This window comes from Anoxybacillus sp. J5B_2022 (assembly GCF_026847645.1).
GTDB lineage: Bacteria > Bacillota > Bacilli > Bacillales > Anoxybacillaceae > Anoxybacteroides.
The window spans coordinates 1-57,671 of sequence record NZ_JAPSMC010000008.1; the positions used below are offsets into that span (position 1 = coordinate 1).

Sequence of the window (57,671 nt, forward strand, 5' to 3'; positions counted from 1 at the left end):
AAATAATAAATATAATAATAGATAATTGACACTCGTGATCACATTTATTTTGTCGCGATTGTCATCATAACCGTTTGACCACGCTGAACCGTTTTCGCCTCAACTCTCTCTATATGTTCAATCGCATCACTATTTGTAATAATAATAGGTGTTATCATACTTTTCGCCTTCTGTTGGACGAGTGATAAATCAAACGTTATTAAACGATCCCCTACTTTCACACAATCTCCAGCTTGAACATGAACCTCGAATCCTTCGCCATTCATGCCGACCGTTTCTAGACCAATGTGAATTAAAATTTCCAGTCCTCTTTTTGAGCGCAGGCCAATCGCATGCTTTGTCGGAAACACTTGAACGATCTCTCCATCAATCGGCGCAACAACAATTCCTTCTGTCGGCTCAATCGCTACACCATCTCCCATCATTTTTTGTGCAAATACCGGATCCGGAACATTTTCGAGAGTAACGATATTTCCTGTCAACGGAGCAACGATCGCTTCCTTTTCAGCTTTTTTGCGGAACCATTTAAACATGCTGAAATCCCCTCTCTAGGAAAAATTTTGAAAAAGAAAAGACCTAAAACGCATGAAAGAGCTACTTCTTTCATCCGTTTTAGGTCTTGCCTGCAACGTGCAGTCACAATCCCACGTATATCCGCTTTCGATTACTAGACTAAAGCACGCGCTTTCATTTGTCAAACAGATTTTTTTGTATGGTAAAATGGAAGGTAACAACGAAGATGAAACGGAGTGGATGTGATGAATCCTTTTGCCACTCATTTTGATAGTTTAGAAGAGTTCGCAGATCGGGTAAGTGAAGTATTACAATGTCCGATTACAATCGAAGATGCCAACCATCGGCTTATCGCTTACAGCACTCATGAACATTATACCGATCCAGCACGTACAGCGACGATTATTAACCGGCGCGTTCCCGAAAAAGTCATCAACAGCCTATGGCGAGAAGGAGTCATTCCAAAATTATTGAGCAATAGTGAACCGATTCGCGTAGAAATGATTTCGGAAGTGGGGCTTGGCAATCGCATCGCCATTTCCATTTGGAAAAACAAAGAAGTATTAGGGTTTATTTGGGCGATTGAAATGGAGCAAACATGGACAGAGGAACAATTTGAACTGCTGAAGCAAGCTGCTAAAGCAGCGAAAAATTTGCTTCTTCAGCTGCAAATTCGCAAACATAAAAAAGAAGAACGAATACAGGAGTTTTTTTGGAAATTGTTGACGGGGCATTTTTCATCGCACAATGATATTATCCAACAATGCCACGTATTAAACATTCCCGTCTATCCGTTCTCTTCCGTCGTCATTTTTCATTTTAAACAAGAAATTCAACCACAAGTTGAACGGCAAATCGACTATTTACTAAAAACAACGCAACAGCTTGCTGTCCCGCTTTATACGATCGACCATCACCGCCTGACTTTGCTTGCCGCCCCAAAATCAAACGCCAATGCACAAGCGGACATTAAACGGTTTTTGCGTTCGTTTATTGCGCAAATGAACGAACGGTTTCGCATTGAAGTGACCGATGGTGCATTCGGGAGTATATACGAATGCTATACTAAAATTGAAAAAAGCTATAAAGAAGCGCAAACGGTTTTAAACATGAAACGGGCATTTTCCCACGATTTAGGAAATGTTCAAAGCTATCAAGAGCTTGGCATGTATCAATTTTTTGATTTGCTTCTTGAAAAAAAACGGGATGGGGATTTTTACAATGAAACGTTAGAGAAGCTCAAACAATATGATAATCGCCACCATGCTTCTTTAGTCAAAACGATTGAAACGTTTCTCGACCACGACAGCAACGTCAACGAAACGGCGAAAGCGCTCAATATTCATCCAAACACGCTTGCCTATCGGCTCAAGCGCATCGCTGAAATCGGCGAAATTGACTTGCATGACATGAACCAAAAAGTAAAGTTGTATATCGATGTGAAACTCGCGAAGTATGAAGCATCGCATTAATTTTGTGGATTTCCACAAAATCATGCGATGTCTTTTTTTCTTCTTAACAAATAAAAACTGACGCAGACTGTGTATACTACAAATTAAGAACATACGAGGGAGGAACTCAATTTATGATTATCGGTGTACCAAAGGAAATAAAAAATAACGAAAACCGCGTGGCGATTACTCCTGCAGGGGTCATGTCATTCGTTCAAGCCGGTCATACCGTGATCATTGAAAAGGATGCAGGGATTGGAAGCGGTTTTACAAATGAAGACTATGCAAGCGCCGGCGCCCAAATCATCGATCATGCGCAAGATGTGTGGGCGCAAGCCGATATGGTGATGAAAGTAAAAGAACCGCTCGCAAGCGAATACGGCTATTTCCGTCCGGGATTAGTGTTATTCACTTACTTGCATCTTGCGGCAGAGCCAGAACTCGCGCGCGCATTAAAAGAAAAAGGCGTCACGGCGATCGCCTATGAAACGGTGCAAGTCGGCCGCACGCTTCCTCTTCTTACGCCGATGAGCGAAGTCGCAGGCCGCATGGCAGCGCAAATCGGCGCGCAATTTTTAGAAAAACCAAAAGGCGGAAAAGGTATTCTTCTTGGCGGCGTTCCAGGAGTCAGCCGCGGGAAAGTAACGATCATCGGCGGCGGTGTCGTCGGTACGAACGCAGCGAAAGTCGCAATCGGTTTAGGCGCAGACGTCACGATCATCGACTTAAGCGCAGATCGTCTTCGTGAGTTAGACGATATTTTCGGCAACCAAATTAAAACATTAATGTCTAACCCAATGAACATTGCCCAAGCGGTGGCGGAATCTGACCTTGTCATCGGCGCGGTATTAATTCCAGGGGCAAAAGCGCCAAAACTTGTCACAGAAGAAATGGTAAAAGCAATGACACCAGGTTCGGTCATCGTCGACGTTGCGATTGACCAAGGCGGAATCGTCGAAACGAGCGACCACGTCACGACACACGACAACCCAACGTACGTAAAACACGGCGTTGTTCACTATGCGGTAGCGAACATGCCTGGTGCGGTTCCAAGAACATCGACGATCGCATTAACGAACGTGACAATTCCATATGCATTACAAATCGCCAATAAAGGCGTCCGCCAAGCAATCGCGGATAACCCGGCATTAAAACTTGGCGTCAACGTCGCAGCTGGCGAAATCACATACGAAGCAGTTGCCCGCGACCTCGGCTACAACTACGTTCCAGTCGACGAAGCGTTCGGAAAACAACTTATGGCCAATTAATAACAAAAACACCGTTCCTTAGTCATAGGAATGGTGTTTTTTATATACTATTTTACATTATTAACTAGACCATAACAAAACTAAAAAACAATAATACGTAACTTAGAAATAATTTTACCAAAAAAATAAATACCTATTAACTCTTTTTTTTCGATAAATTTATTTTCACACAATATATTTATGTTGTTTTTTTACTTTTTAGAATTTATAATATATTTCATGAAGAAGCTACATATACTAGTTAAAGATACATTTTGGGTGTTTTTCTAAATGTTTCAAAAAATTATTTTTATAAAAAGTATTGCATAAATAAATAAAGATTGATAGTATGATAATCGTCTTAGTCAGTGTCACAAACCAAAAATCGCACCAGACACTGGATAAATATAAAATTTCATTTATTTTTTTTATACAAAAGGGGGAAGAAAACAGATGAAAAAAGGATTGGTGTTTGCCGTCATCCTTGCGCTGTTTGTTGCTTTAGCAGGATGCGGCGGAAAATCAGCGGAGCAAACTTCGGGAAGCGGTGAAGCGAAGAAAAAGGTAATTGTCGGCACCGATGCTGCGTTTGCGCCGTTTGAGTACATGGATAAAGGCAAAATTGTTGGTTTTGACGTCGATTTCTTGGATGCCGTCATGAAAGAAGCTGGCCTTGACTATGAATTGAAAAACATCGGCTGGGATCCGCTATTTGCAGCGCTACAAGAAGGAAAAGAAATCGATTTAGCAATTTCTGGTATTACAATTAACGATAAGCGGAAACAAACGTACGATTTCTCTGTTCCTTACTTTGAATCGACTCATATGATTCTTGTAAAAAAAGACAGCCCAATCAAAAACGCGCTTGACTTAAAAGGAAAAGTTGTTGGCGTGCAAAACGGAACAACCGGACAAGAAGCGGTTGAAAAATTGTTTGGGGCAGAAAACAAAAATATTAAAAAATTTGAAAACACCGTTGTGGCGATTATGGACCTTTTAAACGGCGGCGTTGACGCGGTTGTAACAGACAACGCAGTCGCGAACGAATATGTGAAAAACAACCCTGATAAAAAATTAAAAGCGATCGAAGACCCAACAAATTTTGAATCCGAGTTTTACGGACTTATGTTCCCGAAAGGAAGCGACTTAAAGCCGAAAGTCGATGAAGCGATTAAAAAAGTGATCGAAAGCGGCAAATATGCAGAAATCTATAAAAAATGGTTCGGAATTGAACCAAAAGTCGATAACTTACTCAAACAGCAATAACATATCGGTAAAAAATTGCGTAACTATCCATCGCTAGTTACGCAATTTTTATAAGAAAGGTGAGGAGAATGGATTTTCGTTTTGATATTATCCAAGAATACGCCCCGTTTTTCCTGCAAGGCTTGCTATTAACCATTGTCGTATCTATCATTTCTATTATTGTCGGCTCGATTCTTGGGCTCGTCATCGGGCTTGGCAAAATGTCCAAGAAACGGCTCATCCGCCTTCCATTTGAATGGTATGTTAACTTTTTTCGCGGAACGCCTTTATTAGTACAAATGTTAATCATTCACTTTGGATTAATGCCTATTCTCTTTTCGCAACCGAGCGGAACTGTTTCACTTGCAGTGTCTTTATCATTGAACTCCGCTGCTTATGTAGCAGAAATTTTCCGTGCGGGAATTCAATCGATTGATAAAGGGCAAATGGAAGCGGCTCGTTCGCTCGGGATGACGCACACGCAGGCGATGCGCTACATTATTTTGCCGCAGGCGTTAAAGCGGATGATTCCGCCGTTTGGAAACGAGTTTATCGTCTTAATTAAAGACTCTTCTCTCGGCGTGGTCATTGCTGCTCCTGAATTAATGTATTGGGGAAAAGCGGCACAAGGGCAATATTACCGCGTGTGGGAGCCATATTTAACGGTTTCATTCATTTATTTGATTTTAACCCTTTCCCTCAGTAAACTACTACATTATTTGGAAAGGAAGTATTCGACGCAATGATTAAAGTGACGAATTTAAAAAAATCATTTGGCCATTTACAAGTATTAAAAGGAATTAACGCACATATTAAAGAACGAGAAGTCGTCGTTGTCATCGGTCCTTCCGGTTCAGGAAAATCAACGTTTTTACGCTGTTTGAACTTGCTTGAAGATTTTGATGAAGGCGATATTGTGATTGACGGATTTCATTTGAAAGACAAAAACACGGACATTAATAAAGTGCGCGAAGAAGTCGGCATGGTATTCCAAAGATTCAACTTGTTCCCCCATATGACCGTGCTTGATAACATTACGTTAGCACCGTTGAAAGTGCGCAAATGGCCGCTTGAAAAAGCGAAAGCCACGGCAATGGAGCTGTTGAAGAAAGTCGGTCTGCAAGATAAAGCAAACGTCTATCCGGATTCATTATCCGGTGGGCAGGCGCAACGTGTCGCGATCGCCCGCGCATTAGCGATGGAACCGAAAGTGATGTTGTTTGACGAACCGACTTCCGCTTTAGACCCTGAAATGGTCGGGGAAGTATTAGCCGTTATGAAACAGCTCGCGAACGAAGGAATGACGATGGTTGTCGTCACCCACGAAATGGGTTTTGCCCGCGAAGTCGGCGACCGCGTCCTCTTTATGGACGGCGGCTACATCGTCGAAGAAGGAACGCCAAGCGACATTTTCGACAACCCGCAGCACGAACGGACGAAAGCATTTCTATCAAAAGTGTTATAGAAACCTCTCATCCACCTTATTTCGTAAAAGGTGGATGTTCTATTAAATCAGAATCAATTTTATTTACAGAACTATTTGTATCTTTAATAATTCCACCTGTCTCCTAGAGCTGGAGCCTCCTCCAAAGATTTCAAGCATCCATTCTCGCACCTAGATACACGCCGGAAGTATGCCCGATCGCCTCTCAGCCCTTTTGTATCAAGGGATCAGAGGCATTTTGTTTACCTATTCACTGTCAAACTCGTGGTCTTCAAGTAGTCGATTTATGCGTTGTACAGCAATAAAAAAAGGTGTCCTAACCCTTTTGAGGACACCTCCCCGCTTTACCAGATGCCTTCCTTTCTCACCGGACGAGCAAGTGTCAATACACGCGCACTAGGGAACTTGTCTTGATAGACATGGGAAGCAATGATATACGATGCACCACGGTTTTCCGTTTGAATCCATTCCGCTAGTATGTCCCGGGTGGTCACATCAAGCGAGTTAAACGGCTCATCCATTAAATACAATTCCACAGGCCGTCCTAAAGCAATCGCGATATGCAACTTTTGCAACGTCCCAAGCGAATATTGATCAACGGGAAGAGCTAGCCAATCCGCCATCCCTAATGTATGACAAATCGCTTCTACCTTTTGGTAATATGCGCGATCTAATCGCCATAAAAGCCGAAAACATTCGATATTTTCATAGCCTGTCAGTTTAGAAAATAAAGGGGGTTCAGCCGTTACGTACGATATATAGCGGCGTATCGCAACCAGCTGAATCGGATTTCCTTTATAATAAGCACGGTAGGTCAAATGGCCATTAGAAAGCAAGCCAGCGATAATCTGTAATAACGTTGTTTTCCCAATGCCATTTGGACCTGTTAGGAAAATCGTTTCCCCTTTCAAAACGTCGAAGGAAAACTGGTCAAAAATGAGCGTTTTTCCATCATAACTATATGTTAAATTTTGCAATAAAAAAAGCGGTTCGTCCACAACATTCCCTCCTATGCGTGTGACACAGTAGCCTCAATAAGCGCAGATATTACCAATAGTACGGAAGCTGCCGCGAATAACAAAACAACATCACGTATATGAAGCGGTTCTGTCTCCTCAGCTCGTGCTCTTTTTTTCACAATGTGGAGCAATCGCCATGTTTCATATCCTAACGTACAAAACAGCAAATGGCTCATGATTTCTGTAATTCCATGGGGAAGGATGCCCGTTATAATAGGGTGCAATCCATACCCTTTCATGACCCCTTTCACAATGGCTCCTAACATTGCTGCATTATAGGCGAGATAAACTGTATTTACGACTCCTAATGTCAACCATCCGCCAAACATCAGAATCGCCCCGACCATAAAGTTGTGGGCTAGAGTCGGCCAAAACGCCATGGAATTTGGATGGATCGTTAATTTTTCAGAAACAATGACCGCACCGAAAGCAAAACATATCCCATATACGGCCAGCGATACACAAAAATATGGCAGATGGCTGCGAATGGTTCTCCCGATCATCCTTTCCCCTCCTTTCTCCTATCGATGGAATAACGAGTGCTTCCCCACAAAACGATATATAAAGCTATAACAAACAAAATGCTATACCATCCCCATTGTTCGCCTCTTAGCAAGACAAAAAAGGCTGAGATCAGAGAAGAAAAGATAGTCACATAAATGAATAACCGATGAAATAGATGATTTCCAGCCGCTACGACCATATAGCCAGCATAATCGCGCGGAGAAGCCAACTCTACTTTCTCTCCGCTCGATAAAAGAAAACAAAACACCTCATAATCAGTGCGCAAAATCCGTTTGATAACTAACGGATACAACGGCATTATGATGATGCTAAGCAAAACAACAATCAGCGCATTTCCCCTAAACCATCCTGCCCATTCAATAGCAAGCAAGCCAAGCGCCGCCACGCACGGATATACTCCTATCCGTCGCAACAATGTCCACTTCGCTTGAATTAACTGCACAAGAGGAGGTGGATCAAGAAGCCTAAATACGAGCAATCGCTCAATATCGCTTTCAAAAAAAAAGACTTGTGAAAATGTACTGGCAACGGCGCGCAATGTTCCTGTCATCACGATATACATTTCAAACAAACAAATAAAACATATAACGAAAAGATTATGGATGAAAGGGAACAAAGCGATATTCGCTCCTGTGACAAGAAACCATTCTCCCGGCAGAAACAATAACAAAGGCGGTTTGTCCAATTGACTGGCTTTACGCATTAACAAACAAGTATCTTTATACAGAAGCGCATTCTCACTATCGGGTGGCCATGATGATTGGATCACACGCTGATACCATTCATACAGCACGTATGTCTTGGCTTCCACACAAGCACGGACGGATCGCAAGCTTCCCAACGCGAACGCTGCTATTGCAAGACCACTAGCCGCCAAGACACCTCCGTTCAATCCTACCATCCCATGCCAAGTAAACACTCGCTCATGAATCCATTGTTGCCACTTGGCGAACAGACCATCCATATAGGAGAGATACGAAATCGACAACCCATATGTCTTAACAGCATGGCGCGACAATTGTAACAACGATACAATCGGGATCATGGCCATATAACCGACCGCTAAAGAGAAAAAGCAAGAAAGAACGCCCGAAAATACGCGTCGCTCCCCAAACTTTGTCCCCCTCATTACATGCGACATCACATAAAGGAAAAACAAGGTTGCTTGTCCAAACCATACAAGTGCGGCTCCAACCCATCCGAGCTTCACAACCAAGGCAACAGACGGCGGAAAAACGGTTGGCAACATGCGCAACATATAACTAACATAGTGGATGATGACCAAACGCCGCCAGATCACGTCGTCCTGTTCGCTTGACAACCGCAAGTAATCATAATGATAATCACGTTGCAATTTTTCCCCTGAATCGAGCAAGACAGCGATGAAAGGGCTAGTCGCTAGTAACAAGAGTAGCCCGATGGTAAAAGAAGAGCCGAATACGGAAGACCGGCTACATAGAATGATGACGAGACAACAAGAGAGAAACCACTTTCCTCCTTCAGCAACGAACAACGCCCCTTTTGAGCTTAGCAGCAATTTTTTTTGCAACGGAGCGATGCTGCTCCTTCTCATCTGTTGATAAAATAGCCACACTAGTTTCAACTTGCTTCACCCTTCTAGTTCAACATGGACGGGAGAAAAGCAGGATGGCCATTCCCATCCTGCTTCACCACTCACCAAGCAATTGCTGCGGCCTTGCCCCGTTCCGTAACAATTTTTTTCACTGTTGCCACAAATGTCGACCATCCGATTTCTAAAATCGCATCCACTCCACCGGATAAGATAGCAGTAATTCCTAGAATGATAGAAACTAACGTCGACCCTGTCAACACAATCGATACAACGGTAGTGGCAACAGCTTGTGACACGCCCAGCGTCCCCGCTACAAGAGCCAACAAACTCATGTTGAAATCACCCCCTTTCAAAAACTACCGTAACTTCCGCAATAAGCGCGAATACACAATCCCGTAGGCGAGTACGAGAACAATGTCTGTGATTTTCATCCATAAAGGAGATTGGAATTCTTTTAAAACGAAGGCAATGGCGATCAAAAGAAGAAAGGGCATCGTAATGACAATAAATAACGGCCAGGACCATTTCATTATGTATCACTCCAGTTTACTAAATCTATGATTACAGAATACTATTAATTGTAAATATAATCCATGTATAAAACTATTATATAATCGGTCAAAAAAAAAAAAAAAGAGAAATTGCTCGACACTATTTATTCTATTTCGTTTTTTTTCGACATATTTTTCTATATAACTGTAGGTGAGTAAATTAGCTAACATGTATGCTTGTTTATAGAGAGCACCTCCTAGGTTTGTGTCGTTACTTACATTCTACAGGAAAAGTGCTCTTTTTTCTATGATGTTTATGGATATTATTGGTTAATCAACACGCGTGTCTCTACACTTTCTTGACGCCATTTGCGACATGCTTTACCCTCTGCTATACCTTTTTCTCGACAAAATGTCCTAATTTGCTTAATGAACTCCAAAAAGACATCTCCTCCTCTCCTTCGACTCTGCCCTTTTGTTGAAACAACGTTTGTCATTAGTAAATAATATAAAAAAATATAATTAATTTCCTAATTTGAACTGTTGATGATTGAATAATAGAAAAATATCAATTCTGTCAATAAAAATTTTGGTATATCACCTAATGTTTCACATAAAATAAGAGGTTGCCAAGAAAGAAAAAACTTTCTCCGACAACCTCAAATCACAATTTTTCTATTTTTTCTGAAATGTTTTAGGTATCACCTCTTATAAAACAACCGATTCCTTTTACAAAAAAACAAATCCATATTATTATAACACAAACGCCATCGTCCAAATTGAACCTGCCACGACAACAATCGCGATAAAAAAGCTGTATACCATATTGATCGTTTGAATTTTACCGCTATCGCTTTCGGTCATATGCATGAACATAAATAGCTGCAGCGCCGCTTGCACAATCGCCAACGTCACAATCACGACAAGGATCGCCTTCGTCGCCAAACCTGAAGACAGCGCCACCCATAACGCCGCAAACGTCAATACAAGCGACAAAATAAATCCGATCACATGCTTCCAAGGAACTGTTTCATGGTGATTCCCCATCTTATATCACCATCCCTGTCAAATAAACTAGCGTAAAGATGAAAATCCAAACGACGTCAAGAAAATGCCAATACAAACTGACAATAAACACTTTCCGTGCGGTTCTTGGAGTAAGCCCTCGCTGAAGAAGCTGAATCATAATGAGAATCATCCAGACGATGCCAACGCTGACGTGCGCCCCGTGCGTCCCGACAAGCACAAAGAAACTCGAAAGAAACGCGCTCGTTTGCATCGTTGCCCCTTCATGGACGTAATCAATAAACTCGCGAACTTCAAACGTAATAAACCCCGCTCCTAAAAGAAGCGTCACTAACAGCCACGCTAACAGCCACGTTAACCGGCCGCGACGCATCTCAAACACCGCCAGCCCGCACGTAAAGCTGCTCGTCAAAAGAAGAATCGTTTCGATCATCACACCTTTTACTTGGAACAGCTCTTCAGCCGTCGGACCGTTACCCGTCCGTTGAAAAAGAACGAGATACGTGGCGAACAAGGTCGCAAACAACGCGACCTCAGCGCCTAGAAAAATCCAAAACCCTAAAATATTTAGGCGGCTTTCTTCCGTTCGATACTCTAACGGCATCTTTTCATCATAATGATGAGCTGCTTCTGCCATTCCTTACGCCCCCTTCCGCGTCAAACGTTCCGTACGTTTAATTTCATCGACGCTAATATAGTAACCGTCATCATCATCAAACGAACGAAGAATCAAACCGAGAACAATAAATAATGCAGCGATGATCGCCAACGTAAACCATTTAAACACAAGACCAAATCCGGCAAAGAAAAAGGCAATCGAAATCAAGAACGGGCGGCCGGAATTGCTTGGCATATGAATCGGTTTTAATTTTTCTTCATCAAGTTCGAACCCTTTTCCAGCTTTCTTCATGACCCAGTAAGCATCTAAATCCGTCACTTCCGGAATGACGGCGAAGTTATAATGCGCCACTGGCGAAGACGTCGCCCATTCGAGCGTCCGGCCATCCCACGGGTCGCCTGTCATGTCGCGCTCCCCATAACGCGCACTGTAATAAATGTTATAGCAAAGCACAATAAAACCGATTCCCATCAATGCCGCGCCAATTGTCGCGACTACATTGAGCGGCGTCCAGCCAAGTCCGGCAGAGTACGTGTACATGCGTCGCGTCATTCCCATTAGCCCTAAGAAATACATCGGGAAGAAGCAAATGTTAAAGCCGATCATAAATAACCAAAACGTCCATTTTCCTAACCGCTCGTTTAAAAGATGCCCGAACATTTTCGGATACCAATAATGCAGTCCGGCAAAACAAGCAAACACCGTACCTGCAATTAATACATAATGGAAGTGAGCAATTAAGAAATAGCTATTATGATACTGATAATCCGCCGCTGCCATCGCCAGCATGACCCCCGTAACTCCGCCGATGACGAAGTTCGGAATAAATGCCAACGACCAAAGCATCGCCGTCGTAAAGCGGATTTTCCCTTTCCGAAGCGTAAACAGCCAGTTAAAAATTTTCACACCCGTCGGAATCGCAATCGCCATCGTTGTAATGGAGAAAAACGAGTTAACCGCAGCTCCCGCGCCCATCGTAAAGAAATGGTGCACCCAGACGATAAAGCTTAAAAAGGCAATCCCGACAATGGAATACACCATCGCCTTATAACCGAATAGACGCTTGCGGGCAAACGTGCTTACGATTTCAGAGAAAATACCGAATGACGGCAAAATGACGATATACACTTCCGGATGTCCCCAAATCCAGAACAAATTTGCCCAAAGCATTGACATACCGCCGTTTGCCATCGTAAAAAACTGCGTATCAAACAAACGGTCAAACGTCATAAGCGCCAATGCCACAGTCAATACTGGAAATGCAAAAATGATGAGCACGCACGTAATCAAAATCGTCCACGTGAACATCGGCATGCGCATAAGCGTCATCCCTGGCGCACGCATTTTTAAAATAGTGACTAAAAAGTTAATCCCCGTCATGAGCGTACCAATACCCGAAATCTGCAAAGCGACCGCGTAATAGTTGTTTCCAACTCCCGGGCTAAACTCGTTCCCGGCAAGCGGGAAATAAGCTGTCCAACCTGCATCCGGTGAACCACCAATGACAAACGCAATGTTAAACAACATCGCTCCGACGAAAAACAACCAAAAGCTTAACGCATTCAAATACGGATACGCTACATCGCGCGCCCCGATTTGCAACGGTACGACAATGTTCATGAGCCCGATAATAAACGGCATCGCCATAAATAAAATCATAATCGTACCGTGCGTCGTAAAAATTTCGTTATAATGTTGAGAGTCAAGAAACTTCATATTCGGTGCCGTTAATTGCGCCCGCATAAGCAACGCATCAACCCCACCGCGGAACAACATCAACACCGCTGAAATAATGTACATAACGCCGATTTTTTTATGATCCACCGTCGTCAACCATTCATTCCAAAGCCATTTCCACTTTTTAAAATACGTCAAAATAAACACAATACCGATCACCGTTAAAACGATCGATACGTCAGCGGCATAAATCAAAGGCTGACCTGTCACGAAAAACTCGTTCCACTTCATTCACCTGTTCCTCCTTCCTATCGATTAATGCCCATCATCGCTGTTCATATAATGATGGCGGTTTTGTTTTGTGTGATCGATCCATGCAAGATGTGTATTCGAAAACGTCATCCGCCCAACAATCCCCGGCTGCAAAATCGTTTCATATTTTTTCTCACTTAACTTCGGTGCCGTCTGCTGCACCTCTTTTACCCATTTCGTAAAATCGTCTTTCGTCTGAGCCACGACTTCAAACTCCATATGGGCGAATCCTTTTCCCGAGAAGTTCGCGCTCCGCCCCATATATGAGCCCGGCTCATCCGCTTGAAGAATCAATTCTGTGTTCATGCCGTCCATCGCATATTTTTGTCCGCCTAACTGCGGTACCCAAAACGAGTTCATCGGGCCAACCGATGTCAGTTGAAACTTCACCGGAACATCTTCCGGAATATTGACGTAGTTCACTGTTTCGATGTTTTGCTCCGGATAGCTAAAAATCCATTTCCAGTTCGCCGCTGTCACTTGAATCGTCAGCGGCTTCACCTCTTTTTTCACCGGCTTTTCCAGCGCAAACGTCGCTTTCACCGTCGGAATGGCTAGCGCTGTAACAATGATAATCGGAATCACCGTCCAGACGATTTCTAACAGCGTGTTTCCTTCTTCTTCAGGCGGTTCGTAATCGGCACGTTCCGGCTTTTCGCGATAACGAATCAAAACGACCGCAAACAACACAAACACAACGACAATAATGAACAACATAAAGCCAACCGACCAAACAATTAAATCGTATTGCGTTTTCGCAACAGGTCCCTTCGGTTGCAATACGAGCATATTTTCGCTACATCCGCTTAATAAAAGCAATAACGATAACGGAAGCAACGAAACCCATTTCCACACCTTCTGTTTCATCGGTGCGCTTCCCCCTTACATTCGCAAAATAACGTGTTATGCACAATAGTTTTGTTTATAACATATCAAAAGTGAAAATGTTTGAAACTGTTTTGCGAAAAAGTTCACAAATACGCAAAATTTTTGTCACGATTCGTTCAAAAATTGTTCATGAAATATTCGATTGTATGGATAAAACATGAAAATCCCCCATTAAAATTACTTTTAAACAAAAAAAGGGGGCATAAGAAAAGAGCTGATCTTCCTTCGAAGATCAGCTCTTTTGAAACCGCATTTCCAGCATCCGACGCAGCCGCGGATGAAGTGTTTTCCACATCCATTGCTCATATAGCACCTTTTTCTCCGCAAACGGCAAATAATACGCCTCACCAGCTTGGCGACGTGCCCGCTCCGTCACGTCATACAGCGTCAAAGCAGCAGCGACGGAAATGTTAAAACTTTGCACAAATCCATGCATCGGAATCATAAACGTTCCATCCGCTAACCGAATCGCGCCATCTGATACGCCGCGATGTTCATTGCCAAATAAAAGCGCCGTCGGCCGCGACACATCGATCGCTTGCAGCGGGATCGTCCCTTCTCCTAAATAGCTTGCCAATACTTGGTAACCATTTTCTTTTAATTGTTGGATAGCAGTTCGAATGTCTTTCTTTTGCTGAACCGTCAGCCATTTATCCGCATTGCGCGTCACAAACGGATTTGGCTGAAATGGTGTACTCCCTGTCACGACATAGACATCTTGCAAGCCAAATGCTTCGGCCGACCGCAATACCGCTGCCTGGTTATGCGGATCATCGACCGCTTCCGTTAATACAGTAATATAGCGAGTCCGTTCGTTTAGCACGTCATACATTCGCTTCAGACGTTCCGGCACAATCATTTCCCAAACCGGACGCATTTCTTCCGTTAACAACCCTTCTTGTTGCAACTGTTCAATGAACGCTTTCGCTTCTTGCCCGTTCATTGTTTTCACCTTCGTTCCGCTAGAATTTCTAAGAACGAATTTCATTGTACAAAAATTCATGACATACGGCAAATGGCAAAGGACCCCCTTCATCGGAGTCCTTTGCCATTACGCTAAATACGCCTCGCGCACTTGTTCGTTGACAAGCAAATCTTTTCCAAGCCCAGACATGACAATTTCGCCTGTCTGGATAACGTAGCCGCGATGGGCAATTTGCAACGCTTGGAACGCGTTTTGTTCAACGAGCAAAATCGTCATCCCTTCTTCGTTCAGTTCACGAATAATTTCAAAAATTTGTTCGACAATAATCGGAGCCAATCCCATCGACGGTTCATCGAGCATTAATAGCTTTGGTTGCATCATCAACGCCCGGCCGATGGCAAGCATTTGTTGCTCCCCGCCGCTCATCGTTCCGCCTTTTTGCTGAAGCCGCTCTTTAATTCTCGGGAAATAGTGAAAGACGCGCTCCATTCGCTCCTCAATGACCCGTTTATCTTTCACCGAAAAGGCGCCCATTTCCAAATTTTCTTTCACTGTTAAGCGCGGGAAAATCCGCCGCCCCTCTGGCACGTGCGCAATACCTGAAAGAGCGGTCACGTGCGGAGGAGTATTCGTAATATCTTGACCATTATATAAAATTTTCCCGCTTTTCGGCTTCACTTGTCCGCTAATCGTTTTGAGCGTCGTCGATTTGCCCGCACCGTTACTGCCGATTAACGTAACGATTTCCCCTTCGTTTACTTCGAGCGAAATGCCCTTTAGCGCATGAATTCCGCCGTAAAATGTGTTAATGTCTTCTAACCGTAGCAAACTCATGTACGCGGTCCCCCTTTACGAAGCCGTTGTGGCAGCACCTTTTCCTAAATAAGCTTCAATGACTTTCTCATTATTGCGTATTTCATCAGGTGTACCTTCTGCAATTTTTTCCCCGTGGTCCAAAACGACGATATGCTCGGAAATTTCCATGACAAGCTTCATATCATGCTCAATTAAAATAATCGTTAAATCTAATTCTTCCCTCATATTATAAATGAGCTTCGTCAACTCGCTCGTTTCTTTCGGGTTCATTCCGGCCGCCGGTTCATCAAGCAACAGCACTTTCGGCTTTGTCGCCAGCGCCCGGGCAATTTCTAATTTCCGTTGCGCTCCATACGGCAAATTGCGCGCTTCTTCATTAAAAAATGACTCTAATCCGACGTACTCAAGCAGGCGGTATGCTTCCCGTCTTGCTTCTTTTTCTTCTTTTCTCACGCGTGGCAAATTCAAAATGGTGCCGAACAGACCGCCATGAAGATGGTTATGCATCCCGACCATGACGTTTTCCAAAACAGTAATCGCACCGAATAAGCGAATGTTCTGGAACGTGCGCGCAATCCCTTTTTTCGTCACTTGATGCGGCTTCAATCCGACAATTGATTCATTATTTAATAAAATCTCGCCACTCGTCGGTTGATATACGCCGGTAACCATGTTAAAAAACGTCGTCTTTCCGGCACCGTTCGGACCGATGACTGCCGTAATCGACCCTTTTTGCACTTCCATGTCGATATTGCTATTGGCGACAAGTCCGCCGAACTGTTTCGTTAAATTTTTAACTGTCAAGATGGACATGCTGCGTCGCCTCCTTCTGTACACCGGCGTTGACTAGTTTGTCTGTATCTTTTAGCTCTTTTTCGTTAAAGACAGGGTTTTTCGCTGGCAACAACCCTTGCGGACGATAAAGGGCAAAGAGAATTAAAATAATCCCGAAAATAAACCGTTGCATTTTCGCTGGAGAAAGCGCATCTGGAACGCTAATCACGCCATTCAAGCTAAGCTGGTTCAACCAGTTGGTCAATTCCGTCAACACTTGCAAGTTCAAAATCGTCACGAGTGCTGCACCGAGAATAACCCCTGGAACACTGCCCATTCCACCTAAAATGACCATGACGAGAATCGTGATTGATTCAAGCAATGTGAAGCTTGTCGGGTCAACGAACGTTTGCTTTGCCGCAAACACAACCCCCATCATGCCTGAGAAAGAAGCACCGACCGCAAACGCCATGAGCTTTGTTTTCACAAGGTGAATGCCCATCGCTTGTGCCGCAATCTCGTTTTCCCGTACCGCTTTCCATGCGCGGCCGATTTTCGAAAATTCAAGACGACGCACCGCAAAAATAACCGCAATTAAAATGACTAAGACAATATAGTAAAACTGGCTTGGGTACATAAAATCGATGCCAAACAATCTTGGCGGTTGAACGGAAGCAAGGCCCATCGCTCCGTTCGTAATATTCACCGGCTTGTCCAAGTTATTGAAAATAATGCGGATAATCTCTCCGAATCCTAGCGTTACGATCGCCAAATAGTCGCCTTTGACACGCAATACCGGTACCCCTAGCAAAATCCCGAATAAAGCAGCCACGAAACAACCGATGAAAATAAATACCCAAAAGCTTTCTCCAGATAGCGGATAATGGCCGAACGGCATAAAATTGTTCGCCTGACCGGTCGCAAAAATCCCGTACGTGTAAGCACCAAGCGCAAAAAACGCGACAAACCCTAAGTCCAAAAGTCCGGCCATCCCGACAACAATGTTTAACCCGAGCGCCATCGCGATGTAAATGCCGACTAATGTCGCAACTTCCATGTACGACTGATATGCTTCACCTTGACTGGCGGCAAGCGGTAATAGCACTACCATTACCAATCCACCAATGAGCCATTTCACGCGATTTGAAAACGTCGTAAAATATAAAAGCAACAGAGATGAAAGCAAAAGCAAAAACGCAACGACTGATTTTTGTGCCAAATATAAGCTAAAAAACGTAACGACAATATATAAGCCAACGATGAGAGCCTGAAGGCGTTTGTTTTGTTGGATCGTATGGAGCCAATTTTTCATCTCGATCACCTACACTTTCTCTACTGACACTTTTCCGAATAAACCTTCTGGCTTGAAAATTAATACGATAATTAAAATGGCAAATGCGAACACGTCTTTATACTCTGCACCGAGTATGCCGTGCGAAACGACTGGCAAGTTCGCCGCTGCAAACATTTCGAGAACGCCAAGCAAAATGCCGCCAAACATCGCTCCACGAATGTTGCCGATTCCGCCTAAAACGGCAGCGGTGAATGCTTTTAACCCTAAAATAAACCCGATATACGGATCGATCGTTCCGTATTGAATCGCAAATAATACACCTGTTGCTCCCCCTAATGCGGAACCGATAAAAAATGTAAGAGCGATGACTTTATTCACGTTTACCGACATTAACGCCGCTGTTTCCCGGTCTTGTGCCACAGCGCGCATCGCCATCCCCCATTTTGTCCGGTTGACAAAAAAGTCAAGCGTCACCATCATGATCACCGCAACAATTAACACGATAAAAAACGAGGATTTAACCGATGCATCGTTAAATATCGACGAAATAGAGGAAGCTTTAATTCCAATTTGCCCGCTAAACAAACTTGGTCCCGTTAAAATGTAGTTGCCGTTTTTTAATTCCGCGATAAAACGAACGATATCTTGAAGCAAAAACGAAACGCCGATCGCCGTAATTAAGGTGATTAACTTCGGTGCATTGCGCAACGGACGATATGCTACTCGTTCGATTCCCATTCCAAGCAAACCGGTAACTACCGACGTAACCACAAGCACTAAAATAAGCGCTACGATCGCTGGCATGGACGCCAACCAACCGAATCCCGCAAACGTCAATAAAATCGCCGTTCCTACAAATGCCCCCGTCATAAAAATTTCCCCGTGAGCAAAGTTAATAAGTTCCAAAATCCCGTAAACCATCGTATATCCTAATGCGACAATCGCATAAACAGCTCCCAGCGTCAACCCGTCAATTAATACTTGCGGCAATGTATGCAGCACTTCATTGATCATTCTTGTTCACCCGCCTGTTTTGCTACTTTTGCAGAAAAATCGCCCAGCTTTGCATATAACAAAATTCTTTGTTTGCCACCAACAAGCCGGGCGCGAAACGATGCCGGAAAGAAAAGGGTACGGCAAACTGTCATACCCTTTTTCCGGTTATCCGTTTATTGTTTGCTCACTTCGTCCTCTAACTTAGCCGGATATTTTGCTTCGTCAAATTTGTAGATGTAAATTTTTGCGTATTTGTTATCGCCTTTTTCGTCAAAGCTTACTTTCGTGACAACTCCTTGATAATCTTGCACTTTGCGCACTTCTTCCGCTACTTGTTGACGCGTTGGAAGCTTGTTGCCATTTGCCTTAATCGCATTTTCAAGACCTTTTAGCAATACGCCCATCGCATCATAACCATACGCTGAATAAGACTCGATATCTTTACCAAATTTTTGCTTATATTTTTCCGCAAATTGTTTTCCTGCATCCGTTACCGTTGTTAAACCAGCCGCTGAAGTCATGTACGTATTTTTCACCGCATCGCCAGCGATTTGGACAAGCGTCGAAGAGTCTAAACCGTCGCCGCCCATGATCGGCACATTAATGCCTTTATCGCGAGCTTGTTTAATTAATAGACCACCTTCTGTATAAAGACCACCGAAGTAAATAAGATCCGGTTTTTTCGCTAATACTTGGTTCAAGACGCCGTTGAAGTCTTTTTCACCGACGGTAATTCCTTCAAACCCAAGAATTTGCGCGCCAAGTTCTTCCGCACCTTTTTTGAACGCTTCCGCTAAGCCAGTACCGTAAGCTGTTTTGTCTTGAATGATAAAAATTTTCTTCGCGCCAAGTTTTTCGACAGCGAATTTCGCTCCTGCAGGTCCTTGGAAATCGTCACGGGCACAAATACGGTTGACAGTTTTTAACCCGCGGTCTGTTACGTCTGTAGCTGTGTTTGATGGAGAGACCATTGGAATGCTGTACTTTTCATAAATTTCTGACGATGGAATCGCTACGCCGGAGTTCAAGTGACCAACAACACCAAAAATTTGTTTATCAGCGCCAATTAACTGCGCGTTCGCTACCCCTTTTTTCGGGTCGCCTTGGTCATCGTACGGAACAAGCTCTAATTTAAAGCCAAGCTTTTCAAAATTTGCTTGTTGTTCTTCAAGCGCCAATTGCGCTCCGAGCTTAATCGATTCGCCCAACGTCGCACTTCCACCGGAAAGCGGAGTTTGTGTCGCGATTTTAATGACATTGCTGCCACCGCCACCGCCGTTGCCCCCGTTGTTCGCCGTTTCGTTTTTCTGACCGCCTGAGCACCCGGCTAAAATACCGACTGCTAGTGTCGTTGTTGCGAGAATGGAAAGAGTTTTCTTTAAAACCATTCAGATCCCCCTTTTTCACTTTTGAAAATTTTTTTTATTTTAAGAAAAATATAATATGAATTGTCCAAATAGACAAGCATTATTTTTTTACTGGAAAAAAACTTTTTTCCGTAAAATCCGCTTTACAACGTGCGAACTATTCATTTGTAAAGCTTCTTCACCAAAATATTTCGTCCTTCTAAATATTATCCTTACAAAAGTTACTAAATATTTTCCTATTGCAATTTCGCGCTGTTTTTTAAAAAAACGTGATAATCATCACACTTGCTCAAAATTTCACAAATCATTCAAGAATGACTGCTTCCGCTTCTCCGTAAATGTAGTATGCTATAACTAGAAACTGTTATATATGTTTTTATGAATCTGTTATAGTATTAAAATAATGGGAGGGGACTGCTATGGAACAAACCGTTCTAACCAAAACTCCATTGGATCCGTGGCGAAATTTCAAAGGCTCCAAATGGAAAAAAGAAATTAACGTTCGCGATTTTATTTTAAACAACGTCACTGTATATTATGGGGACGAATCGTTTTTAGAAGGTCCAACCGAAGCGACGAAACAATTATGGGAACAAGTGATGGAATTATCGAAACTTGAACGCGAAAAAGGCGGCGTTCTCGATATGGATACCGAGATCGTTTCGACGATTACTTCCCATCAACCTGGCTATTTAAACAAAGAGCTAGAAAAAGTCGTCGGCTTCCAAACCGATAAACCGTTTAAACGTTCCCTTATGCCGTTCGGTGGCATTCGCATGGCGGAACAATCGTGCGAAGCGTACGGTTATCAAGTAAGCGACGAAGTGAAAAAAATTTTTACTGAATACCGCAAAACACATAACCAAGGCGTATTTGACGCTTACACAGATGAAATGAAAGCGGCGCGCAAAGCAGGGATCATTACCGGTCTTCCTGACGCATACGGACGCGGCCGCATCATCGGCGACTATCGCCGCGTTGCATTATACGGCGTTGACCGCTTAATTGAAGAGAAGAAAAAAGACTTGCGCAACACAGGTGCACGTACGATGAGCGAAGATATTATTCGCCTTCGCGAAGAACTATCTGAACAAATTCGTGCGCTTCAAGAATTAAAACAAATGGCTCTAAGCTACGGCTACGACATTTCTGAACCGGCACGCAACGCTCGCGAAGCATTTCAATGGCTATATTTTGCGTATCTTGCAGCGATTAAAGAACAAAACGGTGCGGCAATGAGTTTAGGACGCGTATCCACGTTCTTAGATATTTACATCGAACGCGATTTGCAAGAAGGCGTATTAACAGAAAAAGAAGCGCAAGAACTCGTCGACCATTTCGTCATGAAATTGCGCCTTGTCAAATTCGCAAGAACACCGGAATATAACGAACTATTCAGCGGCGACCCGACATGGGTAACGGAATCGATCGGCGGCGTAGCGATTGACGGACGACCGCTCGTGACGAAAAACTCGTTCCGTTTCCTTCATACGCTCGATAACTTAGGTCCTTCGCCAGAGCCGAACTTAACAGTGCTTTGGTCGAAACAGTTGCCGGAGAGCTTCAAAGAATATTGCGCAAAAATGTCGATTAAAACAAGCTCGATCCAATACGAAAACGACGATTTAATGCGCGTGGAATTCGGCGACGATTACGGTATTGCGTGCTGCGTATCGGCGATGCGCATCGGCAAACAAATGCAGTTTTTCGGCGCGCGGGCAAACCTTGCCAAAGCGTTACTATACGCGATTAACGGCGGCGTCGACGAAAAATTAAAAATCCAAGTTGGTCCGGAATTTGCGCCAGTTACTTCGGAATACTTAGACTATGAAGAAGTGATGCGCAAATACGACCAAGTGTTAGAATGGCTCGCTGAGCTTTACATTAATACACTCAACATTATTCATTACATGCACGATAAATATTGCTATGAGCGGATTGAAATGGCGCTTCACGATACGCACATTTTACGCACGATGGCAACAGGCATCGCTGGTTTATCTGTTGTTGCCGACTCGTTAAGTGCGATTAAATACGCGAAAGTGAAGACGATTCGCGATGAAAACGGTCTTGCGGTCGATTTTGAAATCGAAGGCGACTTCCCTAAATATGGAAACAATGACGATCGCGTCGATTCGATCGCTGTCGACATTGTCGAACGGTTTATGACAAAATTGAAAAAGCATAAAACATATCGCGATTCCAAACATACAACATCGATTTTAACAATTACGTCGAACGTCGTATACGGGAAGAAAACAGGGAATACGCCAGATGGCCGCCGCGCAGGCGAACCGTTTGCACCAGGGGCTAACCCATTGCACGGCCGCGATACGAAAGGGGCGTTAGCTTCGTTAAGCTCTGTCGCGAAATTGCCTTATGAACATGCGCTAGACGGTATCTCGAACACGTTCTCGATCGTGCCAAAAGCGTTAGGAAAAGACGAACAAACTCGTGTCCGCAACCTTGTCGCGATTTTAGACGGCTATGCGGAAAAAGGCGGGCACCATCTCAACATTAACGTCTTTAACCGTGAAACGTTGTTAGATGCAATGGAACATCCGGAAAAATATCCGCAATTAACGATTCGTGTTTCCGGATATGCGGTTAACTTCATTAAATTGACACGCGAACAACAAATTGATGTCATTAACCGCACGTTCCACGAAAGCATGTAATAAACTCCCCCTCACGCCCCGCTATTCGTGAGGGGGCATTTCTATTCGGAAGGGGAATTTTCCATGAAAGGATTTATTCATTCGATTGAATCATGTGGTACCGTTGACGGCCCTGGCCTTCGCTACGTCGTCTTTATGCAAGGCTGTTTATTACGGTGCCAATATTGCCATAACGCCGATACGTGGGAAATTGGCAAAGGAAAAGAAATGACGGTCGAGGAAATTATCGCTGACTTACAGACGTATCTCCCATTTATTACTGCCTCCGGTGGCGGAATTACCGTCAGCGGCGGCGAACCACTTTTACAGATCGATTTTTTAATCGAACTATTTAAAGAATGCAAAAAGCTTGGCATTCATACGGCGATTGATTCGTCTGGCGGCTGCTACACAACGGAAGAGACGTTTCAGCGAAAATTAGATGAGTTGCTTCAATATACGGATTTAATTTTGCTCGATTTAAAACATATCGACGAAAAAAAACATCGCAAACTGACCGGCAAAACAAACACCCATATTTTACAGTTTGCCAAGCTCTTATCAGAAAAACGAATACCGGTTTGGATTCGCCACGTGCTCGTTCCGACAATCACCGACGATCCAGACGATTTGCGCCGGCTTGCGGCATTCATTCGGACACTGAAAAACGTCGAAAAAATCGAAGTGCTTCCATACCATAAATTAGGAGTATATAAATGGAAAGAACTCGGGCTTGCTTATCCGCTCGAAGGCATTGAACCGCCTTCTGAAGAAAGCGTCCAAACGGCATACAACATTTTGCACGAAACTGCCCCTCTTACATAAGAGGGGTAGTTCGTTTTTTCAAAAACATGCGCTTCAATTGTTCCCACGTGACTTGCTCTGTTCGTTCGACAAGCCAATCTGGCGAAAGCGGGGCTAAATGTTTCCCAATCCCGACCGAAAACATGCCCGCTTGCTTAATCGCTTGAATGCCTGCCTCTCCATCTTCAATAGCAATACAATCACGTGGGTCGACACCTAGCTCGTTCGCTGCGGTTAAAAAAATCTCCGGATTTGGCTTCAGCTGTGTAATCGTTTTGACGTCGACAATGACATCGAAAAATGAACGCACACCGAGCCGCTCTACGACGGTGAATGCATTGGAACTCGATGACGCCAATGCGACCGGCACACCGTCGTTACGAATATGCTGCAAAAGCGAGTACATCCCCGGCAATATATTGTGCGGCGTTAGCTGCTCGATCAACTCCCGATAATACATCCCACGCCGCTCCCCAAGCTTCACCTTTTCCTCTTTCGTCCATTCCCCCGCTTTTTCTCCAAGCAGCGCTTCAACCATCGCCTGTCGGCTCATCCCTTGAAGCTGCTGGTTGAGCCTGCGATCAAACGGAACACCAATTTCATCCGCAATACGCTTTGTCGCAATATAATATAACTCCACCGTATCGGCAATCACGCCATCTAAATCAAAAATAACTGCTTGAATCATTGCATCACTGTTACTTCCCAACGAAGATAGCATTCCTATTCCTCCTACTGTAAACAACGATCTCATTCCAACGATAAGCAAGTAAAGAAAGAAGAGCAATGTTATTTTTCAATAAGAAAAGCTGAGGCAATTGCCTCAGCTCCAGAGGGGAGGTTAGGGATCTATGATTATACTCCTTTAAACGCTTGTCGGTAGATGTCTGCTAAGTCACTGACAAGCGGGAGTTTCGGGTTAGCTGTTGTACATTGGTCTTCGAAAGCAAGCTCGGCCAATTTGTCGACTTTGCTGTCGAATTCTTGTTTGCTGACACCGCATGCTTCAATGCTCAATGGAATATCCAATTCTTTTGCCAGCTTAATGATTGCTTGAATGAGGCTTTCGACGCCTTCTTCTGTCGTTCTTGCTGGCAAGCCGAGCACTCGTGCGATTTCTGCATAACGTTGATCGGCAACGAAATATTCGTATTTCGGGAATGCAGTAAATTTTTTCGGCTTCGTTGCGTTATAGCGAATGACGTGCGGCATTAAAATCGTATTGGCGCGTCCGTGAGGAATATGGAATTCCGCACCGAGTTTGTGTGCTAAACTATGGTTAATGCCTAAAAACGCATTCGCAAACGCCATCCCTGCAATGGTCGATGCGTTATGCATTTTTTCACGAGCTAGTTCATCGTTGCCGTTTTTATATGCTCTTGGCAAGTATTCGAATACAAGCTGGATCGCTTTCATCGCCAAACCGTCTGTATAGTCGTTTGCCATGTTGGACACATATGCTTCAATCGCGTGTGTTAACACGTCCATTCCTGTATCGGCTGTGACATGTTTTGGCAACGTCATGACAAATTGCGGGTCAATAATCGCTACATCCGGCGTTAACTCATAGTCAGCTAACGGATATTTAATATTATTTTCTTTATCGGTAATAACCGCAAATGATGTAACTTCTGAACCGGTTCCGGACGTTGTCGGAATCGCCACAAATTGCGCTTTTTGGCCGAGTTTTGGATATTTGAAGACACGTTTGCGAATATCTAAAAATTTTTGTTTTAATCCGTTGAAGTCTGTTTCCGGATGTTCATAGAACAGCCACATCGCTTTCGCTGCGTCCATCGCCGAACCACCGCCAAGCGCGATGATGACGTCTGGTTGAAAACTTCTCATCATTTCGGCGCCTTTCATGACCGTTGTAAGCGATGGATCTGGTTCAACTTCCGAGAAAATTTCACAATGGACGTAGTCTGGGCGTTTCCGCAAGTAGTAAAGCACTTTATCGACATAGCCAAGTTTCACCATGCCAAGGTCAGTAACGATAAATGCTTTCGAGATATTCGGCATTTTCGCCAAATATTGTGTCGAGTTTTTCTCGAAATAAATTTTTGGCGGTACTTTAAACCATTGCATATTGACCGTCCTTTTCGCCATTTTCTTAATGTTAATGAGATGGATCGCGCCTACGTTCGTCGATACCGAGTTTCCGCCAAACGTACCGCAACCGAGCGTTAAGGACGGAATGTACGCGTTATAAATGTCGCCGATTGCCCCTTGCGAAGATGGCGCGTTCACGATAATCCGGCCCGCTTTCATCCGTTTGCCAAATTCGGTAATCACCTCTTGGTCATCGGAATGAATGACGGCAGAGTGGCCTAATCCGCCGAACGCTAACATTTCTTCGCAACGTTTTAATCCTTCTTCTGTGCTGTTCACTTTATAGCAAGCCAATACTGGGCTTAATTTTTCACGAGAAAGCGGATATTGCGGGCCGACACCTTTTAATTCCGCCACTAACATTTTCGTGTCTTTCGGTACGTCGACACCAGCCATTTTTGCAATTTCATACGCTGGTTTTCCGACGATGTCCGGGTTGACTGCGCACGTATTTTCGTTAATGACCAATTTCTCTACTTTTTTCTTTTCTTCTTCATTTAAGAAATAGCAACGGTTGTCGATCATTTCTTTTTTCACTTGATCGTAAATTTCTTTATCGATAATGACCGCTTGTTCCGAAGCACAAATCATTCCGTTATCAAACGTTTTCGATAAAATTAAGTCGTTCACCGCACGTTTGATGTTCGCTGTTTTTTCAATATAGCAAGGCACGTTACCAGGTCCTACCCCTAACGCTGGTTTTCCGGAACTGTAAGCTGCTTTCACCATTCCGGCGCCGCCAGTTGCTAAAATGAGCGAAACCCCTGGATGAGTCATGAGTTGCTGTGTCGCTTCTAATGAAGGGGTTTCAATCCATTGGATGCAGTGCTCTGGTGCGCCTGCTTTAATCGCCGCATCACGCAACACTCTTGCCGCTTCGCTGCTGCATTTTTGCGCCGATGGATGGAACGCAAAAATGATCGGGTTGCGTGTTTTAATAGAAATAAGCGACTTAAACATGGTCGTTGATGTTGGGTTCGTCACTGGTGTAACGCCAGCAATGACGCCAACCGGCTCGGCAATTTCCACAATCCCTTCATGCGGGTTTTCGCGGATAATGCCAACTGTTTTATCGTACTTAATATTGTGGTATATATATTCTGTCGCGAAAATGTTTTTAATAATTTTGTCTTCATATACACCACGTTTTGTTTCCTCTACCGCCATTTTTGCTAACGGCATGTGCTGATCGAGCCCAGCTAACGCCATTTCTTTGACAATTTTATCGATCGTTTCTTGGTCGTAGTTGCGGAATTTTTCTAGCGCTTTTTGGGCGTTTGCGACAAGCTGGTCAATCATTTTTGTCACTTCTATTTTTTTGTCTAATACTTTTTCTTCCACCGCCATGTTGATGCCCTCCTAATTATTTGTGAAAAACTTCACAAAAGAGAAGAAAAATTTTAGATGAGAAATCTCTCATCCATCACACTTTCATTATAAACGATTGGCTCGTATTTAGGTATGTCAAATTTGTGAAATGTTAAGCAAACTTTTTCATACAAAACGGGCTACCTTGGAAAATAGCCCGCCTTTTTATTCGCAAACAGGGTTGCGCGGGATTTTTGTAAACGAAATATCATTATACATGCGCGTATTCCGTTTAATAATGACGACATAGTTCACCGTCCATATATAAGAAGGAATATCATTTCCTTCCTCAAACATCATCGCTTCAAACTCATCACCAATCATTTCTTCAAAGCTTTCTAGCGTATAAGTCGCTGCATCCGTCGAAAAGTCTCGCCACTCGCAAACAATCATAACTCTCACTCCTACCTGCTGTTTGATTTTATTGTAATACGTTTTTCACCCCCATCATGCACGATACTATTGAACAAATTATGAATCTTGCGTTGTCATATACGCTTGGCGCGGATGATTCGGCTGCTCTGGATACTTCAGCTGCACTTTCCCTTCCTCTAATAGTTTAGCTAAATAATTGTTACGCAATCCATCTGCCGTTCGATCCAATAAATGCGCTAATTCTTTTAACATGAGCGGCTTAATGGAGCAAAGCTGCAAAATCATTTGTTCCATGATGGTTGGATGAAGCCTTTTTTTCTTGCGTGCCAACTCAGCCATTTGCCATAACGATTCATCGATCTCCATACGATCCTCTCCGTTTTCATTATTTACGGACTTCGGTTTATTAGTTACGGAGTCGGAACCTTTATTTACGGAGTTTGGCTGTTTGTTTACGGAGTCAAGAACACTATTTAGGGAGTTAGACTCTTTATTTATGAAGTTATGGGCGTTATTTATAGAGTTAAAATCGTTATTTATAGAGTTTGATTCGCTATTTACGAAGTTGTCTATCTGTTCCCCCAACCAACTGTCCAACTCATTGTCTATGTGCTGTATTACAAGTTCCTGATCATCTGTTTCAAACGAAACTGCTGTTTCATCTGAAAAAATGATATCGCGCCGTTGCGTTGTTAATGTTAAAATCGTCCGATCCGGATTTAGTTGCTGAATAAACTCAGGCTGCTTCCACTGGCGTTCTTTCCATATTGATTCAATATCATTCAGTCCAGATCCCGCCCGCTTACACAAACCGATTAAAATAAACATTTTAAATAAATTCGGGTTGCGTAAATGGCTCATTCCGCCTATCCATACAGATTCTATCGGGATACGGAGCAATCCAGGATTCGAGAAACGGTAGACGTTTTGCTCTTTTTCGATCACAATTCCGCCTTCGCCTGAATAATCGGCATGAACGAGCGCATTGATTACCGCTTCATGCAGCGCTGGCAGCAACAAAACATCGTCCGCGCCGATATGGTCGATCACTTTAAAATAAAAGTCGTACACGTTGCCCGACCATGTTCCGTCTTGGGAAGTAAACCGTTTCGTCCAGCCGTTAGTGGAGGCCGCACCTATTTCGCGATATTCTAAAAAATATTGCGGCAATATTTCTGTAATGATCCGCTCCTCGCTAAACATTAACAGCCCGGCAACAGTAATTCCTTCCTTACTGCTGTTTCTAAGCTTTCCCCATGCGCCAATTTTGTATAAAAATTCTTTCGTTTCAAGACCGTTCCACGGGTGATTCGGTTTTGCTGCTGCAAATTTTTCGCGATATTGCTTCACCGATTCAAAATTTAATTCGTTTAAACCGTAATGTTCTAAAATGACATTATCTTGTAATACAGAGGAATGATAATCCGAAACGTTTGTATATTTATTCACTTCCAATCTCCCTCTTACATTATTTTATGAAAATAAAACCGTTTCCCTCTGTTTCTTATTTTACCACCTTTCTTGCGAATTGCGGACGTAAGCAAAAAAAGAAAATGGAGCGCACACGGATAATTTTTTTATTTTAAGGAAATTTATGTATATAACTTGAATCACGAGGAGGGTTTTTCCGATGCATTCTCTTCCGCTATCTGTTGAACCGTATTGGCGCACGTCAACCGTGCTTCCGTCTTTCCCACCGTTAACAGAAGATATACACGTCGATGTCGTCGTTGTCGGCGGCGGAATTTCTGGCATTACGACCGCTTATCTGCTGGCGAAAGGAGGGGTCAACGTCGCCCTTATAGAAGCGGATCGCCTATTAAACGGAACGACAGGGCACACGACCGCAAAAGTGACGGCACAGCACGATCTCATTTATGATGAATTGCTCCATCATCTTGGTGCAGAAAAAGCGAAAATGTACTATGACGCATGCATGGAGGCGCTGCAATTTATCAAAACGACCATCCAAGAACAACGCATCGATTGCGACTGGACGGAGGAAAATGCGTACATTTATGCAAATACGAACGCATCGATGAGCAAACTAATCAATGAATGGAAAGCATACGAAAAACTAGGCATTGCCGGAGCGGTTACGGAAACGATTCCGCTTTCACTCCCTGTTCACGCAGCGCTCGTCATGAAACATCAAGCGCAGTTTCACCCTTTGAAATACTTGCAAAAGCTTGTAGAAGCAATTCGACAAAAAGGGGGAAAAATTTATGAACAGACCCCGGCTGCCGATGTGGAACAAGGAGAAACGTTAACGGTCATTACGAAACATCATAAGCGGCTAACGTGTCGTCATCTCGTCGTCTGTTCTCATTTTCCGTTTTACGACGGTGGGTTTTATTTTTCCCGCATGTATGCGGAACGCTCGTATGTGCTTGCCATTCAAAGCGATGGACAGTATCCTGGTGGCATGTATTTAAGCGCAGATGAACCGAAGCGGTCAATCCGCTCTGCGAAAGCGGCCAACGGGAGCGAACTCCTTCTTATCGGTGGGGAAAGCCATAAAACAGGACAAGGGGTACCGACGATCCAACATTATGAGGCGTTGCAGTCTTTTGCATCCGATTTATTTACGGTAACAGCGATTCCTTATCGCTGGTCCGCCCAAGATTTAACGACGCTAGACAAAGTACCGTATATCGGCAAAATGACAGCGAACACGCCAAATGTCTATGTCGCGACAGGGTATCGAAAATGGGGGATGACAAATGGAACGGTCGCCGGATTGCTGTTAAGCGATTTGATTTTAGAACGAGACAACCGATACAACGATCTTTACACACCGTCACGCTTTTATGCCGATCCAAGCGTCAAACATTTTGTGATGCAAAACACGGATGTCGCCAAACACCTGATCGAAGGAAAAATCGAAGTCGTTGTCCGGACGCCAAACGATTTGGCGAACGGTGAAGGCGCCGTTGTCCTCATCAACGGCAAACGCGCCGGGGCGTATAAAGATGAAAACGGAGTGCTGTCTATCGTCGATACGACGTGCACGCATATGGGGTGTGAAATCGAATGGAACAGCGGCGACCGCACATGGGACTGTCCGTGTCACGGTTCCCGCTTCTCCATCCACGGCGATGTCATCGAAGGGCCAGCGCAACAGCCGCTCCAAAAAATCGAATGACAGCGCAATCAATGAGCGGTCTCCCTTTTATTTAGGAGACCGCTTTACGTTCATTCCTATATGGAGCGACGCAGCAATATGGCGAGCCGTTCGCTCTACATAATATGCGGCCTGCTCCATCGCTTCCGCTAGCGAAACAATGCCGGGGACGATGCTGTAAAGGGCGTCAACTCCATGGCCGAGGACGAGGTCGCTATCGTCTGATAACGAGCCGGCTAATGCAATGACCGGAATTCCATGCTTTTTCGCCGCCTTCGCGACACCGACCGGCGTTTTCCCATAAACGGTTTGACCGTCGATTCGGCCTTCCCCCGTAATGACAAGCGACGCACCTACGACTTTCTCGTCAAACTGAACCGCCTCTAACACGATGTCAATCCCTCGTTTTAGCTCCGCATGAAGAAACGCCAGCAATCCAGCCCCTAGTCCTCCCGCGGCTCCGGCGCTAGGAACATTGACTTGTTTTCCAAGCGCTTTGGCAATAACGTCTGCATAGTGTTGTAAATTTTGATCCAATTGTCGCACCATGTCCGGCGTTGCGCCTTTTTGTGGACCAAAGACGAACGAAGCTCCTTCCGATCCCGTTAACGGATTCGTGACGTCGCACGCTACGTCGACTTTGACGTAGTTTAGCCGCTCATCAAGCGCTGATACGTCGATTTGCGCTAGTCGCGACAAGCGGCCGCCGCCAAAACCAAGTTCCTCCCCATTCGCGTCTAACAGCTTGACACCGAGCGCTTGCGCCATCCCTGCGCCGCCGTCGTTTGTCGCGCTTCCTCCGATTCCGATAATCATATGTTCTACGCCGCAATCAAGCGCGGCGCGAATGAGCTCGCCAGTCCCTCGCGTTGTCGTAATGAGCGGATTCCGCTTCTCGCGCGGGACGAGATGCAGGCCGGAAGCGGCCGCCATCTCAATGACCGCCGTTTTTCCGTCGCCAAGCAAGCCAAAAGAAGCGGAAACGGGCTCGCCTAACGGCCCGGTGACTTGCTTTTCGACGATTGTGCCTCCTGTCGCGTCCACAAGCGCTTGGACTGTTCCTTCTCCGCCATCGGCGAGCGGGATTTTTACATATTGTGCGTCTGGAAATACACGGCGAAACCCTTTTTCAATGGCGTTAGCGACTTCTAACGCCGATAAACTTTCTTTAAACGAATCAGGCGCAATGACAATTTTCACCGTTCTCGCTCCCCGTTTTTTTAATATCCATTACTCCTCTTTATCCAATCATATTACTTATTGATATTTCCGGCAAACAAAAAGCTGGTTCTATACAGAACCAGCTTGTGGAGGCTACTTTTTCAATTGTCCAGCTACCTTTTTCATCGCAAGTGCTTCCTTCGCAACATCGGCTAAACGTTTCGTGTTTTCCGATTCGATTTTCCGGTACTCGATGTGAGACGGATCTAGCCCATACCCTAAAGAACCGTATACGTTCCCTTGGCGCGGCTCGATTAATTCGGTTTGTTGATAATAAAGCCTTGGCGTCTTCCAAAGCGCTCGTAACGCTTGGAGCATCGGCATTTCATGGTAGCGATCCGGCCACATTTTCTTAATGTGCTCTTTCACTAATGGGTAATATTTCGAGCTCATGCTTGGAAACAGATGGTGCTCTGTATGGTAAGAAAAGTTAAAATGGAGCACATCGACCCATTTTGGAACGGTAACCGATAAGCTATTGGCAAGCGGATCGTTCACTGGTACTAACGGATTTAAGCGATGGTTCGTCGAAATATAGCTCATGACAATGAAATTGGCAATCAATAGCGGCAATAAAAAGATAAAGAACCAATTAGCAAATCCAACAACAAACAATAAGCCAATCCATGTTGCCCACGGCAACAAAAACTGAAAGAAAACGATTCCGCGATTTTTTGGCTGAAAATCTTTGAGAAAATAAAACAACATCCTTATCGAATGAAGGGTAAACGTAATCGCTAACGAGCTAAAGGCAAAAAATGCCCGAATCGTAAACGGAATTTTATACACCCAGCGCAACAGGCGGCTTTTTGCTAACTTTTCTAATCCTGGCCATGCATCAGGGTCCTTCTCTTCGTCTTGCGTATGGGCGTGGTGTGTCACATTGTGCCACTTTCTCCATAGTTTTGGTCCGGTACATAGCGGCCAAAAGGCAACCGCTCCAAGAAAATCCCGCAACCAAGGTGTCCGCACGACCGTGCCATGCAAAATTTCATGTCCTAAAAACCCTAAAGCAGCAAAGCTAAAACCTAACACAACAGAAATGAGCGTATTCCATATTGGATGAAGATCAAGCAAAGAAATAGCGAGGATACCGCTCAGCGCTATAAGCAAATACGCAAGACCACCGAAAAGACGAGAAGGGACGGGTTGAAATGCTTTTTTCGGCAAATGGGGAGACAATCTCGCCGCATACCAGCCAAACGAATGAAATTCTTTCATTTAATGACTCCTTTCAAAATGAACCTTCTGCCTGCAAAAAAGACAAAAGGAACTACACATTCATCACCGCACAAACATAAGTCGTAATATTCTGAAAACCTCGTTTAGGCGGCTATCATTGCTTATGCTTCATCCTACCATCTTTCATCTTGTCCTGTCAATCTTTTTTATTACTAGGTATTATTATTACGTGCTAAATTTAAACAAAAAACCGCTTTTCTGCCTCTTCCCTCGAAAGAACGCCGGCGGGCAAATACATTTGCCCGCAAAGCGTTCGTTGTTCGAGGCAGAAAAACTAGGAATAGAGCGATATCAACTCGTTTTTATTGGTTAATCAACACACTTGCCATATTATATCAAAATCTAAAAAGCGTTAAATATCACGAAAATTTAGAACCCATATAATTTATTTTTGAATACAAACTACAAACAATCAACATTTTTTCGTTACTTATGATACGGTTCTCCCCGATTAATCCGAAATGCGCGGTAAATTTGTTCTAAGAGAATCAACCGCATGAGCTGGTGCGGGAACGTCATTTTGGAAAACGAGAGCGACTCGTCCGCGCGCTGCATTACTTTGCAGCTAAGGCCGAGCGAACCACCGATGATGAACACGACTTTGCTTTTGCCATAAGTGGCGAGCTTATCTAGGCTCGCGGCAAATTGTTCGGAAGACTTCATCGTTCCGTCAATAGCTAAGGCGATCACATACGCATCGTCCGGAACTTTTGCTAAAATGCGCTCCCCCTCTTTCTCTTTTACTTGTTCCATCTCTTGTGCGCTTAAATGTTCTGGTGCCTTTTCATCGGGCACTTCGATCACGTCCACCTTCGCATATCCCGACAATCGTTTCACATATTCTTCGATTCCTTGCTTTAAATACTTTTCTTTTAACTTACCAACAGACAAAACTGTTATATTCACATAACATCCCCACTTTATAAACAAGTTATCAACAGAGGTTATCCACATATGCACACATCGCATCCACATTTTGTGCTAAAAACATTCGTTCCCTACCATATATTCCGCCTGTCTAGTGCAAAATTCACACGATTCCTCTTGTTTATCCACAGGGATAGTAGAAATTTCCGGTGCTCGTTCCATTTTATCCACATAAACATCTATTGCCAGCTCTAAATGTTCTGCGCAACAAACCATCATCTTGTCCCTCCTTATCCACTTGTGGGCAAAGAAAACAGGAGCGCCTTTTCTCGCTCCTTGTTTTCCTTCTTATCACATGATTAGAACGATTCTTTTGCCAGCTTCATCGTCACCGTTTCTTTTTTTCCACCTCGATAAAATGTCACTTTCATTTCATCGCCGATCGTCTTTTTTGTATACAAATACTTTCTCAGATCAAGCACGTTCGTAATTTTTTGGCCATCTAATGCAACGATGACATCAAACTGTTTTAACCCTGCTTGCGCTGCCGGCGATCTCGGCACCACTTGAATAATGGCAACCCCTTCGGTTACATTTGGCGGTAAATGCAGCGTTTCTTGCAAATGATACGAAGAAATATCGCTTAATGACCGAAGCTCTACCCCCATATATGGCCGGCGAACTTGCCCGTATTTTTCTAAATCGGCAATAATCGGTCGAGCCGAGTTGATCGGGATCGAAAAACCGATTCCCTCTACCGCCTCTTGAGCAATTTTCATCGAGTTAATGCCGATCACTTGCCCTTCAATATTCACAAGAGCGCCGCCGCTATTTCCCGGGTTGATCGCCGCATCGGTTTGCAGTACTTCTGCATTCCAGTCTGGTAACCCGTCTTGATCTAAATCGACTTCAATCGTCCGGTTTTTCCCTGAAATGATCCCTTGCGTTACCGATCCGGCAAATTGCAAACCGAGCGGATTTCCGATCGCTATGACCGGCTCGCCTAGCTTCACAGCGTCAGAGTCACCAAACTCTGCTACTTTTTTAACATGCTTCGCATCGATTTCAAGCACCGCCAAATCGGTCAAAGCATCACTTCCTAATAAGCGGGCGCGGACGCGCGTCCCATCTTTTAAGCTCACTTCTAACTGGCTCGCGTTTTCCACGACATGATGGTTCGTCACAATAAACGCTTTGTCGCCCACTTTTTTATAAATAACGCCTGATCCAGTTCCTGCTTCGCCGCCTTGCGACCAAAAGTTTGCTTCTTGAATATTGACGACACCAACAACAGCGTCTGATACTTTGTCGATCGCTTTCGTCACTTGGGAAACGACATTGACGGACACATTTTCTTGAACGGTCGGCTTATTGCCTATCATCCCTCCATTTTCCACGTTCCCGCTTTCTTTCGGCGTAACAGAATAAGGAAGAACATCCCACTGTGAAAGCATTGGGATGGAGAATGTTACTAATAATGCCCCCAAAATCGCCCCAACAAGGCCCGCGAAAAACGTACCGCGCCGATTGCCTTTTTGCTTTTGCCGGTACGGTTCATAATGATCGTCGTAATAGCCCATCTACACCTCACCTGTCCTTTCTCTCTCCAATATGTATCCGTCTATTTATTATACCGTCTCCGCCTTGCAAAAATCCATTTTGAACACATTAGCCCATCTTTCCCGAAATCATGCTTACACATACGCTAATGTTGTCGGGATTTTTGGGTCGGTATCGTAAAGAACGAACTGCTCACCGACCGCAAACCCTCGGTTGGAAAGCATTTGTTCCACCGTCATGCGCGCAAGCTCTTTCATATTGTTATCTTGGCTTAAGTGGGCTAAATAAATTCGCTTCGTCCGGTCACCGATCACATCGGCAAGTGCCAGCGCTGCATCCTCATTGGACACGTGGCCGACATCGCTCAAAATGCGACGCTTAATGCTCCACGGATAAGGACCCATCCGCAACATTTCCACATCGTGGTTACTTTCAAACACAAAAACGTCGGCATGCTCAATGGTCCCTTTCATCCGGTCACTTACATACCCTGTATCGGTCATAAGCACAAGCTTTTTCCCGCCATGGTGAAACACGTAAAACATTGGCTCGGCAGCATCGTGAGAAACACCGAATGACTCAACATCCAAATCGCCAAACGAGCGAACCGACCCGGTCGGGAAGACAAACTTCTGCTCGGTAGGAACTTCACCGATCAACCCTTCCATCGCCTTCCACGTTTTTTCGTTTGCATAAATCGGAAGTTGATATTTCCGCGCGATGACGCCTAATCCTTTAATGTGATCACTATGCTCATGCGTCACTAAAATTGCCGTCACATCTTTTATATGACGGCCAATTTGCTGGAAAAGTTGCTCGAGTTGTTTGCCGCTTAACCCTGCATCGACAAGCAACCGGTGTTTATTTGTTTCCACATAAAAAGCATTTCCCGTACTTCCACTAGCAAGAACGCTAAACTGCATCATCCCATTCACTCCAACACGCTTCCTTCATCGTTAATAATTTGTCCTTCAAATGCATGAATAAAATAATCTTTTTTTCCGTTCACTACCACGTGCCACGTCGGCGTTAATACTTGTGAAGCGGTAAATTGTACGAGTGCATAATACCCGAGTTCCACCGTAGTCACACGGTCTCCTGGCTTTAAATAATCTTTTTTATACAGCGTTTCAATCGCTTTGATCGCTGGAATAATGTCTTGTTTTTTCTCGTATTTCTCTAAATCCTCTAACATTGTTTGTTCATACGAAACAACTTCTTTTTTGTCGTTCAAATGCAGTAAAAGCATGCTGCTGACATTTTTATAGATCATTTTATTGCCGTATTTTTGAAAAAAAATGATCGTTTGCGATTTCTCGTCAAACGCCCAAAAGGCATACTCTTTCCCGCTGAGGATATTTTTCTGTAAAAATTCATTTAAGCTGTAAGGGTCTTTAACATCTGCAAGCGCAACTGGATGAACAAACGTCGCCTGCAACACAGACTGATTCCTCGTCGTAATTTTTTGATTCGTCAATTTTTCCGTTTCTTGACGGGTAAAAATTTTGCTTCTCCCGCTTACATACGACGCTTTCGTCACTTCTTTCGGAATTTCCACATACGTAATGCCGTTCGCTTCTAGCTGCTCTTCAATCGTCGTTTCTAAAATGACATCCAGTTGACTACTATTTCGCTTTTGCATAAATTGATAGCCTAAAAAAAGATCGAGGATGAGGAAGGTAATGATAAAAATCGTTTTTGTTTTACTCCAATCCAACGGCGCTCCCTCCTCGTCCTCCTGTTGTTTCTTTTAACGAAATCGTTTTCCACGTTCCGTCGTACAAGAAAAACCAAGCTGGCTCCAAAATGACAACCTTCCCTCTCTCTTGGTCTTTCACTAGTTCATATCCGAGCGTAATGCCGTTGACTAGTTCTTTTCGAAACCCTTTCATTTTTTCTAGCTGTTTAATCACTTCTTGACCGGACCATACTTTCGTCGATACGCTCACGCGGTCAGGGATTTCCAAACGGAACAACGGACGTTGATATTTATTGACTTCATTCGTTCCCCATATTTGAACAATTTCAGACATCCCATAGTCATTAAAGACCGGATAGTTGTTAACATAAAGACGGAACACTACTTTCCGCTTGTCCCGATCCCATTCGGCGAAATGATACATATCCGTCCAACCGCCGTGTTCGTTAACAAAATCAATGCTTTTTTGAATGAGTGTCGAACTTTCGTCACTCGATTGGCTGATCGTATTTTTGGCTGCCGGATTAACATATAGCAATAAATTTTGTAAAAAGTCAACATCCATCAGCCTTGACCCATCCGTATACTCTTCGCCAAACGTTAATATATCCTTTTTTACAAAACTCGGGTCGCTAAATAACGCTTCTTTAAATTTATCTGGATCAAGTTCATCCGTATAATATTGAAACCGGCTCATCATCATTTCTTTTTCCGGCAAAAAGAAAGCCTTTGTTTCACTTACGTTATACGCAAAATAGCGGGGGAATTTTTCAGCCTTTTCATATAGCTGATGGATTTCTTCCAGTGATGCATCGCTCACCGTCGCTTGATACACTTTGCGGTGATCGGTCGAAACAAAATAGGCAATGAAATCTTGGTGCTTTTCCATCGGAAGGACGATCGTATCAAAGCTAACCCCGTCCATTCCTTTATCATCGATTTGAAAAAGGTCGCGGTAAATATTCATCGGAATTTCATCCGGATAGACGATCTCGATCGCTTCTTTTCGATGAACAAATGATAAAAAGTTCTCTTTGGAAACGGTAGACGAAATATTTTCGAAATCATCGAACGTCCATTTTTTCATATCTTTTAATAGCTTGCTAATATCTCCTTCTTCTATCATCCCGTAATGAGCTTCATTTTTATGAATCAGTACTTGCGAAGGACGAACGATCATCGATGTGTCGACCTGTGCGTTGCTGATCGATACATTTTGGATATATTCATCATTTTGGATCGCATCGTATTGCGGGTGATACGTCCACAATTCCCACGTAAACGCAATGCTTGTCAACACTAAAAACGTTAATAGGATTGTTTTTGCTGCTTCATACTTCATCCCAGTCATCCTCTTGTATTCGTTCAAATGGCAATGTAAAGAAAATCGTCGTTCCTTTATGCTCTTGGCTTTTCGCCCAAATTCTTCCCCCGTGAGCTACCACTACCTCTTTGGCGATTGCCAGTCCTAATCCCGTTCCGCCAAGTTTGCGTGACCTTGCTTTATCAACGCGATAAAACCGCTCAAATACTTTTGACAAATCGGATTTTGGAATACCGACCCCTTCATCGGTGACGCTCACTAAAATTTCATCGCTCAATTCTTTGACGCGAAACGTAATGTTCCCACCTTGTGGGGAATATTTTAGCGCGTTTGAAATAATATTATCGAGCACCTGTGTAATTTTATCTTCATCAATTTCAATAAAAATGGCTTCATCCGGAATTTTTCGAATAAACATCACGTTTTCGTTTTTCGTTAATTCAAACCGGTCAATCACTTGATGGAAGTAGCGCGAAAAATTGACCCATGATTTATTCAGCTTGTAATCTTTGCTATCTAATTTCGAAAGCTGCAATAAATCGTTCACGAGCCGAATCATTCGTTCCGTTTCCGTTTGCGCCACTTCAATAAACCGCGGTGCAATGTTTTCATCTCGCCACAATCCTTCACCGAGCGCTTCTAAATAGCTTTTCATCGTCGTCAGCGGCGTTCGGAGCTCGTGGGAAACATTAGCAACAAACTCTCTTCGTTCTTGATCGATTTTTTCTTGTTCCGTAATATCATGCAGCACAACAATCAAACCGTTTACAAAGCCGGTTTCTTTTTGAATCACTGACAAAGAAGCGCGCAAAACATACAATTCTTCCTCGGTGCTAAAGTCTAAAATGAGCGAATCCCGCTCTTCAATTAACGTTTCAAACGTATATTGCCCTTCTAAGCCGAGCACATCAATAATCGAACTAGAAAGCACTGTTTCACGTGAAACATTTAAAATGTTTAATGCGGCATCGTTAATTAAAATGATGCGGCCGCGCCGGTCGGTGGCGATCACTCCATCGGTCATATGGGTAAGCACAAGCGCCAATTTCCGTCGTTCCCCTTCGGTTGTCGCTTGCGCTTCTTGCAATTTTTTCGTCAAATTGTTAAATGTCATCGACAGCTGGCCAATTTCGTCGTACCCATACACCTTTACTTTTCGTGAAAAATTACCTTTTGCCATCGCTAGCGCCTGTTTTCGCATATCCGAAATCGGGCGGGTAATCGTTCTGGAAAGAAAAATTCCTAGTATCGCGGTAATCGCCAGCGCAATTCCCGTTCCTGTCGCAAAAATCATATTGATTTGTTTCATTTGCGAAAAGACGTTTTCCATCGAAGCAATGACGTAAATCGCGCCTTTAATTTCGCCATTTAGCTTCACCGGGGTCGATGAAATATACATGCGATGGCCCGTCTTCGGATCAATTAACGTTCGATCGACCACTTCTCCTGTCACAAGCGCCCGTTTCACAAAAATCTCCGTCGTTCGCTTTCCAACAATGTTTTGCATGTACGGATTCGATGTGGCCAGCACTTTTCCTTTATCATCAATTACGCGGACTTCGGAAATATCTTGCGAAACAAAGTCGTGAAGCAACGATCGAATTTCCTCTTCCAACGTCGGATCTTTACCGTCGTCCCGCTCTTTGCTGATCGCTTGTTCGACGTTATAAGCAAGCAGTGTCACTCGTTCATTTAACGAGCTTTTAAAGTTTTGCACGAGCTGCGTTTCCAATTCGCGAACAAAGTACACACCAATAATTTGCATCGCAACAAGAATAAGCAGCACATAGATCAACACAAATTTAAAATGAATCGAACGAAATGGACCTACTTTTTTCATGCTGTTTCGTTTACTCCTGTTCTGGATTGCGTAAATAATAACCGACACCGCGGCGTGTGACGATCCATGCTGGATGGGAAGGGTTATCTTCAATTTTTTCCCGCAAGCGACGAACAGTCACGTCTACTGTGCGAACATCTCCGTAATAATCGTATCCCCATACCGTCTGCAACAAATGTTCCCTTGTCATCACTTGTCCGATATGTTTCGCCAAATAGTAAAGCAATTCAAATTCACGATGGGTTAGTTCAATCGTTTCGCCTCGCTTCAATACAATATACGCATCCGGGCGAATGACAAGCGAGCCAATCGTAATTTCACTCGTATCGTTTAGCTCTTCTTGTGCGCCCGCATTTGGTTGATGGCGGCGCAAATTCGCTTTGACACGCGCTAACAATTCCCTTGTGCTGAACGGCTTCGTTACGTAATCGTCCGCCCCTAATTCAAGCCCAAGCACTTTATCAATCTCTGAATCTTTCGCTGTCAGCATAATAATCGGCATATCATACTTCTTCCGCACTTCGCGGCATACTTCCATGCCATCTTTTTGCGGAAGCATGATATCAAGCAAAATAAGATCTGGAACAAGCTCTTCCACTTTTTGTAGCGCTTCTACCCCATCGTAAGCGCAAATGACTTCATATCCTTCCCGCTGCAGATTAAATTGCAAAATATCAGCAATTGGTTTTTCATCATCTACGACAAGAATTCGTTTTTCCATCATGATTCACATCCTTCCGTTATTGATGGATTCAAAAAGACACGTACATTTAGTAATGTTTGGTGGAGGTCAAACGAAAAACGCGTTTCCCCGACATTCAAAAAGGTGCGTATATTAATAATGTACCATGTTATGAGCGCGAATTCACTTATTACCGATTGCCAATTCATAAGAAAAGCTAGAAATAGAGCTTTCTCAACGGGTTTTTATGGATTAATCAACACTCCTGAAGCGAAAATGCAGCGGCTGACAAATGTTTTCTTCCACGCAAAAAAAGCATAGACACTTGTTCGTGCCTATGCTTTAATATCGATTTTTGCATCGCTGGCTAGCTCCGGATCACAGCTAACCAGTCGCCTCCGCTTTTCTTATGCATATACGCTACGGATGATGTTCGTTTGTGAACGATCCGGGCCGACAGAGAAAATCGAGAGCGGAATACCGGTCAATTGTGAAATGCGTTCTACATAATGGCGAGCGTTCGCCGGCAGTTCGTCTAAGCTTTTCACACCTGTAATATCTTCGGTCCACCCTGGAAGCTCTTCATATACAGGCTCACATTCAGCCAACACTTTTAAGCTTGCTGGAAACTCTTCGATCATTTGTCCTCGATAGCGATAAGCGACGCAAATTTTTAACGTTTCAATCCCTGTTAATACGTCGATCGAGTTCAACGATAAATCAGTAATTCCACTGACCCGGCGAGCATGGCGAACAACGACGCTGTCAAACCAGCCGACGCGGCGCGGACGGCCTGTTGTTGTTCCATATTCACGTCCGACTTCGCGAATGCGATCGCCAATTTCATTATGTAGCTCTGTTGGGAATGGGCCATCACCGACGCGGGTCGTGTAGGCTTTTGCGACTCCTACGACATGCTTAATTTTCGTTGGACCTACGCCAGAGCCAATCGTCACACCACCGGCAACCGGATTCGACGAGGTGACAAACGGATACGTCCCTTGGTCGATATCCAACATCACACCTTGCGCCCCTTCAAACAAGACGCGGCGACCTTCATCCAGCGCATTATTCAATACAACCGACGTATCGCATACATATTTCGCAATTTGTTGCCCGTATTCATAATACTCTTGTAAAATATCCTCTAGCTTAAACCCTGCAACACCGTATACTTTCTCGAACAGAACGTTCTTTTCTTGCAAATTGCGAGCAAGCTTTTCTTCAAACACTTCGCGATCTAATAAATCAACGATGCGGATGCCAATGCGGGCCGCTTTATCCATGTAAGCTGGACCGATCCCTTTTTTCGTCGTCCCGATTTTGTTCGCACCTTTCCGTTCTTCTTCCACTTCGTCCAATTTCAAATGATATGGCAAAATGACGTGGGCACGGTTGCTGATGCGCAAGTTATCGGTTGAAACGCCCCGTTCATGTAAATATTGCAGCTCTGCCACAAGCGCTTTCGGATCGACGACCATCCCGTTCCCGATCACGCATATTTTGTCTTTATAAAAAATCCCTGATGGAATAAGATGTAATTTATATTTTTCCCCATTAAAGACAATCGTATGTCCTGCGTTATTTCCACCTTGATAGCGCGCAATCACTTCTGCATTTTCGGATAAGAAATCCGTAATTTTTCCCTTTCCTTCATCGCCCCATTGCGTCCCAACAACGACTACTGAAGACATGGCGAGCACCTCCGCTTTACTCGATATAAACATAGTAAGTGTAGCACTTTTATTCGCTAAAGTCAATAAAACACGAACGTTAAATAGGCGTTTTAGTATTTTTATTCGTATACAGAAGTAACAAAAAAAGAGCGCTCTCGAAAGGAGAGCGCTTTAAGCACCTGGAGGGATTTGCGTATCATCAAACCGCCGCTCTAGGTTGACAAATTTATTATACTCTTTAATAAAGGCTAATTGGACCGTTCCGACCGGGCCGTTCCGTTGCTTTGCAATGATAATTTCAATAATATTTTTGTTTTCCGAGTCTTTATCATAGTAGTCGTCGCGATATAAAAACGCGACAATATCCGCGTCTTGCTCGATGCTGCCCGATTCGCGAATATCTGACATCATCGGACGCTTATCTTGACGCTGCTCTACGCTACGCGAAAGCTGCGATAAAGCGATGACTGGAACTTCTAACTCACGAGCGAGCGCTTTTAACGAACGAGAAATTTCCGATACTTCTTGCTGGCGGTTTTCTCGGTTTCTTCCACTCCCTTGAATGAGCTGCAAATAATCGATCAATACCATTCCAAGCCCGCTTTCTTGCTTGAGGCGGCGGCATTTCGCCCGAATTTCGCTGACGCGAATGCTCGGCGTATCGTCGATATAAATACCAGCATTGGACAAGCTTCCCATCGCCATTGTTAACTTGCCCCAATCTTCTGGCGTCAATTTTCCCGTCCGCAAATTTTGGGCATTAATGTTCCCCTCCGCACAAAGCATCCGCATCACGAGCTGTTGGGCGCTCATCTCAAGGCTAAAAATCGCCACGTTTTCGTTTGTTTTCGTCGCAACGTTTTGCGCAATGTTGAGCGCAAACGCCGTTTTTCCGACGGAAGGACGAGCCGCGACGATAATTAAATCACTGCGTTGGAATCCAGCGGTCATTCGGTCAAGCTCCGTAAATCCAGTCGGGATTCCCGTAATTTCCCCCTTTCGGTTATGAAGCATCTCAATATTGTCATACGCTTGAACGAGCACGTCTTTAATATTTTGAAACGCCCCGGAATGTTTCCGTTGCGAAATCTCCATAATTTTCTTTTCCGCTTCGTTCAACAGCACATCGACTTCATCTTCACGCGTGTAGCTGTCTTGCGCAATCGACGTCGCTGTGCGAATTAAGCGGCGCAGCACGGATTTTTCTTCCACAATCCGGGCATAATATTCGACGTTCGCTGCGGTTGGGACTGAATCCGCTAGCTCGCTTAAATACGAAACGCCCCCTACTTCTTCAAGCGCCTTCGCATCGGCCAGTTCCGCCGTGACCGTGACTAAGTCAACCGGCTCTCCTTTATCGGCTACTTTCAACATCGCATGGAAAATTTTTTGATGGGCCGCGCGATAAAAATCTTCCGGTATTAAAATTTCCGAAGCTAACGTTAAAGCGGAAGAATCGAGAAAAATCGCCCCTAATACAGCCTGCTCTGCTTCAATATTTTGCGGCGGAATGCGCTCGGCAAATAAATCACTCATCTTACTCACCACCTTCTTGTCCATCCTATCCATAAGAAAAATGTGATTATATGAGGGAGCCTCATAAAATCACATTTTCAATTAGCAGAAATGTTGATTATCCATTATTTATTTTGAAAAATATGGAATAATAAGCATACCCAGTCAGCAAGCGAAGCTTAGCCGACTGAGGCAGAAAAGCTAATAATAGAGCTATCTTAATTGATTGATCAACCAATATGTTCAACCAGCTATTTTTGTTCACTCACATGCACTTTTAAGGTGGCTGTTACTTCCGGATGAAGTTTCACCGGCACGTTCGTATATCCTAACGCTCGAATGGCATCTTCTAATTCAATTTTTCGTTTATCAATTTTCACTTGATGCTGGCTTTGCAGCGCTTCGGCAATTTGTTTGCTTGTGATCGATCCGAACAAGCGCCCGCCTTCCCCCGCTTTCGCAAACAATTGGACAGTCAATTGCTCTAGCTGTTCTTTTAATTGTTTTGCTTTCACCAATTCTTCTTCAGCTTGGCGTTTCTCTTTATTTTTTTGCGCCTCAAGCGCTTTTAAATTCGCCGGTGTCGCTTCAATCGCCAGCCCTTGTTTAAACAGGAAGTTTTGCGCATAACCGTCTGCTACATTTTTGATTTCACCTTTTTTTCCTTTCCCTTTCACATCTTTTAGAAAAATCACTTTCATGATTTTTTACCTCCTTCTAAATACTCATCAATGGCAGCTCGCAATCGGCGTTCTGCCTCTTCCATTGTCGTATTCGCAAGCTGGGCAGCGGCATTCGTTAAATGCCCGCCTCCACCTAAACTTTCCATAATGACTTGAACGTTAATATCACCTAACGAACGAGCACTAATGCCGATCGTTTCGTCTGTGCGTTTCGAAATGACAAAGGAAGCGACCACCCCGCTGAGCGTCAAAAGCGTATCAGCGGCTTGCGCAATTAGCACTTGATCATATACTTCATTCGGGTTACCTTTAGCAATCGCAATTCCTTTCGCACTAATGGAAGCATTTTCGATAATTTTTGCTCGTTTCACATAGCTGACGATATTTTCTTTCAGCAGTTTTTGTACTAACACCGTATCCGCGCCTTGAGCACGCAAATAAGAAGCGGCATCAAACGTGCGCGAGCCGGTACGCAATGTAAAGCTTTTCGTATCGACGACAATACCCGCTAGCAAGGCAGTAGCTTCTAACATCGAGAGCTTTGCTCGCTGCGGTTGATATTCGAGCAATTCTGTCACAAGTTCCGATGTCGATGAAGCATACGGCTCCATATAGACAAGGAGCGGATTCGCAATAAATTCTTCGCCGCGGCGATGATGGTCAATGACGACAATATGATCGGTACGAAAAATAAGCTTTTCTTCGATGACTAGTGAAGGGCGATGGGTATCAACGATCACGAGCAACGTATCATCTGTGATCAATTCAAGCGCTTGTTCTGGCTTAATAAATCGCGACCATAGTTCTGGGTGATTTTTAATTTCTTCAATGAGGCGCTGTGCCCCGGCATCGATCCGATTCGTATCAAGCACGATAAATCCTTCTTTTTGATTCAGCTGCGCCATTTTCAAAATCCCGATCGCACCGCCCAATGCGTCCATATCTGGGTATTTATGCCCCATAACGATCACTTTATCACTCTCGACGATTAACTCTTTTAACGCATGGGAGATGACACGAGCCCGCACCCGAGTACGTTTTTCGATTGGATTCGTTTTCCCGCCATAAAATTTCACTTTTCCGTTCGCTTGTTTAATCGCCACTTGATCACCGCCACGCCCGAGCGCCAAGTCTAAACTTGATTGAGCGAGCGACCCGAGCTCTGGAAGCGAAGGCGCACCTGTGCCAATCCCGATGCTTAACGTCAGTTGAATATTATTTTTCATCGTTTGTTCTCGCACTTCATCTAAAATGGAAAACTTGTTTTTTTCTAGCTGTTGCAAAATTTGCTCGTTCAACACCGCCACAAACCGATCGGATGAAGTTCTTTTCAGAAACATCCCGTAGTCGTGCGCCCATTTATTCAAAATCGATGTCACTTGGCTATTCAACTGACTTTTCGCTTGATCATCCATTCCTTGTGTAATTTCATCATAGTTATCTAGAAAAATAACGCCTAACACGACCCTCTCTGCTTCATACTGTTTCTCAATTTCCACTTGATCGGTTACGTCAAAGAAGTAAATAAGCTTTTCTTCTCGCCTAATCACCACTTTAAACTTTCGGTCATGGATATCGATCAGTTCCTTCTCGTTTTCTTGCTTAATAAGGGGTATCAATTGTTCCGCTACATCATATAACGAACGCCCGACCAACGTTTGCTCTCCGAAACAAGATGTTAAAAATACGTTCGTCCATTCAATGACATAGTCATCGTTGATGAGCATAATTCCGATCGGCATTTCCATTAAAGCTTCTTCGCCCACTTTTTTAAGGCGATGGGATAATTGCGAAATATATTGCTCTATCTCCGCATATAGCTCCCGCTGTGAGCGTATCACATAATAAAGGACAAATACGAGGAGCAAAAGATTGGCTAACCCCAATATCCATTGAAAGTATGTCAGCAACGCAAGCGAACTAAATGAAACAACCATCAGCGCATAAAGGGGGTAGCGATATGCCCTTTTTTTATAAAAATGAGACATTCATGTCAGCTCCTAAATTCATCATTCTCTCGCCTATTGAACGCGTTTTCGCAATTCAAATCCTAAATCAATTATACCTAATATTGCGACAAGATAAAGTAAAAAAGGGACGAAGAAGCAAAACAGCGTTCCGATTACGACGATTCCTTTCGCTATTTGTTTGCGATGAGCGATGTAGTAAAGAAAAGAAAAACCTTGGATCGCAAATAGAAGCTGCAATAAGTAATATAAGTTGATAACAACGATAAACGCAAACGTACCTTTTTCCAAAGGGAAAAATGTAGCGATTAAGACGAGCATATAGTACCATATCAGCTGTCTTGGCAGCATCAATTGGCGAAACGGCGGCCACGTTCCGACGGATAGCTTGAGCCGTTTTAAAATCGGAACAGAAACGCTAATCGTTAAATAAGCAGACGCCAAAGCGGCAATGACAAACAATGTCGGTGTGACATATTTAATTAATTCCAATCCTTGTTGAAAACGGGCAATCAATTGTTTTGGCGGTTCTTTTCCCATTCCTTTCATCATTTGAGTAGCTGTATGAAAAGAATCGCTTAATAACGAAAGCGTTTGAGCAATGATATCGATGTCGAAAAATTTCACCGATAGTATGTAATCAATCACCGTATTCAGCAAAAAAACAACGGTCGCTGCTGCTAAAATCATATACCGATTTTTCTGTTTCGCAAATAGCACGCCGATGACAATCCCACCCGTCCCAAACATAATGGCGGCAAAAGCAGATAAAAATGAACTAATCAATGACGAAACAATGACGGCAGCAACTAAAAGCACGAGAGCAGCTCGATAACCATGCCGCATCGTAAAAATAATGAAAGGGAGAGATAAAAAGAAACTAATCACAATACCGAGCAACGGCACGTATAACGACGCTAAAAACAACACGATAAAAATAGCGAGCTGAATCGCTGCTTCTGTCAGCGCATATGTATTTCTCACCGCATACCCTCCTTTTTGCATGTACATACTATAAAAAAAGCAGTAAGGCTCCGTCCCCCTTACTGCTTTTCCTTGTCTTATTCGCCTGCTACATATGGTAATAATGCCATTTGGCGAGCGCGTTTGATTGCTACTGTTAATTTACGTTGATATTTTGCGCTTGTGCCAGTTACACGACGAGGTAAAATTTTACCGCGCTCCGAAATAAATTTCTTTAATGTATCGACATCTTTGTAGTCGATATGAGTAATTCCGTTCGCTGTGAAATAGCAAACTTTCCGACGTTTTGCACGTCCGCCTTTACGTCCTGCCATGGTTTATCCTCCTTCCTGTTTTTAAAAATGATGATATCCGAAACTATTATCGCGTTCAATAGTTAGCTTCTCTTTTATTAAAAAGGTAAGTCGTCATCAGAAATGTCGATTGGTTGTCCATCATGGGCAAACGGATCTTCATCGATGCGACTAAAATTTTGGTCATTAGTGTGACGTGGGTTCTGATTTTGTCCAAATGGATACGGCTCCCCGTAGTAGCCACCTGTTGCTGCACCACGTTGTTCTGTGCTACCTTTCGGTTCAAGAAATTGAACACTATCAGCAACCACTTCGGTTACGTACACACGTTTTCCGTCTTGACCTTCGTAACTTCTCGTTTGCAAACGTCCGTCCACTCCCGCCAAGCTTCCTTTTTTTAAGAAATTGGCGACATTTTCAGCGGGACGACGCCAAACGACACAGTTAATGAAATCCGCTTCGCGTTCGCCTTGCTGATTTGTAAATGGGCGATTGACCGCTAACGTAAATGTGGCAACAGCAACTCCATTTGGAGTATAGCGCAATTCCGGGTCTCTTGTAAGTCGCCCTACAAGAATTACGCGATTAATCATCAGAACCACTCCTTAAAATCGGAATTATTCTTCCTCTTTCACAACGATGTGACGAATGATGTCTTCGCTAATTTTCGCTAAACGGTCAAATTCTTGTACCGCTTTTGGCTGAGACATAACATTCACGATCATGTAGTAACCGTCACGGAAATCTTTGATTTCGTACGCTAAACGACGTTTACCCCATTCTTTCACGCTCGTAATTTCCGCACCGTTTTCTGTTAAAATGTTGTTGAAACGCTCTACAACTGCTTTTCGACCTTCATCGTCGATATTCGGGCGGATAATGTACATAATTTCGTACTTTCTCATTTCAGTCACCTCCTTTTGGTCTAAACGGCTCTATACAAGAGCAAGGAGCAATATGCATTACTCACATTTTTTGATTATATCATGATCAAACGATAGATGCAATCCCAAGTGTCGATTATCCATATTGCACTTGTGAAATATGGAATTGTATAGCATGACCAGTCGGCAAGCAAGACTAGCCGACTACGCAAAAAAGCTAGAAATAGAGCCTTCTCCACTTGTTTTTTGGCTAATCAACATATTATACGTTAAAACGAAAATGCATAATGTCGCCGTCTTGCACTTCATAATCTTTTCCTTCTAGGCGCACTTTTCCAGCTTCGCGGGCTGCTGCCATCGAACCGCAAGCGACTAAATCGTCAAAAGAAACCGTTTCCGCGCGAATAAAACCGCGTTCAAAGTCGGAATGAATAATGCCCGCACATTGCGGCGCTTTCATGCCTTTACGGAACGTCCAAGCACGCACTTCTTGTTCCCCAGCTGTAAAATAAGTAGCTAACCCTAACAGACTATAGGCCGCACGGATCAGCTGGTCCAATCCTGACTGTTTAATGCCTAACTCCTGTAAAAACATTTGTTTTTCTTCCTCATCAAGCTGGGCGATTTCTTCTTCCACTTTCGCACAAACGACGATCACTTCGGCATTATCGCTTTTAGCAAATTCCCGCACTTGTTGAACGTACGGGTTCGCGTCCGGAGCAGCTAAATCTTCTTCGCCAACGTTGGCGACGTATAGCATCGGTTTAATCGTTAACAAGTGCAGCTGTTTCACGACTTTCATTTCTTCTTCCGTAAACGACAGCGTACGAGCCGCTTTTCCGGCTTCAAACGTTTCTTTTAAGCGAGTAAGAATTTCATATTCAAACATCGCTTCTTTATCTTTTTGCTTTGCCATTTTTCCGACGCGGTCCATCCGTTTATCGACCGTTTCAAGATCCGCCAAAATCAGCTCTAAATTGATCGTTTCAATATCGGAAAGCGGATCGACTTTCCCGGCTACATGGGTAATATTTTCATCGGAAAAGCAGCGAACGACTTGGCAAATGGCATCCACTTGGCGAATATGGGATAAAAACTTATTTCCTAGCCCTTCGCCTTTGCTCGCTCCTTTCACAATGCCGGCAATATCGGTAAATTCAAATACAGTCGGCACCGTTCGTTTCGGCTGGACAAGCTCTGTTAATTTTTTTAATCGCTCGTCAGGCACTTCGACAATCCCAACGTTCGGCTCAATCGTACAAAACGGATAGTTCGCAGATTCTGCTCCTGCTTTTGTAATCGCATTAAATAGCGTCGATTTTCCGACGTTTGGCAACCCGACGATTCCTGCTGTTAATCCCATTCATTCCACTCCTCTTAACCGTCAAATCTTTTCCCATTATAGATAGTAAAAAATAAAATGACAAGCACGTTCATTCGATTTTCTCAATGTTTACTAGACAGTCATACAATGTGCTTCCTTGACCGTTGTCTGATTCGCGGTCAGACGTCAACACATTGACGCTTCCGCCAAATTTTCCCCATTGTCCTTCGTCAATATTGATCGTCTTCGCATGAGCGTTGGCCAAAATTTTTACGCGGCCAACAAGCTCACCGCGGTCATTAAAAACTTTTGCTAAATCTCCATTCACTAGTCCTTTTTCTTCCGCAATATCTTTTGATATTTCGATTTTGATCGATTGCATCGCCTCGATTAAATGGTAATGCTGCGAATGGTTCGAACGCAACGGATGAATCGTTAACAAACGATACGGGTACTTTTTGGCTAGTTCTGGGGCCGTCATTTCCGATTCTGCCGGGTACATGAGGCGCAATTTCCCATCCATTCCTTTTTGCTCAGCCAACAGAGAGGTAAATTCGTATTTCCCGCTCGGTGTTTGAAAACGGTAATCGTCCCATGGCACTGCTTTCACCGGCAAAAGCATGCGCTTTTTTTGTTTTAATGTTTCGAGCGTAATCCCATGCTTTTCAAGGCCGCTTAATCCCATCGCCAAAAACTCATCTCGTGAAAACGCAAAATCAGCACCGAACCCTAGCCGTTCGGCCAACTGCGTCCAAATCCAAAGATCCGGCTTCGCTTCTCCCGGTGGCGGCACAAGCGCTGGCCCATAATTCACGTACGCATGATACATCGACGAATAATAAATGTCTTCTTCTTCAAATACGGTCGTCGTTGGTAAAACATAATGAGCCACTTCGGCCGTATCGGTCATAAACTGTTCGAACACAACGACCGTTTCGACAGATTGAAACGCTTTTTTAACAACATTCGTATTTGGCACTTGTGTTAACGGATTGCCACACGTGACGATAATCATTTTAATTTCTGGGGCGGTTGCCTCCAAAATCCCCTCTGCTTGTTTCATCATCGTAAAGGTGCGCGAAGCCGTTTTTCGTTCCGGCAACGTTAGAGCCGCAATATTGAAGCTTTGCCCGACTTGTAAGTTGCCAAAATTCGCACCACCTCCAGGAATGCCAACATTCCCGCTGATAGCAACGAGCGCATCAATGAGACGAATCGTATTGCCGCCGTTAGCATAGCGCTGCATCCCAAGCCCTAAATACGTCATTGTCGGACGGTTTCCGTAAAGGCGGGCTAGCAAAGTGATCGTATCGCGCGCCACCCCGGTGATTTGTTCAATTTCTTCCAGCGTGATCGTTTGCAGCAACGCCTCTACATCTTCAAATCCAATCGTATCGTTTTCAATAAAAGAACGGTCTTCAAGACCTAAACGCAATAGTTCTTTCATGATCCCGACTGCTAAAAAGCCGTCCATACCTGGGGCTACCGATACGTACATATCGGCGATTTGCGCGGTTTGATTAAAAATTGGGTCGATAACTACTAACGTTGTTCCCCGTTTTTTGGCGGCTTGAAGCTGCTGGAATAAATGCATGTTCGTCCGTGCGACATTTCTTCCCCAAACCACAACATGCTTGCTATGATAAATGTCTTCTGGCGCATGGCTATAAGCATTGCCAAAATCCCATGTTTGCGCTTCAATTCCTGCCCCCCAGCAAAGACTTCCCGTTAACTCGGTCACTCCGCCATAGCAATTGAAAAAGCGGCGATCGATATTTTTCAATAATCCGCTATTGGCGTAATCATGGCTGTGAAGAACCGCAGTTGTTCCGTATTTTGTCCGAATTTCCTCCATTTTTTCCGCGATTTCGTCCAACGCTTGTTTCCAAGAAATTTGGACGAATTGTCCGTTTATTTTTTTAAGCGGGTAAAGCAGCCGCTTCGATGAGTTCGTGCGCGCCTCCAACATTCGACCGCGGCCGCAAATTTTTCCTTGCGTAATTGGATGTGTATCATCGCCATCTACTTTCACCACTTTTCCACGTTCGATTGTCACTTTCAACCCGCACGTATCCCAACAGTTTAATGGACAAGACGAGATGTGAACCCCATCCATATCCTCTCCCCCTTCATTGCACTATTCCTCATGCTTTTCCAACACTTTTCTTAGCTTCCGGACAAATTCTTTTCGCGGGATTAAAACACTGTGTGCACAACCTTCGCATTTAATGCGAATGTCTGCTCCCATGCGAATAATTTTCCAACGATTCGTTCCGCACGGATGCGGCTTTTTCATTTCGACAATATCGTTTAATCCAAACTCTTTCTCCATTGCTTCATCCCCCTCTTACGCATCAGTTTTCGCCTGCTTTGTTTCTTCTTGGCGATTATAAAGAACAAGACGCGGAAATGGAATTTCGATGCCATGTTCATCTAAGCGAAGCTTAATTTCTTTGCGCAATGCCCGCGCAATAAACATATGGCGCATCGGTTTTGTTTCGCACGTCACTCGCATGACTACTTCCGAATTCGTGAAATTTTGAATGCCTAACAATTCTGGAGGAGAAACGATATCTTCGTACTTCGCTGGCAATTCCGCTAGCAGTTCGCGAATGACCTCTTCCGCTCTTTCAATATCTCCTTCATAAGAAAGGCTAACGTCTACTACCGCTACACTGTTATGCAAGGAGAAGTTTGTAACTTGGGTAATGCTGCCGTTAGGGAGAATATGAACTTCCCCTGTCCAGCTTTTAATTTTCGTCACTCTCAGCCCGATCGTTTCGACGTATCCTTCAAAATTGCCGATGCGGACGTAATCACCTACGGAAAACTGATCTTCAAAAATAATGAAAAATCCGGTAATGACATCTTTCACTAAACTTTGCGCCCCGAATCCGACAGCAAGCCCGACGATTCCAGCACCAGCAAGCAATGTTCGGACTTCGACACCAAACGTATCTAAAATCATCACGAGCGCAATAAAATAGATGACATACGTAACGACGTTATCCAGCAATTTTAATAATGTTGCCTCGCGCCGCTCCGAAATACGGATCGGTGCTTTTTGCCGCACTTTAAAAATATTATGAACGGCGATTTTTAAAACTTTGACCATAATCACCGCAACTACGATGATCGTTATCATCTTGACGATACCAATACTAACCCGCAGCCAAAAATCTTCGTTCGTCAAAAATGTAAAGATATGTTGGTAAAAAGTTTTGATGCTGCTCACTTTTTTCTTCACCTCGACATACGCTAAAATACTCTACTCGATGCATACCACTTATTTTACCAATATTCAAAGTAAATGGGTAGACTTCCCCTAAACCAATGCCTTTCTCACTTCCATAACATTCTCCATCAGAAAACAAAGGGGTGAATGTATATAATCCCTGTTTTTTCCGTATACTGTTTAATACTTCATTGGATATTGGGAGTGAACGAGATGAACTTATCGTCCATTTTTTTTCATTCGAAAAATGAAAAAGAACGCGTTTTCTACGATGAGCAAGGGGCTGCCACTTTAGTCGCCATGCGCCTCGTATCATTGCTTCCATCGCCGTTGACGCAACCGATGGCGATCGTTTGCATCGGAACGGATCGATCCACAGGCGATTCGCTCGGACCGTTCGTCGGCACGATGTTAAAAGAAAAGAATTTATCTTATTTTCACGTATATGGAACATTGGAAGAACCGATTCACGCCGTGAATTTAGAGGAGAAAATTATTGCCATCCGTTCCATTCACGAAAATGTATTTATGGTTGCCGTTGATGCTTGTTTAGGAAGATTAAAAAGCGTCGGAGCCATTACGATCGCGGAAGGACCTGTCCGACCGGGTGCGGGCGTCAATAAACAACTTCCTCCTGTCGGCGATCTTCACATTACAGGGGTTGTAAACGTAAGCGGATTTATGGAATTTTTCGTTTTACAAAATACGCGCCTTCATTTAGTCATGAGCATGGCAAAAACGATCGCAAACGGTATTTATGAAGCAGATCGTTATTTAAAACGAAGAGAATATTTGCCGAATACTTGGAGTCAAGAACAATCTAAACCGCTATAAACGGAAAATCCCCTCTTTGTTCACTAACAAGAAGGGATTTTTTATTATGAAACGTACACGACAACAACAATGAAAGCGGTCACGAGAATACTTGGAAGTAAATTCGCTACACGAATCGCTGTTATGCCAAGCAAGTTGAGGCCGATCGCCATAATTAAAATGCCGCCGGTAGCCGTTGATTCAGCGATAAACGAGTTCATGAGTTCCTTTGGTACCCATGTTTGAATTTGCGTAGCCAACAGAGCGATCGTCCCCTCATACAAGACGACTGGGATAGCAGAAAACATGACACCGATTCCGAGCGTCGTTGTTAAAATAATGCTCGTGAATCCGTCAATAATCGATTTCGTATACAACACACGATGATCCTCCCGCAATCCGCTATCTAGCGCTCCGATAATCGCCATCGCACCAATGACAAACAACAACGTCGCCGCCACAAACCCTTTCGCAATCGCTCCTTGTTCACGGCCTCCTACTTTTCGTTCGAGCCAATGACCAAGCCGGTTAAGCTGATCATCTAAATCCCATAATTCGCCTAGTATGCCACCGAAGACAAGACTGCAAACGACGACAAGAAACTGTTCACTTTTCAACGCCATTTGGATGCCTAATAACGCCACCGCAAGACCGATGCCGCTCATGACGGTCGCTTTCATTTTTTCTGGAATCCTGTGAAACATTTTGCCAAGTAAAGCACCGACGATAATACAAATACCGTTTACAATCGTTCCTAATAAAGCCACTTCATTCTCCCCTTTTCAAAAAAAGAAACCATCACCCGTTTTGATGGTTATTATTCATCCCATTGGACATCGAATAGCTGCAAAATCCGTTCTAAATCGTCATTAGAGAAAAATTCAATTTCAATTTTTCCTTTTTTTCGGTTTTGTTTAATCGTTACATTTGTACCGAGCTTTTCTCGCAACAATGATTCGCTTTGTTTGAAAAAGACACTTTTTTCTTTTTTCGGCTTGTTTGTTTCACGTGAAACATTTTGATTGATTTCTTGAATCAGTTTTTCAAGCTGGCGGACATTGAGTTGTTCAGAAATGATTTTATCAACGACCATTTTCATCTTTTCTTTTTTCTTTAATCCTAGCAACGCTCGTCCATGCCCCATCGACAACGTGCCGTCGTTCAGCAACTGTTGAATCTCTTTTGGCAACGATAGTAGACGCAAATGATTTGCAATATGCGGACGGCTTTTTCCGACACGGGTAGCTAATTGTTCTTGCGTCAATTGAAGATGTTCCATTAACGTTTGGTATGCCATCGCTTCTTCAATCGGCGTTAAGTCTTCTCGCTGCAAATTTTCAAGCAGGGCAAACTCCATCATTTGCTGTTCCGTTAAATTACGGACGACGACCGGAACCGTTTTTAAGTTCGCTTCTTTAGCCGCGCGGAACCGTCTTTCTCCGACGACAATTTCATAACCTTTAATGCTTTGTCGAACAATCAATGGCTGCAAAATTCCGTGCTCGATGATCGACTGTTTTAATTCTTCAATCGACTCCGGCCGAAATGTTTTGCGTGGTTGATAAGGATTCGGACGCAACTCTTTAATGCTGACTTCTTGAATCGACTCACCTTCATTTACTTCCAAGTTCGCAAACAGAGCGTTAATGCCTTTTCCAAGCCCTTTAGCCACGTGCTAACACCTCCTTTGCTAGCTCGATATATACTTCTGCTCCTTTTGACCGCACATCATAAAGAATAATCGGTTTTCCATGACTCGGCGCTTCGCTTAACCGGACGTTACGCGGAATGATCGTATCGTACACTTTTTCGCGGAAATATTTTTTTACTTCTTGAATGACTTGAAGCCCTAAATTCGTTCGCGCATCTAACATCGTTAACACAACGCCTTCGAGCTTTAAGTTCGTGTTTAAATGTTTTTGGACGAGGCGAATCGTATTTAACAGCTGGCTCAATCCTTCAAGCGCATAATACTCGCACTGCACCGGAATTAAGACCGCGTCCGCAGCGGTTAATGCGTTTAACGTCAACAACCCTAATGAAGGCGGACAGTCGATCAAAATGAAGTCATAATGCTCTTTTAACGGGGCGAGGGCATTTTTTAGCAAAATTTCCCGCGATATGACCGACACTAATTCAATTTCCGCACCCGCTAATTGAATGGTAGCCGGGATGATATGTAAATGTTCAATATTGGTCGGTCTTACGACATCTTTCGCTTTCATCCCTTCCACGAGGAGATTATAAATGCATTCATCAATATCGCCTTTTTCAATGCCGATACCGCTTGTGGCATTCCCCTGGGGATCAATGTCGACAAGCAATACTTTTTTGTCGAGATGTGCCAAACAAGCGGCCAAATTCACCGCTGTTGTCGTCTTCCCCACTCCGCCTTTTTGGTTTGCAATCGCAATGACTTTGCCCACGATGACACCTACCCTTGGATTACTCATATGTTTTATTCTATCACGAAATAAACAAAATGAACGTATTTTCTATAAGCGAAATGCGACAAAAAACCTCATCACCTACCTAATGATGAGGTTTTTCAGCACCCGCCTATTTTTTCGGAATGCGGATCGTAATTTGATAGTAGTCTTCAAATTCTTCTTCTTCAGAATCAATCGACAAACCGCTGTCCGCTACCATGGCTAACGATTGACGAATCGTGTTGACCGCAATTCGCATGTCTTTGCTGAATGATTTTCGTTTCGGTTTCGACTTCGACTGGTTCGCTTCTAGCATTTTTAAGACGCGGTCTTCTGTTTGCTTCACGTTTAATTGTTTTTCAATGATTTCTTTTAACAATTTCAACTGTTTTTCTTTATCTTTTAAAACAATTAACGCCCGCGCATGTCGTTCTGTAATCGTTCGTTGCAAAAGAGCTTCCTGTACTTCTTGCGGCAACTTCAATAATCGAAGTTTATTCGCGATCGTGGACTGCCCTTTTCCGAGCCGTTGTGCCAGCGCTTCTTGCGTTAAATGATGCAGCTCTAATAATTTGGCATACGCCATCGCTTCTTCAATCGGAGTTAGTTCCTCACGCTGCAAGTTTTCGATTAGTGCGACGGAAGCCGTTTCTTTATCGTTTAAGTTTTTAATGATCGCGGGAATCTCCGTCCATCCGAGCTGCTGAACGGCGCGCCACCGTCTTTCGCCGGCGATAATTTCGAATCTCCCATCCTCGCATTCACGAACGACAATCGGCTGAATAATTCCA

Annotated in this window: 55 protein-coding genes (1 of these 55 running past the window's edge); 9 read left to right on the top strand and 46 right to left on the bottom strand. The window is 43.9% G+C overall.

All coding sequences use genetic code 11. The features are described 5' to 3' along the window. Nucleotides 1-44: 44 nt before the first annotated feature. Entirely contained in the window at nucleotides 45-533 is a 489-nt protein-coding gene (locus M4I42_RS03810) for a PTS sugar transporter subunit IIA (protein ID WP_268850919.1), read from the bottom strand. 225 nt (nucleotides 534-758) lie between these two features. On the opposite strand from M4I42_RS03810, the gene M4I42_RS03815 reads away from it, so the two are divergent. The 5 genes from M4I42_RS03815 (at nucleotide 759) to M4I42_RS03835 (ending at nucleotide 5,921) form a co-directional block, all read left to right on the top strand. Beyond that, nucleotides 759-1,985, top strand: coding sequence for a PucR family transcriptional regulator (locus M4I42_RS03815; protein WP_268850980.1), 1,227 nt, complete (start codon nucleotides 759-761; stop codon nucleotides 1,983-1,985). A gap of 113 nt (nucleotides 1,986-2,098) precedes the next feature. Next, nucleotides 2,099-3,232 (top strand): alanine dehydrogenase, encoded by a 1,134-nt coding sequence (ald, locus tag M4I42_RS03820; RefSeq protein ID WP_268850920.1) that lies wholly within the window; start codon nucleotides 2,099-2,101, stop codon nucleotides 3,230-3,232. A gap of 432 nt (nucleotides 3,233-3,664) precedes the next feature. Then, entirely contained in the window at nucleotides 3,665-4,477 is an 813-nt protein-coding gene (locus M4I42_RS03825) for a basic amino acid ABC transporter substrate-binding protein (RefSeq protein WP_268850921.1), read from the top strand. Between the two features lie 68 nt (nucleotides 4,478-4,545). After that, on the top strand, nucleotides 4,546-5,202 hold the full coding sequence (locus tag M4I42_RS03830) for an amino acid ABC transporter permease (protein ID WP_268850922.1): 657 nt from the start codon (nucleotides 4,546-4,548) through the stop codon (nucleotides 5,200-5,202). Beyond that, the gene (locus M4I42_RS03835) at nucleotides 5,199-5,921 is read left to right on the top strand and encodes an amino acid ABC transporter ATP-binding protein (RefSeq protein WP_268850923.1); all 723 of its coding nucleotides are present in this window, start codon (nucleotides 5,199-5,201) and stop codon (nucleotides 5,919-5,921) included. Before M4I42_RS03830 ends, M4I42_RS03835 begins: the two co-directional genes overlap by 4 nt. A 323-nt stretch (nucleotides 5,922-6,244) precedes the next feature. Here the strand turns inward: M4I42_RS03835 and M4I42_RS03840 are convergent, their stop codons facing one another. The 15 genes from M4I42_RS03840 to M4I42_RS03910 form a co-directional block, all read right to left on the bottom strand. Next, nucleotides 6,245-6,898: an ABC transporter ATP-binding protein gene (locus M4I42_RS03840; protein WP_268850924.1), complete on the bottom strand. Its 654-nt coding sequence runs from the start codon at nucleotides 6,896-6,898 to the stop codon at nucleotides 6,245-6,247. A gap of 11 nt (nucleotides 6,899-6,909) precedes the next feature. Then, a complete protein-coding gene (locus tag M4I42_RS03845; RefSeq protein ID WP_268850925.1) occupies nucleotides 6,910-7,422 on the bottom strand; it encodes a stage II sporulation protein M in 513 nt (170 codons plus the stop codon). Beyond that, nucleotides 7,419-9,038: a hypothetical protein gene (locus tag M4I42_RS03850; protein WP_268850981.1), complete on the bottom strand. Its 1,620-nt coding sequence runs from the start codon at nucleotides 9,036-9,038 to the stop codon at nucleotides 7,419-7,421. The genes M4I42_RS03845 and M4I42_RS03850 overlap by 4 nt, the downstream gene beginning before the upstream one ends. 80 nt (nucleotides 9,039-9,118) lie before the next feature. Continuing rightward, the gene (locus tag M4I42_RS03855) at nucleotides 9,119-9,349 is read right to left on the bottom strand and encodes an uberolysin/carnocyclin family circular bacteriocin (protein WP_044730624.1); all 231 of its coding nucleotides are present in this window, start codon (nucleotides 9,347-9,349) and stop codon (nucleotides 9,119-9,121) included. Between the two features lie 24 nt (nucleotides 9,350-9,373). Continuing rightward, complete coding sequence (locus M4I42_RS03860; protein ID WP_268850926.1) at nucleotides 9,374-9,547, bottom strand: hypothetical protein; 174 nt, start codon at nucleotides 9,545-9,547, stop codon at nucleotides 9,374-9,376. Nucleotides 9,548-10,261: 714 nt separating this feature from the next. Beyond that, nucleotides 10,262-10,555 carry a cytochrome aa3 quinol oxidase subunit IV gene (gene qoxD / locus M4I42_RS03865; protein ID WP_268850927.1) on the bottom strand — a complete coding sequence of 98 codons (294 nt, stop codon included), beginning with the start codon at nucleotides 10,553-10,555 and terminating at the stop codon, nucleotides 10,262-10,264. 1 nt (nucleotide 10,556) lies between these two features. Then, entirely contained in the window at nucleotides 10,557-11,171 is a 615-nt protein-coding gene (qoxC, locus tag M4I42_RS03870) for a cytochrome aa3 quinol oxidase subunit III (RefSeq protein WP_268850928.1), read from the bottom strand. A 3-nt stretch (nucleotides 11,172-11,174) separates the two neighbouring features. Then, the gene (gene qoxB, locus M4I42_RS03875; RefSeq protein ID WP_268850929.1) at nucleotides 11,175-13,121 is read right to left on the bottom strand and encodes a cytochrome aa3 quinol oxidase subunit I; all 1,947 of its coding nucleotides are present in this window, start codon (nucleotides 13,119-13,121) and stop codon (nucleotides 11,175-11,177) included. Between the two features lie 24 nt (nucleotides 13,122-13,145). Next, on the bottom strand, nucleotides 13,146-14,009 hold the full coding sequence (gene qoxA, locus M4I42_RS03880; RefSeq protein WP_268850930.1) for a cytochrome aa3 quinol oxidase subunit II: 864 nt from the start codon (nucleotides 14,007-14,009) through the stop codon (nucleotides 13,146-13,148). A 253-nt stretch (nucleotides 14,010-14,262) separates the two neighbouring features. Beyond that, nucleotides 14,263-14,973 carry a TrmH family RNA methyltransferase gene (locus tag M4I42_RS03885; protein WP_268850931.1) on the bottom strand — a complete coding sequence of 237 codons (711 nt, stop codon included), beginning with the start codon at nucleotides 14,971-14,973 and terminating at the stop codon, nucleotides 14,263-14,265. Between the two features lie 108 nt (nucleotides 14,974-15,081). Continuing rightward, complete coding sequence (locus M4I42_RS03890) at nucleotides 15,082-15,789, bottom strand: ABC transporter ATP-binding protein (protein WP_268850932.1); 708 nt, start codon at nucleotides 15,787-15,789, stop codon at nucleotides 15,082-15,084. Between the two features lie 15 nt (nucleotides 15,790-15,804). Then, nucleotides 15,805-16,584: an ABC transporter ATP-binding protein gene (locus M4I42_RS03895; protein ID WP_268850933.1), complete on the bottom strand. Its 780-nt coding sequence runs from the start codon at nucleotides 16,582-16,584 to the stop codon at nucleotides 15,805-15,807. Beyond that, nucleotides 16,565-17,857 (bottom strand): branched-chain amino acid ABC transporter permease, encoded by a 1,293-nt coding sequence (locus M4I42_RS03900; protein WP_268850934.1) that lies wholly within the window; start codon nucleotides 17,855-17,857, stop codon nucleotides 16,565-16,567. Before M4I42_RS03900 ends, M4I42_RS03895 begins: the two co-directional genes overlap by 20 nt. Nucleotides 17,858-17,866: 9 nt before the next feature. Beyond that, nucleotides 17,867-18,853, bottom strand: a complete 987-nt coding sequence (locus M4I42_RS03905; protein WP_268850935.1) for a branched-chain amino acid ABC transporter permease — start codon at nucleotides 18,851-18,853, stop codon at nucleotides 17,867-17,869. 155 nt (nucleotides 18,854-19,008) lie between these two features. Continuing rightward, entirely contained in the window at nucleotides 19,009-20,223 is a 1,215-nt protein-coding gene (locus tag M4I42_RS03910) for a branched-chain amino acid ABC transporter substrate-binding protein (RefSeq protein WP_268850936.1), read from the bottom strand. Nucleotides 20,224-20,621: 398 nt separating this feature from the next. Here M4I42_RS03910 and pflB point away from each other — a divergent pair, with 398 nt between their 5' ends. Then, nucleotides 20,622-22,880, top strand: a complete 2,259-nt coding sequence (gene pflB, locus M4I42_RS03915) for a formate C-acetyltransferase (protein WP_268850937.1) — start codon at nucleotides 20,622-20,624, stop codon at nucleotides 22,878-22,880. A gap of 63 nt (nucleotides 22,881-22,943) precedes the next feature. After that, nucleotides 22,944-23,684, top strand: a complete 741-nt coding sequence (pflA, locus tag M4I42_RS03920) for a pyruvate formate-lyase-activating protein (protein ID WP_268850938.1) — start codon at nucleotides 22,944-22,946, stop codon at nucleotides 23,682-23,684. Here pflA and pgmB read toward each other — a convergent pair. From pgmB to M4I42_RS03940, 4 genes are all read right to left on the bottom strand, one after another. Further along, on the bottom strand, nucleotides 23,677-24,351 hold the full coding sequence (pgmB, locus tag M4I42_RS03925) for a beta-phosphoglucomutase (RefSeq protein WP_442864071.1): 675 nt from the start codon (nucleotides 24,349-24,351) through the stop codon (nucleotides 23,677-23,679). The genes pflA and pgmB overlap by 8 nt on opposite strands. Before the next feature lie 167 nt (nucleotides 24,352-24,518). Further along, a complete protein-coding gene (gene adhE, locus M4I42_RS03930) occupies nucleotides 24,519-27,122 on the bottom strand; it encodes a bifunctional acetaldehyde-CoA/alcohol dehydrogenase (RefSeq protein ID WP_268850940.1) in 2,604 nt (867 codons plus the stop codon). 186 nt (nucleotides 27,123-27,308) lie between these two features. After that, complete coding sequence (locus M4I42_RS03935) at nucleotides 27,309-27,536, bottom strand: hypothetical protein (protein WP_268850941.1); 228 nt, start codon at nucleotides 27,534-27,536, stop codon at nucleotides 27,309-27,311. 78 nt (nucleotides 27,537-27,614) lie between these two features. Continuing rightward, nucleotides 27,615-28,967 (bottom strand): ATP-binding protein, encoded by a 1,353-nt coding sequence (locus M4I42_RS03940; RefSeq protein ID WP_268850942.1) that lies wholly within the window; start codon nucleotides 28,965-28,967, stop codon nucleotides 27,615-27,617. Between the two features lie 181 nt (nucleotides 28,968-29,148). Between M4I42_RS03940 and M4I42_RS03945 the strand changes: the two genes are divergently transcribed. After that, complete coding sequence (locus M4I42_RS03945) at nucleotides 29,149-30,663, top strand: FAD-dependent oxidoreductase (protein ID WP_268850943.1); 1,515 nt, start codon at nucleotides 29,149-29,151, stop codon at nucleotides 30,661-30,663. A gap of 27 nt (nucleotides 30,664-30,690) precedes the next feature. On the opposite strand, the gene M4I42_RS03950 is transcribed toward M4I42_RS03945, so the two are convergent. The 22 genes from M4I42_RS03950 to M4I42_RS04055 form a co-directional block, all read right to left on the bottom strand. Further along, nucleotides 30,691-31,842 carry a glycerate kinase gene (locus tag M4I42_RS03950; protein WP_268850944.1) on the bottom strand — a complete coding sequence of 384 codons (1,152 nt, stop codon included), beginning with the start codon at nucleotides 31,840-31,842 and terminating at the stop codon, nucleotides 30,691-30,693. 114 nt (nucleotides 31,843-31,956) lie between these two features. After that, nucleotides 31,957-33,084, bottom strand: coding sequence for a fatty acid desaturase family protein (locus M4I42_RS03955; RefSeq protein ID WP_268850945.1), 1,128 nt, complete (start codon nucleotides 33,082-33,084; stop codon nucleotides 31,957-31,959). A gap of 447 nt (nucleotides 33,085-33,531) precedes the next feature. Further along, nucleotides 33,532-34,011, bottom strand: coding sequence for a 23S rRNA (pseudouridine(1915)-N(3))-methyltransferase RlmH (gene rlmH, locus M4I42_RS03960; RefSeq protein ID WP_268850946.1), 480 nt, complete (start codon nucleotides 34,009-34,011; stop codon nucleotides 33,532-33,534). A 75-nt stretch (nucleotides 34,012-34,086) separates the two neighbouring features. Continuing rightward, the gene (locus M4I42_RS03965) at nucleotides 34,087-34,251 is read right to left on the bottom strand and encodes a CxxH/CxxC protein (RefSeq protein WP_268850947.1); all 165 of its coding nucleotides are present in this window, start codon (nucleotides 34,249-34,251) and stop codon (nucleotides 34,087-34,089) included. Nucleotides 34,252-34,331: 80 nt separating this feature from the next. Beyond that, complete coding sequence (locus M4I42_RS03970; RefSeq protein WP_268850948.1) at nucleotides 34,332-35,552, bottom strand: S1C family serine protease; 1,221 nt, start codon at nucleotides 35,550-35,552, stop codon at nucleotides 34,332-34,334. Nucleotides 35,553-35,666: 114 nt separating this feature from the next. Next, complete coding sequence (locus tag M4I42_RS03975) at nucleotides 35,667-36,455, bottom strand: MBL fold metallo-hydrolase (RefSeq protein WP_268850982.1); 789 nt, start codon at nucleotides 36,453-36,455, stop codon at nucleotides 35,667-35,669. Between the two features lie 8 nt (nucleotides 36,456-36,463). Then, complete coding sequence (locus M4I42_RS03980; RefSeq protein ID WP_268850949.1) at nucleotides 36,464-37,249, bottom strand: two-component system regulatory protein YycI; 786 nt, start codon at nucleotides 37,247-37,249, stop codon at nucleotides 36,464-36,466. Then, on the bottom strand, nucleotides 37,236-38,582 hold the full coding sequence (locus M4I42_RS03985; RefSeq protein WP_268850950.1) for a YycH family regulatory protein: 1,347 nt from the start codon (nucleotides 38,580-38,582) through the stop codon (nucleotides 37,236-37,238). Before M4I42_RS03985 ends, M4I42_RS03980 begins: the two co-directional genes overlap by 14 nt. Next, a complete protein-coding gene (gene walK / locus M4I42_RS03990; protein WP_268850951.1) occupies nucleotides 38,563-40,395 on the bottom strand; it encodes a cell wall metabolism sensor histidine kinase WalK in 1,833 nt (610 codons plus the stop codon). Before walK ends, M4I42_RS03985 begins: the two co-directional genes overlap by 20 nt. A 10-nt stretch (nucleotides 40,396-40,405) precedes the next feature. Continuing rightward, nucleotides 40,406-41,116, bottom strand: a complete 711-nt coding sequence (yycF, locus tag M4I42_RS03995) for a response regulator YycF (RefSeq protein ID WP_268850952.1) — start codon at nucleotides 41,114-41,116, stop codon at nucleotides 40,406-40,408. Between the two features lie 368 nt (nucleotides 41,117-41,484). Next, complete coding sequence (locus M4I42_RS04000) at nucleotides 41,485-42,771, bottom strand: adenylosuccinate synthase (protein WP_268850953.1); 1,287 nt, start codon at nucleotides 42,769-42,771, stop codon at nucleotides 41,485-41,487. Between the two features lie 153 nt (nucleotides 42,772-42,924). Then, on the bottom strand, nucleotides 42,925-44,289 hold the full coding sequence (gene dnaB, locus M4I42_RS04005) for a replicative DNA helicase (RefSeq protein ID WP_268850954.1): 1,365 nt from the start codon (nucleotides 44,287-44,289) through the stop codon (nucleotides 42,925-42,927). Nucleotides 44,290-44,519: 230 nt separating this feature from the next. Then, nucleotides 44,520-44,969, bottom strand: coding sequence for a 50S ribosomal protein L9 (rplI, locus tag M4I42_RS04010; RefSeq protein WP_268850955.1), 450 nt, complete (start codon nucleotides 44,967-44,969; stop codon nucleotides 44,520-44,522). Beyond that, a complete protein-coding gene (locus M4I42_RS04015; RefSeq protein WP_268850956.1) occupies nucleotides 44,966-46,939 on the bottom strand; it encodes a DHH family phosphoesterase in 1,974 nt (657 codons plus the stop codon). The genes rplI and M4I42_RS04015 overlap by 4 nt, the downstream gene beginning before the upstream one ends. Nucleotides 46,940-46,972: 33 nt before the next feature. Then, on the bottom strand, nucleotides 46,973-47,902 hold the full coding sequence (locus tag M4I42_RS04020) for a YybS family protein (RefSeq protein WP_268850957.1): 930 nt from the start codon (nucleotides 47,900-47,902) through the stop codon (nucleotides 46,973-46,975). A 77-nt stretch (nucleotides 47,903-47,979) separates the two neighbouring features. Further along, nucleotides 47,980-48,216 (bottom strand): 30S ribosomal protein S18, encoded by a 237-nt coding sequence (gene rpsR, locus M4I42_RS04025; RefSeq protein WP_027408127.1) that lies wholly within the window; start codon nucleotides 48,214-48,216, stop codon nucleotides 47,980-47,982. 77 nt (nucleotides 48,217-48,293) lie between these two features. Beyond that, nucleotides 48,294-48,788, bottom strand: a complete 495-nt coding sequence (gene ssb, locus M4I42_RS04030) for a single-stranded DNA-binding protein (protein ID WP_268850958.1) — start codon at nucleotides 48,786-48,788, stop codon at nucleotides 48,294-48,296. A gap of 24 nt (nucleotides 48,789-48,812) precedes the next feature. Continuing rightward, the gene (gene rpsF / locus M4I42_RS04035) at nucleotides 48,813-49,100 is read right to left on the bottom strand and encodes a 30S ribosomal protein S6 (RefSeq protein ID WP_268850959.1); all 288 of its coding nucleotides are present in this window, start codon (nucleotides 49,098-49,100) and stop codon (nucleotides 48,813-48,815) included. 241 nt (nucleotides 49,101-49,341) lie between these two features. Continuing rightward, nucleotides 49,342-50,442 carry a redox-regulated ATPase YchF gene (ychF, locus tag M4I42_RS04040; protein ID WP_268850960.1) on the bottom strand — a complete coding sequence of 367 codons (1,101 nt, stop codon included), beginning with the start codon at nucleotides 50,440-50,442 and terminating at the stop codon, nucleotides 49,342-49,344. 70 nt (nucleotides 50,443-50,512) lie between these two features. Beyond that, the gene (locus tag M4I42_RS04045) at nucleotides 50,513-52,519 is read right to left on the bottom strand and encodes a molybdopterin-dependent oxidoreductase (RefSeq protein ID WP_268850961.1); all 2,007 of its coding nucleotides are present in this window, start codon (nucleotides 52,517-52,519) and stop codon (nucleotides 50,513-50,515) included. Nucleotides 52,520-52,540: 21 nt separating this feature from the next. Beyond that, nucleotides 52,541-52,735, bottom strand: a complete 195-nt coding sequence (locus M4I42_RS04050; RefSeq protein WP_268850962.1) for a DUF951 domain-containing protein — start codon at nucleotides 52,733-52,735, stop codon at nucleotides 52,541-52,543. 15 nt (nucleotides 52,736-52,750) lie between these two features. Then, entirely contained in the window at nucleotides 52,751-53,638 is an 888-nt protein-coding gene (locus M4I42_RS04055; protein WP_268850963.1) for a mechanosensitive ion channel family protein, read from the bottom strand. Between the two features lie 213 nt (nucleotides 53,639-53,851). Between M4I42_RS04055 and yyaC the strand changes: the two genes are divergently transcribed. Next, nucleotides 53,852-54,472, top strand: coding sequence for a spore protease YyaC (yyaC, locus tag M4I42_RS04060; RefSeq protein WP_268850964.1), 621 nt, complete (start codon nucleotides 53,852-53,854; stop codon nucleotides 54,470-54,472). 44 nt (nucleotides 54,473-54,516) lie between these two features. Here yyaC and M4I42_RS04065 read toward each other — a convergent pair whose 3' ends face one another. The 4 genes from M4I42_RS04065 to noc all read right to left on the bottom strand — a co-directional run. Then, nucleotides 54,517-55,218 carry a DUF554 domain-containing protein gene (locus M4I42_RS04065; RefSeq protein ID WP_268850965.1) on the bottom strand — a complete coding sequence of 234 codons (702 nt, stop codon included), beginning with the start codon at nucleotides 55,216-55,218 and terminating at the stop codon, nucleotides 54,517-54,519. 50 nt (nucleotides 55,219-55,268) lie between these two features. After that, nucleotides 55,269-56,123, bottom strand: a complete 855-nt coding sequence (locus M4I42_RS04070; protein ID WP_268850966.1) for a ParB/RepB/Spo0J family partition protein — start codon at nucleotides 56,121-56,123, stop codon at nucleotides 55,269-55,271. Then, complete coding sequence (locus M4I42_RS04075) at nucleotides 56,116-56,877, bottom strand: ParA family protein (protein WP_268850967.1); 762 nt, start codon at nucleotides 56,875-56,877, stop codon at nucleotides 56,116-56,118. The genes M4I42_RS04070 and M4I42_RS04075 overlap by 8 nt, the downstream gene beginning before the upstream one ends. 133 nt (nucleotides 56,878-57,010) lie before the next feature. Continuing rightward, nucleotides 57,011-57,671: the 3' portion of a nucleoid occlusion protein gene (gene noc, locus M4I42_RS04080; RefSeq protein ID WP_268850968.1), read on the bottom strand. Its footprint extends 185 nt past the window's final position; 661 of the gene's 846 nt are visible here — the last part of the coding sequence; the start codon falls outside the window, past its right edge; it ends in the stop codon at nucleotides 57,011-57,013.

Coding starts and splice junctions, on each gene's coding strand:
- M4I42_RS03810 (WP_268850919.1), bottom strand. CDS start 533: ATGTTTAAATGGTTCCGCAAAAAAGCTGAAAAGGAAGCGATCGTTGCT.
- M4I42_RS03815 (WP_268850980.1), top strand. CDS start 759: ATGAATCCTTTTGCCACTCATTTTGATAGTTTAGAAGAGTTCGCAGAT.
- ald (WP_268850920.1), top strand. CDS start 2,099: ATGATTATCGGTGTACCAAAGGAAATAAAAAATAACGAAAACCGCGTG.
- M4I42_RS03825 (WP_268850921.1), top strand. CDS start 3,665: ATGAAAAAAGGATTGGTGTTTGCCGTCATCCTTGCGCTGTTTGTTGCT.
- M4I42_RS03830 (WP_268850922.1), top strand. CDS start 4,546: ATGGATTTTCGTTTTGATATTATCCAAGAATACGCCCCGTTTTTCCTG.
- M4I42_RS03835 (WP_268850923.1), top strand. CDS start 5,199: ATGATTAAAGTGACGAATTTAAAAAAATCATTTGGCCATTTACAAGTA.
- M4I42_RS03845 (WP_268850925.1), bottom strand. CDS start 7,422: ATGATCGGGAGAACCATTCGCAGCCATCTGCCATATTTTTGTGTATCG.
- M4I42_RS03855 (WP_044730624.1), bottom strand. CDS start 9,349: ATGAGTTTGTTGGCTCTTGTAGCGGGGACGCTGGGCGTGTCACAAGCT.
- M4I42_RS03860 (WP_268850926.1), bottom strand. CDS start 9,547: ATGAAATGGTCCTGGCCGTTATTTATTGTCATTACGATGCCCTTTCTT.
- qoxD (WP_268850927.1), bottom strand. CDS start 10,555: ATGGGGAATCACCATGAAACAGTTCCTTGGAAGCATGTGATCGGATTT.
- qoxC (WP_268850928.1), bottom strand. CDS start 11,171: ATGGCAGAAGCAGCTCATCATTATGATGAAAAGATGCCGTTAGAGTAT.
- qoxB (WP_268850929.1), bottom strand. CDS start 13,121: ATGAAGTGGAACGAGTTTTTCGTGACAGGTCAGCCTTTGATTTATGCC.
- qoxA (WP_268850930.1), bottom strand. CDS start 14,009: ATGAAACAGAAGGTGTGGAAATGGGTTTCGTTGCTTCCGTTATCGTTA.
- M4I42_RS03885 (WP_268850931.1), bottom strand. CDS start 14,973: ATGAACGGGCAAGAAGCGAAAGCGTTCATTGAACAGTTGCAACAAGAA.
- M4I42_RS03890 (WP_268850932.1), bottom strand. CDS start 15,789: ATGAGTTTGCTACGGTTAGAAGACATTAACACATTTTACGGCGGAATT.
- M4I42_RS03895 (WP_268850933.1), bottom strand. CDS start 16,584: ATGTCCATCTTGACAGTTAAAAATTTAACGAAACAGTTCGGCGGACTT.
- M4I42_RS03900 (WP_268850934.1), bottom strand. CDS start 17,857: ATGAAAAATTGGCTCCATACGATCCAACAAAACAAACGCCTTCAGGCT.
- M4I42_RS03905 (WP_268850935.1), bottom strand. CDS start 18,853: ATGATCAATGAAGTGCTGCATACATTGCCGCAAGTATTAATTGACGGG.
- M4I42_RS03910 (WP_268850936.1), bottom strand. CDS start 20,223: ATGGTTTTAAAGAAAACTCTTTCCATTCTCGCAACAACGACACTAGCA.
- pflB (WP_268850937.1), top strand. CDS start 20,622: ATGGAACAAACCGTTCTAACCAAAACTCCATTGGATCCGTGGCGAAAT.
- pflA (WP_268850938.1), top strand. CDS start 22,944: ATGAAAGGATTTATTCATTCGATTGAATCATGTGGTACCGTTGACGGC.
- pgmB (WP_442864071.1), bottom strand. CDS start 24,351: ATGATTCAAGCAGTTATTTTTGATTTAGATGGCGTGATTGCCGATACG.
- adhE (WP_268850940.1), bottom strand. CDS start 27,122: ATGGCGGTGGAAGAAAAAGTATTAGACAAAAAAATAGAAGTGACAAAA.
- M4I42_RS03935 (WP_268850941.1), bottom strand. CDS start 27,536: ATGATTGTTTGCGAGTGGCGAGACTTTTCGACGGATGCAGCGACTTAT.
- M4I42_RS03945 (WP_268850943.1), top strand. CDS start 29,149: ATGCATTCTCTTCCGCTATCTGTTGAACCGTATTGGCGCACGTCAACC.
- M4I42_RS03955 (WP_268850945.1), bottom strand. CDS start 33,084: ATGAAAGAATTTCATTCGTTTGGCTGGTATGCGGCGAGATTGTCTCCC.
- M4I42_RS03965 (WP_268850947.1), bottom strand. CDS start 34,251: ATGATGGTTTGTTGCGCAGAACATTTAGAGCTGGCAATAGATGTTTAT.
- M4I42_RS03970 (WP_268850948.1), bottom strand. CDS start 35,552: ATGGGCTATTACGACGATCATTATGAACCGTACCGGCAAAAGCAAAAA.
- M4I42_RS03975 (WP_268850982.1), bottom strand. CDS start 36,455: ATGCAGTTTAGCGTTCTTGCTAGTGGAAGTACGGGAAATGCTTTTTAT.
- M4I42_RS03985 (WP_268850950.1), bottom strand. CDS start 38,582: ATGACTGGGATGAAGTATGAAGCAGCAAAAACAATCCTATTAACGTTT.
- walK (WP_268850951.1), bottom strand. CDS start 40,395: ATGAAAAAAGTAGGTCCATTTCGTTCGATTCATTTTAAATTTGTGTTG.
- yycF (WP_268850952.1), bottom strand. CDS start 41,116: ATGGAAAAACGAATTCTTGTCGTAGATGATGAAAAACCAATTGCTGAT.
- M4I42_RS04000 (WP_268850953.1), bottom strand. CDS start 42,771: ATGTCTTCAGTAGTCGTTGTTGGGACGCAATGGGGCGATGAAGGAAAG.
- dnaB (WP_268850954.1), bottom strand. CDS start 44,289: ATGAGTGATTTATTTGCCGAGCGCATTCCGCCGCAAAATATTGAAGCA.
- rplI (WP_268850955.1), bottom strand. CDS start 44,969: ATGAAAGTGATTTTTCTAAAAGATGTGAAAGGGAAAGGAAAAAAAGGT.
- M4I42_RS04015 (WP_268850956.1), bottom strand. CDS start 46,939: ATGTCTCATTTTTATAAAAAAAGGGCATATCGCTACCCCCTTTATGCG.
- rpsR (WP_027408127.1), bottom strand. CDS start 48,216: ATGGCAGGACGTAAAGGCGGACGTGCAAAACGTCGGAAAGTTTGCTAT.
- ssb (WP_268850958.1), bottom strand. CDS start 48,788: ATGATTAATCGCGTAATTCTTGTAGGGCGACTTACAAGAGACCCGGAA.
- rpsF (WP_268850959.1), bottom strand. CDS start 49,100: ATGAGAAAGTACGAAATTATGTACATTATCCGCCCGAATATCGACGAT.
- ychF (WP_268850960.1), bottom strand. CDS start 50,442: ATGGGATTAACAGCAGGAATCGTCGGGTTGCCAAACGTCGGAAAATCG.
- M4I42_RS04045 (WP_268850961.1), bottom strand. CDS start 52,519: ATGGATGGGGTTCACATCTCGTCTTGTCCATTAAACTGTTGGGATACG.
- M4I42_RS04050 (WP_268850962.1), bottom strand. CDS start 52,735: ATGGAGAAAGAGTTTGGATTAAACGATATTGTCGAAATGAAAAAGCCG.
- yyaC (WP_268850964.1), top strand. CDS start 53,852: ATGAACTTATCGTCCATTTTTTTTCATTCGAAAAATGAAAAAGAACGC.